Raw genomic sequence first — 53,800 nt, 5'->3', positions numbered from 1 at the left:
CGCCTCCGACTTGGTCCAGGCCTCGAATACGGCGTGGTTCGCCCACACCGTGTGCGAGGCATAGAGCGTGTGGTCCTCGGCTTCCGGTCCGCGCAGCAGATGGAATTCGACGAAGCCCGGCACCTTGTCCAGATGCGTGTCGCGGCCGAGCCAAACCTGCTCGAAAGCGGCCTCGGAGCCCTTGGCGACACGGAAGCGGTTCATGGCGATGTACATGGGTGGTTTCTCCTGATGCTCGGCTCATCATGTCGTCATTCCAGGACGCGCCGCAAGGCACGGGTTCGGAATGACGGTCTCGATTAAGCCACGAGCCCCTGCATCGGCCGTGCTCCTGCACTATCCGGAAACACCGTCTCGGCCAGTACGCGATCCGAGAGGCCGAATTGCCCTTGCAGTACACCCTTGATCACGGAACGCAGATCGGCGGTGGGCTTGAGGTCGCGCCCTTCGTAGAGATTGGCGAGCTTGAGGCCCGGCCAGTCCGAGATGACGCGGCCGCCCTTCACGGCGCCGCCGGCGAGCAGCGCGATCGTGCCGGTGCCGTGATCGGTGCCGTCGGTGCCATTGATGCGCGCTGTACGGCCGAATTCGGTGGCGACGACGACGACGGTGTCGCGCCAGCGCTCCCCCAGCCCGCTTTCGAGTTCGGCGAGTGCGCCGTCGAGCCCGCCGAGCAGGAAGGCGAGACGACCGACCGGGCCGCCCTCCTTGGCATGCGTGTCCCAGCCATCGAAGGCGAGCGCGGCGATGCGCGGGCCGTCATCCGCCGCCATCAGCTTGGCCGCGCCGCGCGCGACCTGGCGCATCTGCGCCACCGCATTGCCGGGTTTCGGCTTCATGTCGGCGCCGCTCGCGGCCTTGTCGAGCTGAAGGCCTTGCGACAGGGCCCTCTCCAGCGCGGGATCGCGATGACGGTAGAGATCGACGAGGCGCATCGCGGTATCGTCGTCGGCGTGCGGCAGCGCCACCGGGGCCCAGCCGACGGTCGGCGCGTTGCCGCGCAGCACCAGCGGCGTGGTGGGCCCGACGGCAAGAGCGCTCGATACCCGCTCGCCGCGCGGCAGCGCTTCCAGCGCGCGATTGAGCCAGCCGGACTGCACGCGGCCCGGCCCGGCATAACCGCTTTCGAGCACATCCTGGCCGTCGAAATGCGAGCGGTCGCGATAGGGCGTCGCCACCGCATGGATCACCGCCGCATGCCTGTCGCGATACATGCGCGCAAATTCCGGCATCGCCGGATGCAGCGCAAAGAAGGAATCCAGCATGATCGCAGGATGCGCTCCATCCGCGGCGAGCGCGATCGAGCCGTGCAGGCTGGCATAATCAGGGTCGCCGATCGGCGCGACGGTCGAGAGACCGTCGAGCGCGCCGCGCAGGATCACCACGATCAGCCGGGGATCGCGGCCGTCGGCGGCACGTGCAAATTTCGGCAGGTAAGCCCAGGCTGCAAACGAGGCGCCGCCGAGCAGAAGGCTACGACGCGAGGTGAGGAGGCGGTTCTCGACGCAGTCGATCATCATCATCTCCGCTGCATTTCCGGCGACATCAAGAGCAGCGCCAGCGCCTGCTGGCGCGACTCCGCGCGCTCGACGGCTCGCCGCGTTTCGATGGAGGCCGCATCGGCCGCCGCGAATTCCAAGAGGTCAAGCGGATCGATGTTGTTGCCGAGCCGCGCCCCGATCTGCGCGGCGATATCGAGCCTGAGTTTCATGCCCTCGGGTGCGGCCCAGGCGGCATTGGTATCGGCGAAGCCGTTGGGGCCCGACGGCGACCATAACGGTTGGCCGAGCAGGTTGAGGCCATTGAGATAGCGGCCGGGATCCTCCGGCACGCGCGCGAGCAGCCGCCCGCTCGCGACCAGGAAATCGTAAGGACTGCGCATCTTGGTCAGAGGCGCCTTCCAGGCCTCGTCGGAATCGACCAGTGCCGTCGCAAGCGCCTTGAGGTCGCCGTCGGTCTTGACGAAGATTTCGCGTAACCGCGCGACCAGCGCCGGCGGCGGCTCGTCGGCGACGAAATGGCGGACGAATTTGGCGGCGATGAAGTTCGCGGTCGACGGATGGCGCGCGATGTCGGCGAGCGCGGCCTCGCCTTGCGCAAGGCCCGTCGCCTCGTAGCTCTTGCCGAGCAGCATCTGCGCGCCGGGCTGGTGCGCATTGGTGTTGAATACGAAGGAGCCGGGCGTACCGAGCTGCCCCTGCCGTCCGGCAAAGGTCCAGCCGGTGATGATGCGCGCGAGCGCGGTGACGTCCTCCTGCGAATAACCACCGCCGACGCCAAGCGTGTGCAGCTCCATGATCTCGCGCGCGAGATTCTCGTTGAGCCCGCGCTTGCGATTCTGGCCCGCGCGCGAATCCGGCCCGAGCGATTGCTGGTTGTCGAGGAAGAACAGCATCGCCGGATGCTGCTCGACCGCCTTCAGCATGTCGGCAAAGCGTCCGAGCACATGCGGGCGGATCGCCTCGCGCTCGAACGCGCCGGCCCAGATCCGCGCCAACTCGCCCTTGCCGGCCGAGATGCAGAAATGGTTGGACCAGAACACGACGAGGCGCTCGGTGAAGCCGCATTCGACCAGCGTCGCGCGCTGCAACCGCGCCAGCGCTTCGGCGCGGAAGGTCTTTTGAATCACGTTGAGCGGCTGCGGGGCGGGCTTTGCGGCCGGCGGCGCGGCCGCGTTGGGCTGCATCGTCTCCGGCTTTGCCGCATTGTCGGCCGGTTTCGCCTCTGCCATCTGGCCGGCGATCTCGGTCGCGGCCGCGTTGAGCGAGAGATTGCGACGCAAGACGGGCTTCTGTTCGGCGGTCGGCTGCGGCTCGATCGGCACGGCAGCCTTCGCCGCGGCGTCGCGCGCCTGCTTGACCTGATCCTGATAGGCGAACACGGCCTGGCCGAGTTGCGGCGTCGACTGCAGGACCGGCGCTTCCAGCAGCACGCCGTTCGGGCGACCGAGCTCCGCCTTGACGAAACCTCTGGGATCGGAGGCTGCGTTGATGAGATCGCCGGAGGCCCCGCCGCGGGCGCCGAAGCCAAAGCGGTTGAGCGCGACGAGCGCGGCTTGCGAATCGCGGGCCATCAATTTGTCCTTCGCGTGTCGGGGAGCCGCTTTCGGAGTCCGCGCGCGACGTCTAATATACCGCAGCGACAGATGAACCCGACATGAAAATCACGGCGACGCCTCGACGTAGATCATGACAAATCCGCAAGAATCCTCAGCCCCGGAACCACGCCGTCTCGCCTGCGCGCGCTGCGGCACCGAGTTCGGCTGCGACCTCTCGGGCACCTGCTGGTGCACGGAGGAAACCGCAAAACTGCCGATGCCGGTCGAGGGCGAAGACTGCCTGTGCCGGGAATGTTTGAGGAAAGCGGCGGAGGAAGCCCGTAGCCCGGATGGAGCGCGAGCGTAATCCGGGAATCGTTCCGTCGGCGGCGGCCCCGGATTTCGCTGCGCTCCATCCGGGCTACGAAGCTTACACTGCATGCCCCGGCGATTTCCGCGCCATGCCGTCGAACGCGTCGAGCAGTTTTTCGCGCCAGGCATAAACCGGATCATCCGCCTCGAGCAGCTTGAACGGGCTGACCACGCGCGCCCATTGAAAGCCGCCGAACACGATGTAGTCGGCATAGTTCGGCGCAGCGCCGCCGATGAAGGGCTGCTTCTTGACGGTCTGCCGCATCACCTCCAGCGATTTGCGGAACGCGACCACGCCGGTGTCGCGGCTCGCCATGACCTGTTCCAGGCTCTTGCCGCCGAAGCGCGCCTCGCGCGACTGGCGGAAATAGGCGGCGTCGACCTCGGCGAGATTGTTCGGGATGTCGGCAACGATCAGCGGGAAGATGCCGCCGACGATCGCGATGTCGCCGAAGGCGTTGACCATGCGCGCCATGGCGCGGCCGCCCTCGCCGCCGAACAGCGACGGACGGTCGGGGAAATAATCTTCGAGATAGGTCGCAATCGTCCAGGAATCGACCACCGGCTTGTCGTCGTGCAGCAGCACCGGGACCTTTTCCGAGCCGTGCGGCGCGATCGCGCTCTTCTCGGTGAAGCGCCAGGGCAGCGATTCCGCGGACAGGCCTTTATGCGCCAGCGCCATCCGCGTGCGCCAGCAATACGGGCTGAACGGGCGCGAGGGATCGATGCCGATGAGTTCGTAGAGCTTGAGTGACATGGTGGTCTTCCGTCATTGCGAGCGCAGCGAAGCAAGACTGCCGCTGCGAAAGACATTCTGAATTGCTTCGCTCGCGCTCGCAATGATGTTGTGGTGAGGCATCACCGTCCGTTCGTACGCAGCAGCCTCTCGCCGCCCTGCGTCACCGCGATCACCAGCCCCACACCTGCAATGGTCTCGCGCGCGACGTAGCCGCGGTCGGCGGCGTCCTCCCAGATGGTGAGGCGCGGGCACGAGGTTTTCCAGGTCGCGATCACCTCGGCATAGGCGCGCGGCTCGCGCGCCACCCATTCGACGAAGTCCAGCACCAGCGGATCGGCAATCTCGCTCATTGCAAACCTCCCTTGTCGAAGGCGGCGAGCACCGGCGCGCGAAGCATGAGCCAGCCGCCATAGGCGATGTAGTAGCAGGCGATGGTGGTGATCAGCTTGTTCGACCAGGCCACGAATTGCCGGTCGGTCATGGCTTCGAGGATGCGCCGCGCCAGCGTGGTGCCGAGCATCGAGGCAAGGATGGCGACGCCGGCGAGCACGGGATCGAGGCTCGCCGCCTGATCGATGATGCCGCCGAAATAGATCAGCTTGGTGAAATGGCTAGCGAGCTGGCACATCGCCTTGGTCGCGACCTTCTCGCGCCGGCCGAAATCGCCGCCGAGGAAGAAGGTGTCGAGCAGCGGGCCCGACACGCCGGTCATCAGCATCAGTCCCATGCAGATCGTTCCGTAGACAGTGCCCTGCCAGAGACGGTCGGGATCCGGCTTGATAGTCGACGGCAACAGCCGCGCCATGAACGGGGTGATGCCGAGCAGCAGCAGCGCCATCGGCTTGTCAGGCACATAGCGGGTGAGCGACCAGGCCGCGAGCGCGATTGCGGCGCCGACCATATAGTTCGCGACCGGCCGCCAGCGGATATGCGCTCGCCACAAAAAGGCACGCCAGCCGTTGGAGGCCATCTGCGTGATCGCATGCAGCACCATCGCGGTCGGCAACGGCATCAGGGCCAGCAGCACGCCGATCAGGATCAGCCCGCCCGCCATGCCGAACAGCCCCGACAGGAACGCGGTGCCGACCATCAGCAATCCGAGGGCAGCGATCATGATGGGCGTCACGTGGGGTTTCCTCTCGGCAGGCAAGGGACGCAGGCTGCCTCAATTCCTCGCCCCGCTTGCGGAGAGCGAAGAGGCCGTGGCGCTTCCCGGCAAATCAGCCTGAAACTACGCTGTAAAATCTGCCCCGCTTGCTCCACCTTCGCAAACTGAGTTATCTTGGCCTGGCCTCAGCTTTCCTGATGGTCTGTACAAGGTCCTGCATTTGCGGCGTCTGCTGTTTCTCAACGGCATCAAGGCATTCGAGGCGGCGGCGCGGACCGGCAGCTTTGCTGCGGCCGGGCTTGAGCTGAGCGTGTCGGCGGCCGCGGTCAGCCGCATGGTGCATCTGCTGGAAGAGCGGCTCGGCGTCGCGCTGTTCGAGCGCAAGGCCAACAAGCTGGTGCTGACCCAGGCCGGCCGTGCCTATCAAAGCGGGCTGACGCCGATCTTCGATGCGCTGGCCAGCCTGACCGCGCAGGTGACCGCGCCGGCAAGCGTTCGCGTGCTCACCATCGGCGTCGGCCACACCTTTGCGATGCGCTGGCTGATCCCGCGCCTGTCGGAGTTTCGCAGCGAGGAGCCCGACATCGAGGTTCGCTTCACCACCGGCGGCGCGTCGGTGCCGTTCGGCGAGGACTGGAGCTGCGGCATCAAGCTCGGCACCGGCGACTGGCCCGGGCTGGTCGCCGAGCCGCTGTTCGCCGGCGATCTCACCCCGGTCTGCGTGCCCCGCCTCGCGAGCGTCCTCAAGCGCCCGGCCGACCTCAAGGGCCCGAGCCTGATCCGGGTCGAACATTCACCCGAGGACTGGCCGATCTGGCTGAAGGCCGCGAACCTCCCTCGCATCAATCCGCGCGGGCCCGAGTTCCAGTTCTACGGCCAGGCGCTGCAGGCCGCCGCCGACGGGCTCGGCATCGCCATGGGCATCCGCCCCTATATCGACGACGACCTCGCCGCCGGCCGGCTGGTCGCCCCGTTCGACCTCTCGGTGCCCAAGGGCATGCGCTGGTATCTGGTCTATCGCAGCTTCCAGACCGAGCAGCGCGATTTTGCCGCGTTCCGCCGCTGGATCATGCGCGCGGCCTCGGAACCCGCCGCCCGTCCGACGCCGGGAAGCAAAAAAGCCCGCCGTTTGTGAACGGCTTCACATTCCGCAATCCGCAATCGTGGTCCCCTGACCCTCCGAAAAGAAACGTGGGACCGACAAGAATGACGACGCTCTACGACGGCTTTGACATTGAATCCTTCGAGGCCGGCAAAGGCCTCTGGCACGCCCGCATCCGCCGCGCCGACCTCAGCCCCGTCGCCATCGACGGCGTGCTGTTTCCGGCGATGGAAGTCGGTTTCGCTTGGCCCGATCAGAGCGCCGCGATCGCCGACGCCAAGCACCATATCGACCGCTTCCGCCGCCGGGCCGACAACGACGACGAATAGCGGGCGGGACGGCAAGCAGACCAGGGACAACGCAGCGCCAAGGGGGGAACTGTCATGTCAGTTATCGAAATCGAAGACACGTCGCGACCGAGGATCTACAGCCGCGATGTGTTGTCGACATGCCCGGAATGCAGCGGCGACCTGACGGTGCTCCGCGTGATCGGCGGCCGCACCGGATGCGAGTACTGGGCCATGCGCTGCGACGAGTGCGGCGGCATCCACCTCGACATCCTCGAGCCGCGCCTGATGGTCGTGGACGGCGACGGGCCGCTGCCGGCGGTGTGAGCCCTGCCCTGCTGCCAACCTGCTGTCAGCAGGCTGCATGGCGACGGTCATTCGCCCTTTTCTGAGGGGCGGACTCGTCCCATATTCGCCCTATGGCGAAGAAACCTGCTCCCCCGAAATCCACCAAATCCAAGGCTCCCAACTCCAAGGCTCCCAACTCGAAGGCACATCGGCCCGATGTGCAGCCGATCGGGGCGGCGCTGGCTGAACTTCTGAATCCCGCGATCAATCGCGGCGACGCCGGGCTTGGATCGGGCACCGGGCTGCAGCCGCCGCCGGACAATTCGCGCGACCGCCGCTCGGGCGGCGAGGCTGCGGCGCACCGGGCACGGGCCTCGACGCCCAAAGACCTTCAAAAGCAGTTTCCGCAGGACAATACGCGGCCGATGCCGCTGCGGCCCAACCCGCAGCCGCCGGGGGCCCGCGCCTCCGAGAGCGGTGGCTTCGACGAGGCGCCGCAGGCCAATTACGGCACCGCGGCCACGATCCCGACGCTCGATCCGGAACTGGCGCGGCAACTCGGTTTTCCCACCGAGGAGGACGATGCGGAAGCGCTCGCGCGTCCGCCGCGGAACAAGATGGAGGCGCTCGGCGTCAAGGCGACCGCCGACGCGCTGGAATCGCTGATCCGCGAGGGGCGGCCGGAGTTCCGCAAGAACGACGGCTCCACCAAGGTGTGGACCCCGCACCGGCCGCCGCGGCCGGAAAAGTCCGAAGGCGGCGTGCGCTTCGAGATCAAGTCGCCCTATGAGCCGCGCGGCGACCAGCCGACCGCGATCGCCGAGCTGGTCGAAGGCATCCAGCGCAACGACCGTTCGCAGGTGCTGCTCGGCGTCACCGGCTCCGGCAAGACCTACACCATGGCCAAGGTGATCGAGGCGACGCAGCGCCCCGCCATCATCCTGGCGCCGAACAAGACGCTCGCCGCCCAGCTCTATGGCGAGTTCAAGAGCTTCTTCCCGGACAACGCGGTCGAATATTTCGTCTCGTATTACGACTATTACCAGCCGGAAGCGTACGTTCCGCGCACCGACACCTACATCGAAAAGGACTCCTCGATCAACGAGCAGATCGACCGCATGCGCCATTCGGCGACGCGCGCGCTGCTCGAACGCGACGACGTCATCATCGTCGCTTCGGTGTCCTGCATCTACGGTATCGGCTCGGTCGAGACCTACACCGCGATGACCTTCGCGTTGAAGAAGGGCGAGCGCATCGACCAGCGCCAGCTGATCGCCGACCTCGTCGCGCTGCAGTACAAGCGCACCCAGCACGATTTTACCCGCGGCACGTTCCGGGTGCGCGGCGACGTCATCGACATCTTCCCGGCGCACTATGAGGACCGGGCCTGGCGCGTGAACCTGTTCGGCGACACCATCGAGACCATCGAGGAGTTCGACCCTCTCACCGGCCACAAGCAGGACGAGCTCGAATTCATCAAGATGTACGCCAACTCGCATTATGTAACGCCGCGCCCGACGCTGGTGCAGGCGATCAAGTCGATCAAAGCGGAGCTGAAGCAGCGGCTAGACCAGCTCCACGACCAGGGACGCCTGCTCGAAGCGCAGCGGCTGGAGCAGCGCACCACATTCGACCTCGAGATGATGGAGGCGACGGGGAGCTGCGCCGGCATCGAGAACTATTCGCGCTATCTCACCGGGCGCCTGCCCGGCGAGCCGCCGCCGACGCTGTTCGAATACGTCCCCGACAACGCGCTGGTGTTCGCCGACGAGAGCCACGTCACCGTGCCGCAGATCGGCGGCATGTTCCGCGGCGACTTCCGCCGCAAGGCGACGCTGGCCGAATACGGCTTCCGCCTTCCGTCCTGCATGGACAACCGCCCGCTCCGCTTCGAGGAATGGGACATGATGCGGCCGCAGACGGTCGCGGTGTCGGCGACGCCGAGCGCCTGGGAGCTGAACGAGAGCGGCGGCGTGTTCGTCGAGCAGGTCATTCGCCCGACCGGACTGATCGATCCGCCTGTCGACATCCGCCCGGCCCGCACCCAGGTCGACGATCTCGTCGGCGAGGTGCGCGCGACCGCGCAGGCCGGCTACCGCTCGCTGATCACGGTGCTGACCAAGCGCATGGCGGAGGATCTCACCGAATATCTGCACGAGCAGGGCATTCGCGTCCGCTACATGCACAGCGATATCGACACCATCGAGCGCATCGAGATCATCCGCGACTTGCGCCTCGGCGCGTTCGACGCGCTGGTCGGCATCAACCTCTTGCGCGAAGGCCTCGACATTCCCGAATGCGCGCTGGTCGCGATCCTCGATGCAGACAAGGAAGGTTTCTTGCGCAGCGAGACCTCGCTGATCCAGACCATCGGCCGCGCCGCGCGCAACGTCGACGGCAAGGTGATCCTCTATGCCGACCAGATGACGGGCTCGATGGAGCGCGCCATCGCCGAGACCAACCGCCGCCGCGAAAAGCAGGTCGAGTACAACACCGCCCACGGCATCACGCCGGAGAGTGTGAAGAAGCAGATCGGCGACATCCTCAACTCCGTCTACGAGCGCGACCACGTGCTGGTCGAGGTCGGCGGCCACGACATGACCGACGACGTCATCTCGATCGGCCACAATTTCGAAGCCGTGCTCGCCGATCTCGAAACCCGCATGCGCGAGGCCGCCGCCGACCTGAACTTCGAGGAAGCCGCGCGCCTGCGCGACGAAGTCAAGCGCCTGCGCGCCACCGAGCTTGCCGTGGTCGACGATCCCACCGCGAAGCAGCGCGTTGTGCAGGGCAAGGCCGGCGCCTATGCCGGCAGCAAGAAATACGGCGACGCCGCCAACCTGCCTGTCAGCGCCATGAAGAAGAAAACGGTCAGCTCTGCGCTGAAGGCCAGCGGCGGCGGCAGCGGCTCGAAGGTGCACAAGCCGCATCTCGACGAGATGCATGGGCCGGAGTCGCTGCCTTATCGCGAGAAGCAGACGCTGCCGTCAAAGCCGTTCGGTAGCACGAGCCGGATTATCCAGCCGACGGATTCACGGCAGTCCGGGCCGGAGTTCGGGCCGGCGCCGAAGTCGACGGGCGGGATGCCGGGGCGGCGGGGTGGGTGGAAGAAGAGGTAGGGCCTAAGTCGGCAGCGCCGTTTGTGGGTATGGATTCCGGGCTCGCCGCTTCGCGGCGCCCCGGAATGACGAGGAGAGATTACCCCTCACCCCACGCTCGCCGTCACCACCGCCATCACCGACAGCAGCAGCACGATCGTCATGAGCTGGAGCGAGGCGACCGGCTGGGTGCGCCATGCCGTGATCTTGTCGGACAGCGACAAATGGGCCTCGAAGAATTTCGGCTCGTAGACGGTCTTGAAGAAGCCTGGGAAGCTCGGGCCCAGAGTGACCGCCAGCATCGCATGGGCGAGCGAGGCGATGGCGACGAAGATGGCGACGCTGGGGTCGCCGGAGAGGTCGTGGTTGCCGACGAGCTTGAGCAGGAACGCGGCGGCGGCGAAGGTCGGGAAGCTCTGCAGCGTCGCGGTCAGCGCAAGGCCTTCGAGCGCGTTGTGCAGGCGGGACTTTCTGACGGTGGCGATGGCGGCCATGGCACGTCTCCCTGATGACATGGGGATGACGATAGCCGCCCTTGGCGCTCAGTGATGTGAGATGCGTCACGCCCTACTCTTCCACCGGGGCAAGCGGTGAGATGGATTCTCAGACACGCAATTGCGCATCTCAGTTCGCGCCAAATGGCGCGCCCCGGAATGACGGCTACAGCTTCCCCTGCCCGTTCACCTGGCTTTGCTGCTGCTGCCGCTGCTTTTCCTGCTCCTTGGCGTGGTGCCGGCCGTAGAGGCAGCCGGCGGCGGCGCCCAGCACGCCGTGATGGCCGGCATAATGGCCGGCGACGCCGCCGACGATGGCGCCCTTGATGCAGCCCTTGGCATTGGCGGCGGAGGTCGCGCCGAGCATGAGCAGCGCGGCGGTGACGGCGAGAAGCGGCGATTTCATGGGTCGATGTCTCCGGATGCGACGTTGGACCCTCAACGAACGCGGGAGGGTCCGGGTTCCCCATCCGGGCAAGGCCCCGCCGATGGGCCTGCGGCGTCATCGCATGGTACAGAGGCCCGCACGCAGACAAGTGCGCAACCCGCAGCCCCCCATGAACGCGGCATGGCGCTGGCGTGTTTTTGCGGATTGATGGACCCGCGACACCCACGGTAGCGTTGCAATCCCACGACCAACGAGGACGGGAGCGGCATGACGGTCGAAAAGCTGAACAGGCAACGCGTGCTGCATCTGCTCGACGCCTTCGCGCGGGGCGATCTCGAGGCCGCGCTGGCGTGCTGCACCGAGGACGTCGACTTCCTCACCCATGCGCCGATCGACGTGCTGCCGCACATGGTGCCGCGCCACGGCAAGCAACAGCTGCGCGAGCTCTGGCAGACGATCTGGTCGCGCTATTCGGAGGTCCGCTACAAGGCGCGGCACATCGTTGCCGAGGCCGACCAGGTCGCAACCTACATGCACACCTATTTCAGGAAGCGAAGCAACGACCGCATCGTGCAGTTCGACATGGCGGTGTTCTACAGCTTCCGCGGCGGGCTGGTGGCGGAGATCCGCGAGATCATCGATTCCTACGATCTGGTGCAGCAGGTGCTCGAGCGCGAGATCGGGCCGCTGATCGTGGGTCAGCGGATGGACTGAGCCTCCCCCTGCCCTGGAACCCGGCGGCGAGCCCGCCGACACCCGGGAGATTACGGGGTTCTGTTGCAAATTTCACATATCGCCATCAATTGTGCATTGCAAAAACGTGAATTGCGTTTTGGCCGAAACCACCTATTTTGTTTGCATACAAATGAGTTGAGCCCCACCGCCTGACGGCGCCCGGGGTCGTTTTCCGTTTTTTATCGCAAAGCCAGCGTCAGGACTGCCCAAAATGACAGAGCACAGCCTCTGGCGTTTCTCGCGCGCGTTGCACCGCGCGATCAACGACCGGCATTTCGAGGACATCGAGGCCCTGATCGACGAGGACGTCGAATGGGCGCTCTACGGCCCGATCGACATGTTTCCGTTCCTCGGCGCGCGCCAGGGCAAGGACGCCGTGCTCGACGTCATCCGCCAGCTCGCCGACAATTTCCAGGTCCGCCGCTTCGACCGCGAGAGCATTATGCTGGGCGTCGATTCCGCCGCCTCGATGCTGCGCTACTCGCTGACGGCACTGGATTCCAACAAGCCGATCAGCTTGCGGGTCGCACAGTTCGCCCAGTTCAGGGCGGGCAAACTCGCCAGCATGCGCGTCCTGATCGACACCTTCGACCTGGTCGAGCAGGCACTCGGCCGCGCCATTCATCTGCCGAAGATGACCGGCGTCGGCTGAGGGGGACACCAACGGGCCCCGCTGTTCGGGACCGATGACGATGCCTGACGCGACGTCCTGGCCTCCAGCCCCGCCGGATGCCGTCGCATCGAGAGCTGTCGTCGGGCGCGCGCCTCTCGCGCGGCCCGTTGGTTCGCGTCCCCCACGCGAGGTGCCACAATTTCGCAACGATAAATCCGCATTGATGCAAGCAGACCGAATGGCGCATGGTCATCACCGAGGACCGCCTTATACTGGCGGACAACATGCGCCGGGGTTCGCGGGCAGGACGATGGAATTCTCGACAGGTTTTGGCTGGACCAGGCTGCCGGTGCTGGCGGCCGCGTTCATCTTGGGCTCGGTGCTGACGGCTTCGGCGCAGATCATTCCGCCCTTCTCCCCACCCGCGGCCGTAGCCGACGACGAGGCCGAGACCGAGACGGCAGAGGCCCCCGACGTCAACGACGCCGACGTGATGAAGGGCATCGACGTCGACAAGCTCGACTGGAGCCAGCTTGCGGTCGACGCCGGCACCGGCATCGACCCCATGGCCGCCAGGAAGCGCGCGCAGGCCGCCGCCAAGGACGGCCTCGACTGGTCATCGAACGCCAATGCCAACGGCTCCTCGGCGGTGACGGTGAGGCAATCCGTGTTCTCGTTCTGGGATACGCGGATCGGCGCCGACATGACGGTGGCGCGCGAGCCGCGGACGATGTCCGAGCTGCTGGCGCAAAAGGCCACCAATGGCGGCAACCTGCCGCAATCCTCCGGCAGCGCCTGGGCGACGGCAACCGCGCCCGGCGCAGGCGTGATCTGGGACAAGACCGCGGTGGAAGCCCGCGTCGATCCCGGCTCGGAACAGAGCAGCCTCGGGGCGTCGCTGATCAAATCGGTGCCGCTGTCCGGCGACACCTCGCTGACGCTGCAGAACGGCTACAGCGTCAACCAGCAGGGCACCAGTGCGGTCCCCGGCATCGGCGGCCACGTCACCCGCAATTACGAGACCGACCAGTCCGCCAAGGTCACCCTCACCGACACCGGCACCAGCGTCACCGCCGGCCAGACGTTGTCGACCACCGACGACAAATGGCTGCGCAAGGTCGGCGCCGAGCAGAAGCTGTTCGACAACGTCACCGTCTCCGGCTCGGTCGGCGAGACCTCGCAAGGCGCGATCAACAAGAGCGTGACGGCGGGTTTCAAGAAGAGCTGGTGAGTTCCTTCGCCTCTCCTCGCCTGCGGGGCGAGGGAGTCGGGCGCCGCCAGAGCCGCGCATTGGCCATGCATCGGCGGCGTTCAGACTCTCGTAACCATACGCCACGGCAAAACCCCCGAATGGTCCGCCCTTGCCGCATCTCGGCCCATTTGCGGCCAAAATCGGACGTCCAGATGAGCAAGCCTCACAGACGTCGTCGTGCGGGGGACACTCGCGCTGCGCTCAACGCGAACAGGGGAATAACGATGAACGCCATGCGTCCGGAAAAGACCGAAGCCGCCGAGACCGAGACGGTCGACACCAACCTCGCTGCAGTCACGGAAGTCGAAGCCGGCATCCGCGATTTCGTCCGCAACGATATCGCCTATCTGCGCCGTCCGGCGGCGACGACCACCGACGCGCCGCCGCTCGACCCGAGCGCGGAAGCCACCGTCACCAACGTCAACTCGCTGATCCAGCGCGTCGCCGGCACTTCGCTCGCCGAGATCGAGAATTTGATCTCGGAGCTCGAGAGCCTGCGCGACCTGCTCCATGCCGAAGGCCAGCGCGTCCAGCGCGAGATCTCCGGCTACGCCCAGCTCAGCCAGGCCGCGATGAAGTCGACCCGCATGATCGCCGACAACGTCGCGCAGTGGAAGCGCGCCGCCGACGGCCTGCGCAACAGCTGATCGCCGATACCACGCATCACCAGCCGCCGCGTTCCGAAAGGGCGCGGCGGTTTTGATTCTGGGGCTGTACGGACGCGGAGTGCTTGCCCTCACGCAGTCTCCCCAACACAGGTGTCATCACCCGCGAAAGCGGGTGATCCAGTATTCCAGAGACCGCAGTGATTGAGCCGAGAGGTCGCGGCGTACTGGATGCCCCGGTCGAGCCGGGGCATGACAGCGGTGGCTGTAGTTTGAACCCTCTGCCGCTCCCCAACGACCAATGCCGAGCGCCCGTGCCGCTACGGCCGGGCTTGGGGACATTCAGATGGAAAGCATTCGGCCCGATACCACGGACCCGATACCCTTGCGGCGCGCGCCGAATCAATTCGGCACGATCATGCTGCGCTTTGTCGGGTTGTTGGCGGTTTCGATCGCCGTCCTGGCGTTGGTCTATAGCCGCTGAGGGCGGAGGCCGCTTCGCGACCCCGCGAAGTTAACGAACACTTACCGGCTCGCGTCGACGGCCGAGGCTTCCAGGGTGTAGGCGCCATCGGCATAACCCTTCACCACCATGCCGGCGACCAGCATCACTGCCAGCGTCGCGGTAGCAAAGAGAAATCCGACAAGTTTGAGTGCGCCGCGATCTGCCATGGTCCTCGTCCCCTGTACTCTGCCCAATTCGTTTCAATTAGACAGCGACAGGTTCATAATTGGTTAGCAACTCGATGGTTCCGCCAACTGCTTCGCGGTAACCATCATGCGCAGGCTTATGGCAGCCGGCCGGAATCGCGTCCATAGCGCGCGTGCAACACTCGCGCATCATTTGCCGCGTTCATCCTGGAACAGGTCTAACCGCTCTTCGCACGCATCGGCACGAAGGCGCTGGCGGTGATGGAATAGACGTCCTCGCCGCGCTGGTTGGTGCCGGTGGTGCGGGCGGTCAGGATGCCCCAGCCGGGGCGCGAGGCGGAAATACGCTTGTCGATGACGACGTTGACGTAAGCGACGGAGTCGCCGGCGAGCACCGGCCGGATCCAGCGCAGGTCGCGAAAACCCGGCGACGGCCCCCACACCGCGACCTCCTCGCCGCGCGATGCGGCTTCGCGCGCCAAGCGCTGGCCGTCCGCGACAAGCAGGCTCATGCAGGCCGAGCCGACATGCCAGCCCGAGGCCGCGAGCCCGCCGAACAGCGAGTTCTTGCCCTCTTCCTCGTCGAGATGAAAACGCTGCGGATCGAACTTCGCGGCGAAATTCTTGATGGCCTCGGCCGTGAACGTATAGGTGCCGATCTCGCGGCGCTGGCCGATCTCGATGTCGTCGAAGAACCGCATCAGACCGCCCCCTCGCGCCGCTCGATCAGTATCGGCGAGGTCATCTCACCCAGCGCCTCCCCCTTGGCGTTGCGCACGGTGCATTTGAACTTGACGATGCCGAGCTCGGGCCGGCTCTTCGAGGGGCGCGCCTCCAACACGTCGACGTCGAGCATGAGATCGTCGCCGGGCCGGAGCGGCGACAGCCAGCGCACCTCGTCGACGCCGGGCGAGCCGAGCGAGGCGGCACGGGTCATGAAACCGTCGGCCATCATCCGCATCATCAGCGAACAGAGATGCCAGCCCGAGCCGGAGAGGCCGCGCAGCATGCTCTTGGCTGCGGCCTCCTCGTCGAGGTGCATCGGCTGCGGATCGAACTCGGCGGCGAAGGCCAAGATCTCATCGCGGGTGACATGGCGCGGGCCGAATGTTCCGAACCGGCCGGGCGGGAAATCTTCGAAGGTCAGGGTCATCTTGGGATTGCTTGCGGAAATGACAGATTGTGGCCGCACTTTGCGGCAATCTCAACCCGCCGGCCCGCATGGCTCGTGCTACATACGGGGTAGCAGCGTTGGTCTTGAGTCGGATCGACCGAGGGCCAAGATCCATTTGCCAAGGCCCGATGCCCTGGGGAGAGCAATGTTTTCATTCAGCGATCTGTTTCAGTGGGACCGCTTCATCACGCCGACGATCATCAAGACCTTCTATTGGCTGGTGATCGCGCTGATCTGCCTGTTCGGCCTCTCCGGCATCTTCTCAGGGCTCGCTGCGATGGCGATCAGCCCGTTCGGCGGTTTCCTGGTGCTGCTGTCGTCGATCGCGAGCGTCGTCGTCGGGATCGTGTTCTCGCGCATCCTCGCCGAGCTGATCCTGATCGTCTTCCGCATCAACGAGCATCTCGGCGCAATCCGCGACCAGGGCGGCGGGCTGCGGTGAGGGTGGTCTCGTAGGGTGGGTTAGGCGAAGCCGTAACCCACCTCTTCTGTTTCCGCGGATCGAGCCATTGGTGGGTTACGCTACGCAGATGCGCTTCGCACATCTGCGTAGCTAACCCACCCTACGGGACCGCTGTTCGCAGCTTACGTATTGAACCGGAAATGCATCACGTCGCCGTCGGCGACGACGTATTCCTTGCCTTCGAGGCGGAGCTTGCCGGCATCGCGGGCGCCGGCTTCGCCGCCAAGTGCCACGTAATCCTCATAAGCAATCGTCTCGGCGCGGATGAAGCCCTTTTCGAAGTCGGTGTGGATCACACCGGCCGCGCCCGGCGCCTTGGTGCCGCGGTAGATGGTCCAGGCGCGCGCTTCCTTCGGGCCCACCGTGAAGTAGGTGATGAGGTCGAGCAGCGTGTAGCCGGCGCGGATCAGACGATCGAGGCCGGCCTCTTCGAGACCCAGCGTCTCCAGGAAATCGGCACGCTCATCGCGTGAAATGGTGGCGATCTCGGATTCGATCTTGGCCGAGATGACGACGGCGACGGCGCCTTCCTTGGCGGCCTGCTCCTGCACCGCCTTGGAGAACGCATTGCCCGTCGCGGCCGAGCCTTCCTCGACATTGCAGACATAGAGCACGGGCTTGGACGACAGCAGGCCGAGCATCCCGAAGGCGCGCTCCTCCTCCGCCTTGCGCTCGACGAGGCGCGCGGGCTTGCCCTCGCGGAGAAGCACCAGGGTGCGGTTGACGAGGTCGAGCTGCTCCTTGGCGTCCTTGTCGTTGCCCTTGGCCTTCTTGGTGAGGTTGTCGACGCGCTTCTCGAGGCTGTCGAGGTCGGCGAGCATCAGCTCGGTCTCGATGGTCTCGATGTCCGCGAGCGGGGCGATCTTGCCCTCGACATGGGTGATGTCGGAATCCTCAAAGCAGCGCACGACATGCGCGATGGCGTCGACCTCGCGGATGTTGGCGAGGAACTGGTTGCCGAGGCCTTCCCCCTTGGAAGCGCCGCGGACGAGACCGGCGATGTCGACGAAGGTCAGCCGGGTCGGGATGATCTGGCCGGATTTGGCGATCGCTGCGAGCTTGTCGAGCCGCGGATCTGGCACGGCAACCTCGCCGACATTCGGCTCGATGGTGCAGAACGGATAGTTCGCCGCCTGCGCCGCGGCCGTCTCGGTCAGCGCATTGAACAAAGTCGACTTGCCGACATTGGGCAATCCGACGATCCCGCATTTGAATCCCACGAGCGTTATTCCTTGCCGTTGTCGTCCTTGGTCAAAAATCCCTTCGCCTGCATCGCGAGATGCACCCTGTTGGCGAAGGTCGCATCCGTGCCCTTGGCGACCAGGCCTGCGTGCTCGGCCACCGCCTCGCACAGCGTCGTCACCCAGTCGTTGTCGGCCTTTGCGAAGTCCGACAGCACGTGGCCGTGCACCAGTTCCTTGACGCCGGGATGACCGATGCCGAGCCTGACACGGCGATAGTCGTTGCCGATATGTGCGGAGATCGAGCGCAACCCGTTATGGCCGGCGATACCGCCGCCGATCTTCACCCGCACCTTGCCCGGCGGCAGCTCGAGCTCGTCATGAAACACAGTGACGTCGCCCATGGCGATCTTGAAGAAGCTTGCGGCTTCCTGAACGCTGCGGCCGGAATCGTTCATGTAGGTCGTGGGCTTGAGCAGGATCACGCGCTCGGTGCCGAGCGTGCCTTCCGAGGTCTCGCCCTGAAAACGACGGCGCCATGGTGCGAAACCATGACGCCGCGCGATCTCGTCGACGGCCATGAAGCCGATATTGTGCCGGTTACGTGCGTATTTCGCGCCGGGATTGCCGAGCCCAACAAACAGTCGCATGACGCGGCGCGCCCCTCGCTCGGCGCGCGATCAGAGACCGCGCGCCAGCTTTGAGAGATTACTTCTTCTTGTCGCCGCCGGCGGGAGCCTTGGCAGCGGCCGCCGGAGCAGCACCCGCAGCCGGAGCAGCACCAGCCGCCGGAGCAGCCGCAGCAGCGCCAGGAGCCGCAGCCGCCGCAGCAGCCTTCTGCTCTTCGGCGTAGCCGGACGGCGGCACGATGGTGACGAGGGTCGCGTCCTCGCGGGTCAGCGCCTTCACGCCGGCCGGCAGCTTGACGTCCGACAGATGCAAGGAGTGACCGATTTCGAGCGAGCCGACATCGGCCTCGATGTACTGCGGGATGCTCTCGGCGCCGCATTCGATCTCGATCGCATGAGCCACGATGTTGACGGCGCCGCCGCGCTTCACGCCGGGCGAGCCTTCCGCCTTCACGACATGCAGGGGAACGCTGATGCGGATGGTGGCGCCTTCGCCGAGCCGCATGAAGTCGACATGGATCGGGAAGTCCTTGACCGGATCGAGGTGATAGTCGCGCGGAATCACGCGGTGCTTCTTGCCGTCGAGGTCGATGTCGACCAGCGTGGTCAGGAACCGGCCGGCGAGGATGCGCTGGCGCAATTCACGATCGTCAACCGAGATCGGGAGCGGGGGTTGCTTGTTGCCGTAGATCACTCCGGGCACTTTCCCGGCGCGACGCTCAGCCCGGGCGGCCCCCTTGCCGCTCTTCGGACGTGCGGTCGCCTTCAATTCCTTGACGGTCGTCGCCATGTCGTTAAGTCCTTGTTTTTGCAAAAGTTAATGGGCCGCAACGCGGCCCATGGTGCCGTCCACAGCAAGCCTCCAGGGGTGCGGGGGCCGCGGACGTGGCGGGCTTTTACCCGGAAGATGCGGAAATGACAAGGAAATGCGAGGATTTTTTGCAGCCGGCGTGGCCCGGAACACCGTCATGGCCGGGCTTGTCCCGGCCATCCACGTCTTGCGGGACTGGAGGGGAGAACGTGGATGCCCGGGACAAGCCCGGGCATGACGACCTCAGCTAGCCGCTCCGCCGAGCTTGGCCTCCAGCGCCGCGATGCGCGCCTTCAGCGCCTCGTTCTCCTCGCGCGCCAGGCGGGCCATGTCCTTGACCGCCTCGAACTCCTCACGCTTGACCAGATCCATGTCGCGCAGGAATTTTTCGGCCTGGGTGCGCATCACCGTGTCGAACTCGCGCTTGACGCCCTGGGCGGCGCCGGCGGCATCGTTCATCAGGCGGCCGATCTCGTCGAAAAACCGGTTGTTGGTCTGGGTCATTTCGGTCTCCTGGCGGCCTCAACTTTGCGCGAACTCTCGAAAAGACAATGGCAATCCGGGCGGAACGGTTCAAGGCCCGATCGGCGGTATCCTTGTCATGAACCGGTTTCCTTGCAATCGTATTCAACGTCCCTGCATAAGAAGAATCACAAGGCGACAAGAGATGATCGACCAGCAGATCGCGATCCCCACCAGGGACGGCCACACCGCAACCTTCATCAGCCATCCCGAACGCGGCGGGCCGTTTCCGGTCATCCTGTTCTACATGGATGCGCCCGCGATCCGCGAAGAGCTGCGCGACATGGCCCGCCGACTCGCGACCTCAGGCTATTACGTGATGCTGCCGAACCTCTATTACCGCTCCGGCGTGATGGAGCTCGGTGCGCTGCCGGCCGATCCGAACGCGCCGGAACGCAAGCGCATGTTCCAGCTGATGGGCTCGCTCACCATTCCCATGATCATGGACGACACCAGAGCGCTGCTCACCTATGCAGAGGGCCAGGCAGCCGCGAACACCAAGCTGGTCGGTACCGTCGGCTATTGCATGAGCGGCCGCTACGCCGTCAACGCCGCCACACATTTCCCTGATCGCGTCAAGGCGGCCGCCTCGGTCTACGGCGTGCAACTGGCAACGGATCAGGACGACAGCCCGCATTTGGCCGCGGCCAAAACCAGGGCCGAACTCTACTTCGCCTGCGCCGAGACCGACGTCTACGCGCCGCCGGAGATCATCGAGAAGGTCAAAGAGGGCATGAAAGGCGCAAAAGCCGAGGTCGAGATCTATCCCGGCACCCATCACGGCTTCGCCTTTCCCAAGCGCCCGGTCTACGACCGCGACGCGGCCGAGCGGCATTGGGAGCGTCTGCTGGCGCTCTATCGCCGTAACCTCGTCCAGATATAGAAGGCGCGATGCTCTTTCTGCTCATCGACTTCCCCGCCTTCAAGCCGATCGCGCTCGAGATCGGCCCGTTCGCGATCCGCTGGTATGCGCTGGCCTATATCTGCGGCATCGTGTTCGGCTGGCTCTATGCGCGCTCGCTGCTGAAGAGAGAACGCCTGTGGGGCGGCCCAGCGCCGATGTCGCTGCTGCAGATCGACGACTTCATCCTCTGGGTCACGCTCGGCATCATTCTCGGCGGCCGCACCGGCTACGTGCTGTTCTACAATCTGCCTTTCTTCATCGATCATCCTGCCGCGATCTTCCGATTGTGGGAGGGCGGCATGTCCTTCCATGGCGGCTTTCTCGGCTGCGTCGTGGCGGTGATGTGGTTTGCTTATCGCAATCGCATCTCGATCCTGTCACTCGGTGACATCACCACCGCGGTCGCCCCGATCGGGCTGCTGCTCGGGCGTATCGCCAACTTCATCAACGGCGAATTGTGGGGCCGCGCCACCGATGCAAGCCTGCCCTGGGCAATGATCTTCCCCCACGATCCCACGCAGCTGCCGCGCCATCCGAGCCAGCTCTACGAGGCCGGCATGGAAGGCATCCTGCTGTTCACGGTGCTCGCGATCATGATCCGGCTCGGCGCGCTGAAGCGGCCTGGCATGATCCTGGGCGCCTTCATCCTGATCTATGGCCTGTCCCGGATCGCCGGCGAGCACTTCCGCGAACCGGACGCGCAGCTTGGTTTCCTCTGGGGCGGATTAACCATGGGCATGCTGCTGTCGATCCCGATGCTTATCGTGGGCGGCATACTTATTGTATTGGCAGTCAGGCGCGGTGCGCCGAAGCCCGCAGGGACCATTCGTTAATTCATTTCGAGAAGACCACCGTGACCGAGCAGCCGCTACTCAACGAGATCAAGGCGCTGATCAAATCCTCAGGCCCCATGCCGGTCTGGCGGTACATGGAACTGTGCCTGATGCATCCGCGCCATGGCTATTACGTCTCGCGCGATCCCTTGGGACGTGAAGGTGACTTCACCACCGCGCCCGAAGTCAGCCAGATGTTCGGCGAGCTGCTCGGACTATGGACGGCCTCGGTGTGGAAGCAGATGGGCTCGCCGCAATTCCTGCGGCTGATCGAGCTCGGCCCCGGCCGCGGCACCATGATGGCCGACGCGTTGCGCGCGCTTCGCGTGCTGCCGCCGCTCTACCAGGCGCTTCATATCCACATGGTCGAGGTCAATCCCGTGCTGCGCGAGCGGCAGGGTGCGACGCTGTCGGGCCTGCGCAACATCGCCTGGCACGACAGCATCGACGATGTGCCTGAGGGACCGAGCATCATCCTCGCCAACGAATATTTCGACGTGCTGCCGATCCACCAGATGATCCGCCACGAGAACGGCTGGCATGAGCGCGTGATCGAGATCGACGGCAACGGAAAACTTCAATTCGGTGCGGCATCCGAGCCGACGCCACGCTTCGACGTGCTGCTGCCGCCTTTGGTGCGCGCCGCGCCCGTCGGCGCCGTGTTCGAATGGCGGCCCGACGGCGAGATCATGAAGCTCGCCACGCGCGTGCGCGACCAGGACGGCGCCGCGCTGATCATCGACTATGGCCATTTGCGCAGCGATGCCGGCGACACGTTCCAGGCGATTGCGCGCCACACCTTCACCGATCCCTTGAAGGCGCCGGGCCAAGCCGACGTCACCGCCCATGTCGACTTCCAGGCGCTGGCGCGCGCGGCCGAGGATGTCGGCGCGCGCGTGCACGGGCCGGTGACGCAAGGCGACTTCCTCAAGCGCATCGGCATCGACACCCGCGCCGCCGCCTTGATGCAGAAGGCAACGCCGGAGGTCGCCACCGACATTTCGATCGCGCTGAATCGCCTGACGGACACCGGCCGCAGCGGCATGGGCTCGATGTTCAAGGTGCTCGGCATCTCCGAGCCGCGGCTGACGGCCATTGCCGGCCTCAGCGATCTCGAACAGGCCGGAGGTAATTGATGACCCTCACCTCGTCGCTGCTGGCAGCTGTGCCCGGCCTGCGCCATGCCTTCTTCACCCGCGAAGGCGGCGTCTCCGGCGGCATCTATTCCGCGCTGAACGGCGGGCTCGGCTCCAGCGACGATCAGACCCTCGTCGCAGAGAACCGCCGCCGCATGGCCGAGCATGTCGGCGTCGCGGCCGACCGCTTCCTCAGCCTGCACCAGATCCATTCGCCCGACGTGCTGGTCGCCGAGACGCCCTGGCCGAACGGGCCGCGGCCGAAGGGCGATGCGCTGGTGACCAACACACCCGGCATCGCGCTCGGCGTCTCCACCGCCGATTGCGGGCCGGTGCTGTTCGTCGACCCCAATGCGCGCGTGATCGGCGGAGCGCATGCCGGCTGGAAGGGCGCGCTGACGGGCGTGCTGGAATCCACGATATCAGCGATGGAAAAACTCGGCGCCACCCGCAGCGGCATCATTGCGGCGATCGGGCCGCTGATCCGCCAGGACAGCTACGAGGTGGGCAACGAGTTCGTCGCGCGCTTCATCGAGGCCGATGCCGACAACGCAGTCTTCTTCATCCCGTCGGTGCGCGAGGGCCACGCAATGTTCGACCTCGCCGGCTTCATTCGCAACCGGCTCGAGGCCGCCGGCATTTTGATGATCGACGACCTCGGCCTCGACACCTACGCCGACGAGCGCTTCTTCAGCTATCGCCGCTCGGTGCATCGCAAGGAGCCGGATTACGGCCGTCACGTTCACGCGATCGCGCTCGAACCGTGAACACAGCGGCAACCCCGTGTCATTCCGGGGCGATGCCCTGATGCGATGGCGGTGGCCTGTGTCGCCCCTGCCCTAGACCTTAATCGATTTTAACGATATCGCTGCCGTCCATAATGAGGGACGCGTCATTCATCCTGGGCCGTGCGGGTTCGCGCGTGCTGGCGGTCGTGCTGCTGACGGCAGCGACCGCGCTTGGCGGCTGCGCCGGCGGCGGCGGGGCCGCCAATTCCTATGCGATGGCGCCGAGCACGGGCTCCGGAGCGACGGTTGCCTTCGAATCGATCGACGGGCCGCCGCCGCAGGTGTTCGACCGCATGGTCGGCGTGCTCGACAGTGAATCCAAGCTGCGCAGCCTGTCCGTCGTCTCCCGCGAGGGGACCGCTGCCTATCGCGTGCGCAGTTATCTCTCCGCCCAGGTGGTGCGCGGCAAGACCGTGATCGCCTGGGTCTGGGACGTCTACGACGCCAACCAGCAGCGGGCCCTGCGCCTCTCCGGCGAGGAGCCGACCGCCGCCAGGGGCGGCCGCGATCCCTGGAACGCCGCCGACGACCTCGTGCTGCGGAAGATCGCCCAGGCCGGATTCAGCGGACTTTCCAACATGATCAACGGAACGCCGGATGCACCGAGCACGGCTCCGGGCCTTCGGGGACCGGCGGTGGCGAGCATCGCTCCGATCGCACCCGTACCCGAGATGCCGACGACGGCACTCGGCTATGCGGAGCGATAACCCCCGCTAAACCACGGCCTCAAGTTGCGGCCAAGCCGTTGGCCCGACTCGGGATTTTCGAAGGGAAAACGTAGCCTCCCGGGTTGCCATTGCAGCCCCCGGCCTGATATTTCCTCGCCCGTCGTAACCGTGCTTCCAGTGGGATCTGAGATGTTAAACGTCGTATCCAGCAAAGCGCGGGAGGAAGCATCCATGTCGGGCAAGAACGGCTCCATCAAGCTCGTCGCCGGCAACTCCAATCCGGCCCTCGCGCAGGCGATCGCGCAGGGCCTGGACCTGCCGCTGACCAAGGCGGTGGTGCGGCGCTTCGCCGACATGGAGATCTTCGTCGAGATCCAGGAGAACGTCCGCGGCTCGGATGCCTTCATCATCCAGTCGACCTCGTTCCCGGCGAACGACCATCTGATGGAATTGCTGATCATCACCGACGCGCTGCGCCGCTCCTCGGCGCGCCGCATCACGGCAGTGATCCCGTATTTCGGCTACGCCCGGCAGGATCGCAAGTCCGGCTCTCGCACGCCGATCTCGGCCAAGCTCGTCGCCAACCTGATCACCCATGCCGGCGTCGACCGCGTCATGACGCTCGACCTTCACGCTACCCAGATCCAGGGCTTCTTCGATATCCCGACCGACAATCTGTTCGCTGCCCCCGTGATGGTGCGCGATATCCGCGAACGTTTCGACCTCGGCAAGGTGATGGTGGTCTCGCCAGATGTCGGCGGCGTGGCCCGCGCTCGCGGCCTTGCCAAGCGCATCAACACCCCGCTCGCGATCGTCGACAAGCGCCGCGAGAGGGCGGGCGAATCCGAGGTCATGAACGTGATCGGCGACGTCGCCGGCTATAGCTGCATCCTGGTCGACGACATCGTGGACTCTGGCGGCACGCTGGTGAACGCGGCCGACGCGCTGATCGCAAAGGGCGCCAAGGACGTCTACGCCTACATCACCCACGGCGTGCTCTCCGGCGGCGCGGCCGCCCGTATCACCAACTCCAGGCTGAAGGAGCTCGTGATCACCGACTCGATCCTGCCGACGGACGCGGTGAGCAAGGCGCCGAACATCCGCACCCTGCCGATCGCCAGCCTGATCTCGGACGCGATCGCGCGCACGGCGGCGGAAGAGTCGGTGTCGAGCCTGTTCGACTAGTTTTCCGATCGCGACAGGGCCTCGTAGGGTGGTCAAAGGCGCAACGCGCCGTGCCCACCTTTGTTGTGACCATGAAGATGGTGGGCACGCTTCGCTTTGCCCACCCTACAGGGCTGACGCGCCGCAGCACGCCTCGCAGCCCACGGGTTGTTGCCGCCCGCCGCCCATGACATCATCCGGATACCGAGTCATCTCTGCCCTCTGGATTCCTGATGCCAAGCCGGAAATTTGCCTGGGAGAAGCTCTCGGATGACGAGTTGCTCAAGCAGCGCCTCTCCAGCCTGAGGGTGACGGTCAAAGGCACCTGGCTCGAGGACTGCGTCAGCACGCTTCATGAGGAGCTCGAAGAGCGGGGCATCCGGCTGCGGCCTCACACCTGGATCTCGAGCGAATGGTTCAGTCCGGGCGGTGTGCCGGGCATCGCCATCCCCTTCTATCTCGCCCATCCCCGTCTGATGAAGCTCGAGAAGAAGATGATGTTCGACGTCGAGGGCGGGACCTGGCGCGAATGCATGGCGATCCTCCGTCACGAGGCCGGCCATGCCATGCAGCACGGCTATCAGCTGCAGCGCCGCCGGCGCTGGCAGCAGCTGTTCGGCCCGTCGTCGAAACATTACCCGCGCTACTACCGACCCAATCCTGCCAGCAGGCGCTACGTCCAGCATCTCCGGCTGTGGTACGCGCAGAGCCATCCGGACGAGGATTTCGCCGAGACCTTTGCGGTGTGGCTGCGGCCGCGTTCGAACTGGCGGACGCGATATGCCGGCTGGCCCGCACTGAAGAAGCTCGAATATGTCGACGAGCTGATGAGCGAGATCGCGGGAAAGCGGCCGCCGATTACGACGCGGGAGCGTGTCGAGCCGCTGGGCCGGCTCAGCCAGACGCTCGAAGACCACTACAAGAAGAAGCAGGCGTTCTACGCCTTCACGCCACCGAAGACCTACGACCGCGACCTCTCCCGGCTGTTTTCGGCCGATCCGCGTCATCACCGCTCAAAGCCGGCTTCGGCCCTGATCCGGCGCCACCGCGCCCATATCAGGCAATTGGTCGCGCGATGGACCGGCGAGAACCAGCTCACGCTCGATGCCGTGCTTGACGAGATGATCTCCCGCTGCCGCGAACTCGACCTGCGCGCCGTCGGCCCTGAACAGAAGCTCGTTCTCGACTTCACCGTCCTCGTGACCGCCAAGACGATGCACACGATGTTCGGCCCGTCTCGGCGCAAATGGATCGCGCTATGAGACGCTTGCGCATTCTGGTCCTGATGCATCCGGACTTCATGCCCCCGGACTCCTCCGACGGATACACCGCGCAGGAAATCAACAATTGGAAAACGGAATACGACGTCGTCAGCACCTTGCGTGCGGCCGGCCACGACGTCCGCGCGCTCGGCGCGCAGGAGGAGATCAAGCCGGTGCGCGAGGCGATCGAGGAGTTCAAGCCGCATGTGGTTTTCACGTTGCTGGAGGAATTCCACAACAACGTCGCCTTCGACCAGCACATCGCGAGCTATCTCGAGCTGATGAAGGTCCCTTATACCGGATGCAATCCGCGCGGCCTGATCCTGGCGCGCGGCAAGGACCTGTCAAAGACGCTGGTCCATCACCGGCGCATCGCGGTGCCGGCCTTCGCGGTTTTCCCGATGCGACGCAAGGTCAGGCGGCCGAAGCATCTTCCGCTGCCGCTGATCGTCAAGAGCCTGAACATGGATGGATCTGCCGGCATTTCCCAGGCCTCGATCGTCGACACCGACGAAAAGCTCGCGGAGCGCGTCGCCTTCATCCACGATCGGAGCGAAACCGCCGCCATCGCCGAGCAGTTCATCGAGGGACGCGAGCTTTATGTCGGCGTGCTCGGCAACAACCGCCTGCGCGTCCTGCCGGTCTGGGAACTGAAATTCGGCAGCATGGGCGGGCGCAGGTCGCGGCACATCGCCACCGAAAAGGCCAAGCACGACACCGACTATCAGGAGAAGGTCGGCATCGTCGACGGGCCGGCGAAAGACCTCTCGCCCGAAGTTACCGCGCGCATCCAGCGCGCGGCGAAGCGCATCTATCGGGCGCTTGGCCTCGACGGCTACGCGCGTATCGATTTTCGTCTCACCGCCGACGGCACGCCGTATTTCATCGAAGCCAATCCCAACCCCGAGATCGCCAAGAGCCAGGAGTTCGCCACGGCGGCTCAACATGCCGGGCTCAAATATCCGGATCTCCTGCAGCGCATCCTGACGCTCGGCATCAGCCGGGCCAAGGCGGGGGTGTCATTGGGGTGATGGAAGGTGACAGCGATCGTAGAATGGCCCCTCATCCTACCAGACGCGCTACGCGCTCCTCGGGATGAGGGGTAATGGTCGTTGCACTGCGTTACACAATTCCCGCCGCGACCTGGCCACGCAGGCGCTCCAGGCCGAGCAACGTCTCCGCACAGGCGGCCGCGACCTCGACGCCCTTGATCGCAAAATGCTTGCGGAAGAAGTCGTAGTGCACCTCGGTCTCGTGGAATTGCTGCGGCGTCAGCACCGCGGAGAACACGGGAACTTCGGTGCGCAGCTGCACGTCCATCAGCGCCTTGATCACGGTGTCGGCGACGAACTCGTGGCGATAGATGCCGCCGTCGACGACGAGGCCGGCCGCGACGATGGCGGTGTAGCGCCGCGTCTTGGCGAGAACCTGCGCATGCAGCGGGATCTCGAACGAGCCCGGCACCTCGAACACGTCGACATGGGTGAGGTGGCGCGCTTCGGCCTCCTTGATGAAGGAGATGCGGGCCTCCTCGACCACGTCGCGGTGCCAGCAGGCCTGCACGAAGGCCACCCGCTGCGGCTTTGCGAAGCGCGGGTGGTCGGGCGCCGGGTCATGCGGAACCGGCGGTAGGGTGACTTCGGAAGTTTCGGTTTTGGGGTCTTGCAACATCTGATTCATGGCTTTCCTCGGTTTAAGGACCAGAATCAGGGCACACGGAACGACAAACAGCCGCACCTTGCGATGCGTCTGCCTCCGACCGTTCTCTTTCATCCGGACTTTAACCGTCGGCTTCGGAGTTGCACCGAATCTGCTGACCCTTCCCCCCGGAGAAATCCTTTTCAGGACCATCCTCGAGGAAGGCGCTCGCGGGCTTGAGCCTTTCGGCCCTTACCGCCGGTGGGGACTTTCACCCCGCCCTGAGAACATCGGCCGCCCGGGATGAGCGGCCTGACCGGAAATATGACGCCGGCCGGCGGCCACAGCAAGCGTGTTCCTCATGGGGATAGCGCATGGTCCCATGCCGCCATTGAGGTCCTCTTGGCGGCACGGCCCTCGCGGGGCGGAATTAACGATTGGCGCGGGGTCCGGAATCCGATTCCGGTTTGTTCTCATCGTTAAGAATTGTGGCCGAGAGATGAGCTGTGGACGAACGAGTCCTGACTTGTGGACGGACTCGGCAGCCAGTTGCGCAGATTCCGCAAATCACATCACTTGATCCGCGACAGGCCCGCACCGATCCGAGGGGATCGCAACAGCGACCCCGAGGGGAATCGCGATAGCGACATTGAGGGAGCGTACCGGGCCGACCGCGTGCGTATCAAAGACAACAAAAAGGCAAGAGGTCGAGACGGCATGTCCCTGCTCGAAGGCACTATCGATTCCAGAAGCCATCCACTCGCGGTGGTCGAGGATATCGCTGCCAGCAACAACTGGCCGTTCGAACGCTCCGGCGAAGACGAACTCACCATTGTCTCGAAGGGACAATGGACCGACTACCAGATCTCCTTCACCTGGATGGGCGAGATCGAGGCGTTGCATCTGGCCTGCGCCTTCGACATGAAGATTCCGGTCGCGCGCCGCGGCGAGGTGCAGCGGCTCGTCGCCGCGGTCAACGAGCAGCTGTGGGTCGGGCACTTCGATCTCTGGACCAACACCGGCATGATCATGCACCGCCAGGCCCTGGTGCTGCCGGGCGGGCTCACCGCCTCGACCGCGCAATGCGAAGCCATGCTCGCCGGCGCCATCCACGCCTGCGAGCGCTATTTCCCGGCGTTCCAGTTCGTGGTGTGGGCCGGCAAGACCACCGCGCAGGCCATGGACGCGGCGATGTTCGACACGGTGGGAGAGGCGTAGGGTCTCGCCCACCTCTCCGCCGTCGTCCCGGACAAGCGCAGCGCAGATCCGGGACCCATACCGCGTGATGCCTCCTTGGGGCACGCGGCTTGTTGCCGACACCTTCATCCACTAGAACCGCCTGTGGTTATGGGTTCCCGCTCCCCGTGCGCAATTGCGCACTAGGCGGGGACGACAGCGTACGTGTGGCAGCAGCGATGACGAACAACCCCCTCCAGAACATCACCGGCACCATCCTCCTCGCCGGCGCCGGCAAGATGGGCGGCGCGATGCTGACCGGATGGCTTTCGGGCGGACTCGATCCGCGCCGCGTCGCCGTGATCGATCCGCACATCTCGCCCGAGATCATCGCGCTTGCCGTCAAGGGTGTCGCGCTCAATCCCGACGCGACGACGGCCGGCCCCGTCGAGACGCTGGTCGTGGCGGTGAAACCGCAGATGTTCCGCGAGGCCGGCATCAGGCTGAAGCAATTCGTCTCGGACAAAACCTCGGTGGTCTCGATCATGGCGGGAACCACGATCGCATCGCTGCAACAGGTCTGCGGCGGCGCCGTGGTGCGCGCAATGCCGAACACGCCGGCCGCGATCGGCCGCGGCATCACCGTCGCGGTCGCAGCCAACAACGTCAGCGCCGCGCAGCGCGCGGTGGCCGATGCGCTGCTGCGCGCCACCGGCTCGGTCGAATGGGTCGACGACGAGAGCCTGATGGATGCGGTCACTGCCGTCTCCGGCTCCGGCCCGGCCTATGTGTTCCTGCTCGCCGAAGAACTCGCCCGCGCTGGCGTCGAGGCCGGATTGCCCGAAGCACTGGCGACCAAGCTTGCACGCGAGACGGTCGCCGGCTCGGGTGAACTGTTGCACCAGTCGGAGCTGCCGTCGAGCACGCTGCGCCAGAACGTCACCTCGCCCGGCGGCACCACGGCTGCGGCGCTCGGCGTGCTGATGGGCGAGCCCGGCCTGCGCGAGTTGATGATCCGCGCGATTGCCGCGGCGACGAAGCGGTCGAAGGAATTGGCGAAGTAGGCAGAACAAGAGCGTTTCGGCCCCGATCCGGACGGCCGAACGCAAGGCGATCCTGGCTGTTGCCGATAAGGAGAGCGTCGTGAACCTCTACGCGAAACTTCTCGAACGACAGGCCGCGAGGCGCCCCATCAGGATCGGACTGATCGGGGCGGGCAAGTTCGGTGCGATGTACCTGCATCAGGTTCTGCGCACGCCCGGCGTCCATCTCGTCGCAATTGCAGACCTGTCCCCGTCGCGTGCCCGCGAAAACCTGAACCGCGTCGGCTGGCGCCCTGAGCAGTTCGCCGCCGTCTCGCTTGAGGATGCACTCAAGAATGGTACGACCTTCCTGACCGAAGACTGGGAAGCGCTGATGAAGTGCGGCGGCATCGAGGTGATCGCCGAGTGTACCGGAAATCCCGTCGCGGCGGTCGAACACTGCCTTGGCGCCTTTGCCAACGGCAAGCCCGTCATCAACGTGACCGTCGAGGCCGACGCCTTCTGCGGACCGATCCTCGCGCAAAGAGCAAGACAGGCCGGCGTGATCTACAGCCTCGCCTATGGCGATCAGCCGGCCCTCGCCTGCGACCTCGTCGATTGGGCAAGGGCCTGCGGTTTCCCGGTCGTGGCGGCCGGCCGCGGCCACAAATGGCTGCCGCATTATCGGGAGTCGACGCCCGAAACGGTCTGGGACCATTGGGGCCTCTCCGCCGAGCAAGCCGCGCGCGGCGGCATGAACCCAAAGATGTTCAACGCATTTCTCGACGGCTCCAAGCCGGCGATCGAATCCGCCGCGATCGCAAACGCAACCGGGCTGGAGGCGCCCTCGCAAGGCCTCGCATTCCCGCCGGGATCGGTCGACGACATCCCGACCCTGATGCGCCCGCGTTCCGAGGGCGGCATCCTGGAATCCAAGGGACAGGTCGAAGTCGTGTCCTGCCTGACGGCGGACGGCAAACCGATCCCCAACGACATCCGCAAGGGCGTCTGGGTCTGCTTCGAAGGCGACAGCGAGTACATCCGCAACTGCTTCCAGGAATATAGCGTCGTCACCGATCCGAGCGGCCGCTACATGAGCTCCTACAAGAAGTGGCATCTCATTGGTCTCGAGCTCGGAATTTCGGTCGCCTCGATCGCACTGCGCAAGGAGGCGACGGGGGTCGCAACGACGTTCAACGCCGATGTTGCCGCGACAGCCAAGAAGGATTTGCGCGCCGGAGATACGCTGGACGGAGAAGGCGGCTACACTGTCTTCGGCAAGCTGACGCCGGCCAGAACCTCGCTTGCAAAGGGCTATTTGCCGCTCGGGCTTGCACACAATGTGCGATTGACAAAGGCGGTAGCAAAGGACTCCTGCATCACCTGGGCCGATGTGGCGATTGACGAAACGCTGCCTGCTGTGCGTGTCCGCAGGGAGCAGGAAGCGTTCTATTCGTCGCCGGGAGCGCGCAGGGAGAGTTAGGCGAAGTCACGCCGAGCGGGCAGCACTATGCGCCCAGCCGCTTGTTGAACATCTCGACATTGACGAGCCCGCGCGCGTGGCGGCCCTCGCCGAGCTTGCGCGTGCCCTCGAACGCCTCGACCTCGAACCGAATGACGCGGCGTTCGACCGCAACGACCTTCGCGGTCGTCCGCACCGTCGCGCCGACGAGTGCGGCGGCGAGATGGCGGATGTCGACCTCGGTGCCGACGGTGACCCACCCCGGCTGCAGCGCCGAGCGGATCGCATCGCCCGACGTCATCTCCATTTCCAGGATCATCATCGGCGTCGCATAAACCATCGGCATACCCGGCACGAAGTGCCCGACCGTGCGCTCCGCCGGGACCACCAGCGTGCGCTCGGCGCTCATGCCGATCGTGATGTAATCGCGTGCGTCCATGGTGCCTCAAACTCCGCTGTCGTCCCGGATCTGCGCTGACGCTGGTCCGAGACGACGGTGGTGGTTGCCGCTCCAGCCGAGGCTACTTCTTCGCGGCCGCCGCGCGCTCCACGAAGGTCTTGCCGCCCTTCATCTTGTGGCGGAGCGGGGCTTCGTTGATCTGGATGACGACGGCATCGGCGTCGACGCCGAGATTCTTCACCAGCGCCTGGGTGATGTCGCGCATCATGCCGGCCTTCTGCTCGTCGGTGCGGCCTTCGGCCATGCTGACAGTGATCTCAGGCATCGTTCTCTCCCTGCTGCGTTCGTCATGGCCGGGCTTGTCCCGGCCATCCACGTTCGCTTTCATCAAACAGGACGTGGATGCCCGGGACAAGCCCGGGCATGACGCTTGGCGGAATGGCTATCCCCACTTTACGTCATGGCGCGACAGGACCTCACGCACTTTCGCGACGAGATCTGCTTCGCTGCACGAGAACTGCGCCGGGCGGCTCTCGCGCCATTCCTGGTTGGAGGCGATCGCGGCCGCCGCCTTGGCGCCCTCGACCAGGTCCTTGATCTGCACCTCGCCGCGCGCCTTTTCATCCGAACCCTGGATGATCACGCAAGGCGAGTTGCGGCGGTCGGCATATTTGAGCTGATTGCCCATGTTCTTGGGATTGCCGAGATAGAGCTCGGCGCGGATGCCGGCGGTCCGCAAGGACGCCACCATCTTCTGGTAGTCGGCGACGCGGTCGCGATCGAACACGGTGACGACGACGGGGCCAAACTCCGGCTTGGTGTCGAGCTTGCCGAGCAGCGTCAGCGCGGCCTGCAGCCGCGACACGCCGATCGAGAAACCGGTCGCCGGCACCGGCTCGCCGCGGAAGCGCGAGACGAGGCCGTCATAGCGGCCGCCGCCGCCGACAGAGCCGAAGCGCACCGGGCGGCCTTTGTCGTCCTTGGTCTCGAGCAGCAGTTCGACCTCGTAGACAGGACCGGTATAGTACTCGAGGCCGCGGATTGTCTCTGCGGAGATCCGGAAGCGGCTTGAGCCGTAACCCGACGATTCCATGATTGTTAGTATCTGCCGGAGTTCGGCAATCCCCTGCTGACCTGTTTCGGAGTTGGCAACGAGCTTGTACCAATGATCCAAGAGGCGGGAGTTGAAATAGAAAAAGCGTGTATTTGGCTTTTCTGGCAGGCTCGTAACGGCAGCCATTTCGGCGCCGGTTCTTGTCCATTCATCATCTGTAGGCGCTTTGTACATCGCCATGTCCGCCCAGGTTTCGCCCTCCCCAGTAACGAAATCTAGAATTTGGCCCACAGCCGCCGGCGCCAATCCAGCGCCCTTTGTGAAGTCGCCGCTGTCGTCCTTACGTCCTTCTCCAAGCAGCTGTTTGATGCCCTCAACGCCCAAGCGGTCAAGCTTATCGATTGCGCGCAGTACGATAAGGCGACGGTCTGCGTTCTCCTCACCTGCGAGCCCAATCGCTTCCAAAACGCCATCGAGCACCTTGCGGTTATTCACCTTCACGACGTACTGGCCGCGCTGCACGCCCAGCGCTTCCATCGTGTCGGCGGCCATCATGCAGATCTCGGCATCCGCTGCCGGCGTCGCCGAGCCGACCGTATCGGCGTCGAACTGCATGAACTGGCGGAAGCGGCCGGGGCCGGGCTTCTCGTTGCGGAAGACATAGCCGACGCGGTAGCTGCGATAGGGCAGGACCAGCGCGTCGGTGCCGTAACGCTCGCCGACGTAGCGGGCGAGCGGCGCGGTCAGATCGTAGCGCAGGCTGATCCACTGCTCGTCGTCGTCCTGGAACGAGAACACGCCCTCGTTCGGACGGTCCAGGTCGGGCAGGAACTTGCCGAGCACGTCGGTGTATTCCATCGCCGGCGTCTCCACCGGCTCGAAGCCGTAGAGCTCGTAGACGGTGCGGATCTTCTCGACCATCTCGCGCGTCGCCCGGATCGCGGCGGGGTCGCGATCCTCGAGCCCGCGCGGCAGGCGCGCCTTCAGTTTCTGGGGTTTTTTGGGTTTTTCGGCCATCCGCGGCGTTTACCAGCCGGGGCGCGAAGCGGCAACCGGGGTATCCGCAGAACTCGTCATGGCCTGAGGGCTGAGCCCCGTGCCCCTACGGCTGCTCCATTCGCGCCCTTAGCGCGTCCGCGTCCGCCTTGGGCAGGGACTTCAGGGTCGGTTTGATGGTTTCACCGCCGACGATCTTGCCGTTGCGCATGAACATCCAGTCCGAGATGTCGGCCTCAGTGAACTTGACCTCGTCGCCGGCCCGTTTGCCGGGCAGGTCCCGCGGTTCGTTGGCGAACACGCCCGAATAGCCTCCGCCCGGCAGCTTCTTCACCTCGGCGATCCAGATGTGCTCGCCACCCTTCCGAGTCGAGAAGCGCACCTTCAGGGCGTGCCCGGCTTCCGTCGGCTTGGGCGATTCATAAGAAGCCCAGAAGGTGGGCAGCGTGCCGCGGGCGCGCGCGATCGCGGTGTTCATTTCGGGATCGGTAGTGCGCACGTCGACGATCGGCGAGCGGTCATCGGCTGCGACCTCGTGCGTTGGGCCGATGGTGAGGATGCCGAAAACGGAGATGCCGGTGATTGCGGCGAGAATGGCCCATTTCACGGGCTGGGGGAGTCTGGGTGCCATGATCGCGATGTCCGGATGCCTCGATGTGTCGAGGCTTGGTCGCGCGATCCGGGCCTCCCGTTCATGGCACGGTGCAACCGGCGTACCCCGGATACGTGGTGCGCTGCTGACCGGGGTCCAGCCACAGGCAGTCTGGGTCCCGGCGCGCGCTTCGCGCGTCCGGGACACGAGAGATCAAAACACCTTGCGGATCCAATTGTGGGGATCGTTGGTGCGGCCGTACTGGATGTCGACGAGCTGCTTGCGCAGGCCCATGGCGACGGGGCCGGCGGCGCCGCCGCTGATCTCGAAATCGCCGCTCACCGAGCGCACCTTGCCGATCGGCGAGATGACGGCGGCGGTGCCGCAGGCAAACGCTTCCTTCAGCCTGCCTGAGGCCGCATCCTTGCGCCACTGCTCGAGTGTGTACGGCTCCTCGCGCACGGTCTTTCCGGCATCGCGGGCGAGCGCGATGATGGAGTCGCGGGTGATGCCGGGCAGGATGGTGCCAAGCGGCGGCGTCGAGAGCGAGCCGTCGTCGAACACGAAGAAAACGTTCATGCCGCCGAGCTCTTCGATGTAGCGGCGCTCGACCGCGTCGAGGAAGACGACCTGATCGCAGCCGTGCTGCATTGCCTCGGCCTGGGCGCGCAGGCTCGCGGCGTAATTGCCGCCGCATTTGACGGCGCCGGTGCCGCCGACGGCCGCGCGCGTATAATTCTCCGAGACCCAGATCGAGACCGGCGCGGGACCGCCCTTGAAGTAGGAGCCAACAGGCGAAGCGATCACCGCGAAGATGTATTCGGACGACGGCTTGACGCCGAGGAAGGTCTCGCTCGCGATCATGAAGGGCCGCAGGTAAAGGCTGCCCTCGCCGCCGGGCATCCAGGCGCGGTCGATGCGCACGACCTGCTCGACCGCCTCGATGAAGACGTCCTCGGGCAGTTGCGCCATCGCCATGCGGTCGGCGGAGTCCTTGAAGCGCCGCGCATTGGCGTCGGGGCGGAACAGGTTCACGCCGCCGTCGTCGCGCTTGTAGGCCTTGAGGCCCTCGAAAATCTCCTGGGCGTAGTGCAGCACGGCGCCGGCCGGATCGAGCTGGAAGTTGGCGCGCGCCTCGATCTTCGCCTCGTACCAGCCGCCCTTGGCCTGGTTGTAGCGCACGATCGCCATGTGATCGGTGAAGACCCGTCCGAAGCCGGGGTCCACCAACCTGGCGACGCGGTCCTTTTCGGACGTCGGATTGGATGCGGGCTGGATATCGAATTTCATGCTCATGTCCTTGCCTCCCGCTGCCGGTGGCGGCGCCGTTCCGGCGCCGGCCTGCCCCTCTTCGGGCCCGGCTGGCTTGATTGGTTTTAGGCCGAACCACCGCCAGCCTTGTTACGGCCGGTTTCCGTGGCCAGCATATCGCCGAGGACATGCTTTTGCGGAAGGCGGAAGTCCAGTATGTTTTGCCGAAACGCCGCTCGACAATCGCACGGTAAGATCTGATCCGGCCGTCGTCGCCTGTCCGGCTCTCTCCAGCCGCCCTTGCTTCGATGCCACCCGCGCGAAACGATCTAAAATTTCGTGCTGGTCAATCGTTTTGTAACATTGAACCCAAGATACGTCAATATGCCTGACATAAATTTCGCGACTTCCTCACACGACGCCGCCGAGCCCAGGCCGGCGGCAGACGACGGAGGCAATTTGCGCTGGGATATCATCGAGCTACTATTCTTCGCCTATCGCGACTTCGTCGGCGACCCCGACCAGGAGCTGGAGGCTTTCGGCTTCGGCCGGGCCCATCACCGGGTCATGCATTTCGTCTACCGCTATCCCGGCCTCAAGGTCGCCGACCTGCTCGACGTGCTCCGCATTACCAAGCAGTCGCTCGGCCGCGTGCTCAAGCAGCTGCTGGACGAGGGCTACATCGTGCAGAAGACCGGCGACAATGACCGCCGCCAGCGCTTGCTCTACGCGACGCCGAAGGGCGAGGCGCTGGTGCAGAAGCTCGCCGGGCTGCAGACCACGCGGATCACCAAGGCGCTCGCCGAGATGGCTCCGCAGGATGCGGAAACCGTCAAGCGCTTCCTGCGCGCGATGATCGATCGCGACGATCCGGACAAGGTGCTCGAGACGATCTTCGCTTCCGTCAACCACGACACCAAGGAGTGACCGTGCCGCTTGCAGCCACGCTCGCCCGCCCGCCGGCGCGCCCGGCCGATGACGCCCCGCATCTGCTGCTCGTCGACGACGACCGCCGCATCCGCGATCTGCTCTCGCGCTTCCTCGCCGCCGAGGGCTACCGCGTCACCACCGCCGCAAGTGCCGGCGATGCACGCTCGAAGCTGCTGGGTCTGCATTTCGACCTCTTGATCCTCGACGTGATGATGCCCGGCGAGACCGGCTTCGATCTGGCCCGCTTCATCCGCACATCCTCCTCGGTGCCGATCGTGATGCTGACGGCACGACACGAGGCGGAAGCGCGCATCGAGGGCCTGCAGATCGGCGCCGACGACTACGTGGCGAAACCGTTCGAGCCGCGCGAGCTGGCGCTGCGCATCAACAACATCCTCAAGCGTGCCGCGCCGCCGCCGCAGGCCACGGCGGTGGAGAAGATCGCCTTCGGTCCCTACGTCTATCATCTCGATCGCGGTGAGTTGCGGCAGGGCGAGGAGGTCATCCACCTCACCGACCGTGAGCGCGAGATGCTGCGCATTCTCTCGGAGACCCCGGGCGAGACCGTGCCGCGCAGTGCGCTGACCGGCAACGGCAGCGTCAACGAGCGCGCCGTCGACGTGCAGATCAACCGCCTCAGGCGCAAGATCGAGACCGACCCCGCCAATCCACTGTTCCTCCAGGCGGTGCGCGGCATCGGCTACCGCCTGGTGGCCTCGCCATAAATCAGTGAAGCGCGACCGATGAGCACGATCGACACCGGCCTGACGCTGCTCCGAAGCGCCGCCGGCCGCGTCTCCGCCGCCAACGGCTGGATGGGCAACGCGTTCAAGGGCTGGATGCCGACCGGCCTCTACGCCCGCGCGCTCCTCATCATGATCGTGCCGATGGTGGTGCTGCAATCGGTCGTCGCCTTCGTGTTCATGGAGCGGCACTGGAACACGGTGACGCGACGCCTGTCGGCCGCGGTGGTGCAGGACATCGCGGCGCTGATCGACGTCTACAAAGGCTATCCGCAGGACAAAGACCGCGACCAGATCCGCCGCATCGCCCAGCAGCGCCTCGGCCTCGTCGTCGACTTCCTGCCCCCCGGCGACATGCCGCCGCCGGGACCGAAGCCGTTCTTCTCGCTGCTCGACCAGACGCTGTCGGTGCAACTCGGCCGCCAGATCGGACGCTCGTTCTGGATCGACACGGTCGGCCGCTCCAACCTCGTCGAGATCCGCATCCAGCTCGACGATGCCGTGATGCGCGTGTTCGCGCAGCGCAGCGCCGCCTACGCCTCCAACTCGGAGATATTCCTGTTCTGGATGGTCGGAACGTCGTCGATCCTGCTGATCGTCGCCGTGCTGTTCCTGCGCAACCAGATCAAGCCGATCCTGCGCCTTGCGGATGCCGCCGAAAGCTTCGGCAAGGGCCGCGAGGCGCCGAACTTCAGACCGCGCGGCGCGCGCGAGGTGCGGCGGGCGTCGGTTGCCTTCCTCGAGATGAAATCGCGCATCGAGCGCACCATGGAGCAGCGCACCGCGATGCTCGCCGGCGTCAGCCACGATCTGCGCACGATCCTGACCCGCTTCAAGCTCGAGCTGGCGCTGATCGGCGACAGCCCCGAGCTCGACGGCATGCGCAAGGACGTCGACGAGATGTCGATGATGCTGGAGGATTACCTTGCCTTCGCCCGCGGTGATTCCGGCGAGCAGTCGCAGCCGACCGACATGGCGCAGGCGCTCGAGGAGCTGCGCGGCGACGCCGAGCGCCACGGCCATGCCGCGACCGTCGCCTTCCACGGACTGCCCGTGGTGACGGTGAAGCCGGCTTCGTTCAAACGCTGCCTCGCCAACCTCGTCACCAATGCGGCGCGTTACGGCAAGGCCATCGCCATCACCGGCCAGCGCGACCATCGTTATTTGACCGTGACGGTTGACGACGACGGCCCCGGCATTCCCACGCATTTGCGCGAAGAAGTGTTCAAGCCGTTCCTGCGGCTGGACAACGCCCGCAACCAGGACGAAGGCGGCACCGGCCTCGGCCTCGCCATCGCCCGCGACATCGCCCGCTCGCATGGCGGCGACATCACGCTCGGCGACAGCCCGATGGGGGGATTGAGGGCGAGCGTGAGGATTCCAGTTTAAGCTGCTCTTGCCTCCCCCCGCTTGCGACACGACAATCGCATTTGAAGATTGTCCGTCTGCGGCCATCCTTCGAGACGCCCGCCGTTGGCGGGCCCTTAGGATGAGGACGGAATGCGCGGCAGCAGTTTCAACAGGCACCCACGCCGGTTAGCCTCGTCCTGAGGAGACCGCGAAGCGGTCGTCTCGAAGGACGAGGCGTGCGCTCAGCTCACGGAGGGCGCACCGCCGGCCCTGCGAACACACCTACTTCGGCAGTAGCGCCTTCAGCTTGTCCATGTCCCGCACGTTCATCTTGAAGCCGCCGGGCATCACGATGTCGCCCGGCTTCTGCTCCGGCTTGCAGGCCCCAAGCCACTTCGCTTGGAGCGTCATGGTGCTATCGCGCCCGGCAGCGCCCGCGACGCCGCCTTTCGCGTGCGACGAGGTCTTCACGGTGTAGGCCGAATTGAAATCGCCGGTGATCTCGGCATGCGAGGTCGTGCTGACGCCGGCGACGCTGCACTCGGAATCGCTGACATAGCCGGTCGCGGTCTTCTTGATGTCCTGCTTGGAACAGATCTGCTTCGCCATCGGCGAGACGTTATTGTTCATCTCCTTGTCGACTGTCTCGTCGGTGCAGTGCTGCATGGTCATCTCGGGCATCGGCGAGCCCGTCGTAACCAGCTTCATTTCCCAAAGACCGGCCTTGCGCACCGGCAGGTCGTCGGCGCAGGCACCGCCAACCGACAGCACGAGGCAAAGGGTCGAGCCGAGCAAAGCGAGTTTGCGCGTCATGCGAGAAGCTCCCGGCTGAGATTGCGGCGTTACGGCAACGCCTCAGTAGAGCGTGCGGATCGGCTGGTCGGCGGCGCCATAGGGCACCCAGCGGCAGGAAAACGAGATGTAACCGCCCTCATAGGCCTGCACCGCCAGGAATTTCACGACCTTGCCATAGCGCGCGCAGTGATCGACCGCGGCCTGCCGGGCATCGACCTGGGTGGCCATCGAATAGGCGATGATGCCGCCGGTGTCGTTGCCCTTGAAAGGCGGCACATAGTCGGCGCGCGCCGACTGGCTCGCCATCATACCCGAGACAACCAGGCTGGCGAGAAGACCCGCGGCCGCAATGATTCGCATTCCCGTCACTCCAATTGGCTGGCGGTCAGTTTACGGTGCCGGGAGGGAAGTGGAAAGAACGGAAGCCCTGCCAACCACGATGTTGTGGTCAACTCCTGGCGAAGTGTTGCCGCGCTGCACTTGACCTCCACCGGCCTTCGCGGCACCGTCCACCCCCAACTTCAGCTGTCCGGATTGACCATGCGCGCCTCCTCCCCGAAATCGCTCCGCTATGCCGCCGTGCTTGGCCTCGTGTTCGGGGCGATGTCGCTCGGCGAGGCCCGGGCCGCCAATCCGCTGGAGCTGAATTTCTGGCTGAGCGGGCCGCGCTATGACGGCGCCGTCGCCGATTGCGACAGGGCGCTGCCGACCATCGCCACCCAGTTCTGGGAAAAGGAAAGCACGTTCTGGAATTCCTCGTTGAAGATCACAGGCTTCTCGGCCGTTCGCGAGACCGCGTTCCGGCCCTGGCAATCCGACAACATTCCGCGCCGCTATTGCAGCGCTGACGCCATGCTCAATGACGGCAAGGTGCGCAAGGTGCATTACTCGCTCATCGAGGATGGCGGCTTCGCCGGCTACGGCAACGGCGTCGAATGGTGCGTGGTCGGGGTCGACCGCAACTGGGCCTACAATCCGGCCTGCCGCGCCGCCAAGCCCTGATCGGAAGGCCCTGATTCGGGTCGCTCGAGGCGCTGAATAGCGGCCGCCCGAATTTTGTTCTTGAAATGTTCCTATCGCCTGCTAGGCTTCCTTGCACAGTCTAGTTGAGGGGCGCCGCCATGTTTCATTCCAGATTGCATTCGTTTTCCCGTCTCGTGATCTCCGTGACCCTGGCAGCCGGACTGGCCTTGCTCGCCGGCGGCGCAAACGCCCAGGACAAGCGGCAGAACGCGCCCGGCGAATTCGACTTCTATGTGCTGTCGCTGTCGTGGTCGCCCTCGTTCTGCGAGGAGGCGACCGAGCGTGGCCGCCGCTCCCAGATCCAATGCGGCGGACGGCCTTTTGCCTTCGTGGTGCATGGGCTGTGGCCACAATATGAGAATGGCTTCCCGGAATATTGCCAGCGGCCCGCACCACGGCTGAACCGCAGCATCGTCTCCTCGATGCTCGATTTGATGCCGGCGCCGGGCCTGATCTTCAACGAGTGGGACAAGCACGGCACCTGCTCCGGCCTCGCCGACCGCAGCTATTTCGAGACGATCCGCAAGGCGCGCGCTGCCATCAAGATTCCGGCCGAATATCTCGATTTGTCGCAGGCCAAGACCGTGGCGCCGGCGGAGGTCGAGGAAGCCTTCATCAAGGCCAATCCGGGGCTGAGCAATGCCGCCGTCTCGGTCACCTGCAACCGGACGCGGCTGTCCGAGGTCCGTATCTGCCTCAGCAAGGACCTGCAATTCCGCGCCTGCGACGAGAACGAACGCCGCACCTGCCGCCGCGACCAGGTGACGATGCCGCCGATCAGGGGCGGGTAAGTCGAGGTCTCCGCATCGTCAATCCGGGGCGCGCGGAGCGCGATCCCGGACTCCATCTGACGGCATCTTCGGTGGCAAGATCGATTCCGGGCTCGGTGCTACGCACCGCCCCGGAATGACAAGCCGTTACTTTCATCGCGCGATGTCGTAACTCTGCGCCATGAACTACCATCACGCCTTTCATGCCGGCAATTTCGCCGATGTCATCAAGCACATCGTGCTGGCGCGCATCATCACCTATCTGCAGGACAAGCCCGGGGCGTTCCGCGTCATCGACACCCATGCCGGCGCCGGCCTCTACGATCTCGACAGCGACGAGGCGCGCCGGGGCGGCGAATGGCTGACCGGCATCGCGCGGCTGATGCAGGCGCGCCTGTCGAACGAGAGCGCGGCGCTGGCCAAGCCCTATCTCGACATCGTCCGCGCCTTCAATCCGAAGGGTGAGCTCAAGGCCTATCCGGGCTCGCCGTTGATCGCGCGCGGCCTGCTCAGGCCGCAAGACCGCCTCGTCGCCTGCGAGATCGAGCCGAAGGCGCGGAAGGCACTGATCGCCGTGCTGCGTCGCGACGAACAGGCCCGCGTGGTCGACCTCGACGGCTGGGTGGCGCTGCCGGCCTTCGTGCCGCCGAAGGAGCGGCGCGGCCTCGTGCTGATCGATCCGCCCTTCGAGGCAAAGGACGAGTTCGAGCGGCTGGGCGAAGCCTTCTCCACAGCCTTCGCGAAATGGCCGACCGGCATCTACGTCATCTGGTATCCGGCCAAGAACCGGCGTGCCACCGACACGCTCGCCCAAACCGTGGCGCGGCTCGCAGCTGCAGCAAAACCGCCGGGAAATTGTCTGCGCCTCGAGTTCAGCGTTGCGCCCCAGCTCGATGGCGGGGCTCTCGCCTCCACGGGGCTCCTGATCGTCAATCCACCCTACACGCTGCAGGGCGAGCTCAAGACGATCCTGCCCGAGCTGGAAATGCCGCTCGGCCAGGGCGGCGCTGCCAGATTCCGATTGGAGACACCGAGACCGTAACACTCCGGCATTCTTGGGAAAAATATGCAGGAGCGGTGGTCAATCTGCAGAGAACCGTATTATGCTGTTTCCGTGACTGGCTTTACGTTCCGCTTCCGCGAATGGTTGCGGCGGAGTGAAGGCCTAAGAAAGATCCGGCCGGACCGTTGCGGTCCGCCCAAGGATGGCCAGCTCTCCCGGGCTTCGTAGCGCCCGGTCATGTCGTGACGTGAGTCTGCGTCGCGACGGAGGAGCAATGAGGGGGAGTTTCCCGATGGCCATGACGGGAACGGTCAAGTTTTTCAACGGCGAACGCGGCTACGGTTTCATCAAGCCTGACGACGGCGGCCGCGACGTCTTCGTACATATTACGGCTGTGGAGCGGGCCGGACTGAAGGACCTTGCGGAAGGACAGCGCATTACTTTCGAAGTCGAGCCGGACAAGAAGGGCAAGGGACCGAAGGCGGTCAATCTAGTGATCTTGGCCTAGCGGGACTGACGCGCAGTCTTCGGCGCAATACTCGGCGCAAGAAAGCGAAAAAAATCCCGGCCGCGAGCGGCCGGGAGGTTGTCGTCCGGTATTTTCTTCTTCAGCTATCAGAAGTGATAGTTCACGCCTGCGCGCACAACGCTGGCGCTATAGCCGTTTGACACGCCTGTAATCGCGAACTGGCTCGACGACAGATCGATGTAGAGATATTCGAGCTTCGCGCTCCAGTTCGGCGCGAAGCCGACCTCTGCGCCGGCGCCGATGGTCCAGCCGGCGGTGGTGTGCGACTCCGTCCAGCCGAACGTCTGTGCGCGCAACTCGCCGAAGGCCAGGCCCGCGGTGCCGTAGAACAGGATGTTGCTGAAGGCATAGCCGGCGCGACCGCGCAGGGTGCCGAACCAGGGATTGGAGAACTTCCACGGCGCGAAGGTGTCATCGGCACCGGCGGCCTGGATATCGCCTTCCACGCCGAACACCCATGGGCCGTTCTGGAAATTGTAGCCGGCCTGCACGCCGCCGACGAAGCCGGCGGGCTTTGCGGGATTGTTGCTCACCGAGCCCCACTCGTAACCGAGATTGGCGCCGAGATACGGGCCCGCCCAACTATAGGCGTTGAGCGGCTGGTTGACGGTATAGGGCGCGCGCTGACCGTAACTCATGTCGGCGGCCTCTGCCGAAGCTGTCCAGCCGGCCGCAACCAACGCGGCTGCGCCCACAACGAACCTCTTCATCACACACTCCCAACGCAACTGTCGCAACCGGTGCGAAGCCTGACGCCGCCGCGCAAGGCAAACCGCATGGTTACGGAACCACGACCTTTTCGCGTAAGATTTATCGAGAGTTTTAAGTTAAAGGGCTGTTAAGCCGGGTTACCGCGCTGTTAACAGGCTTAAGCAAGCGTTACCGGGAACTGGGCCGCCATCCTGTGCGTGCGGCGTTGCCGGAACTTCAAATCGGCACCCCCAGCACTTAAATTCGCGCCATGGTTCACGATTCCACCGACAACCCGGACGACCGCGCGCGCAAACCCGTGCATGGCACCGCGCCGGACGTCCCGGCCGAGACGCCGCCCGACCTCGATCCCGCCACCAGCGGCGGCGACGACGAGGACGATGCGCGGCTGCCCGATATCCTGGAAGAGAGCGGCGCCGTCGGCGAAGGCACGCTGGCGACCGGCCACGAGGCGATCGAGCGCGCGGTCCGGCTCGCCCCCACCTCGCCCGGCGTCTATCGCATGCTCAATGCGAATGCCGACGTGCTCTATGTCGGCAAGGCCAAGAACGTCAAAAAGCGCCTTTCCAACTATGCGCGCCAGAATGCGCCGCAGCCCGCCCGCATCCTGCGCATGATCGCGGCCACGGTGACCGTGGAGATCGTCTCGACCAACACCGAGACCGAGGCGCTGTTGCTGGAAGCCAACCTCATCAAGCAGCTGCGGCCGCGCTTCAACGTGCAGCTGCGTGACGACAAGTCGTTTCCCTACATCCTGATCACTGGCGACCATTGGGCGCCGCAGATCCTGAAACATCGCGGCGCGCAGAGCCGGCCCGGGCGCTATTTCGGTCCGTTCGCCTCCGCCGGCGCCGTCAACCGCACCATCACGGCGCTGCAGCGCGCCTTCCTGATCCGCTCCTGCACCGATTCCTTCTTCGAGAGCCGCACCAGGCCCTGCCTGCTCTACCAGATCCGCCGCTGCGCCGGCCCCTGCACCCGCGAGATCGACTTTCCCGGCTACACGACCCTGGTGCGCGAGGCGAGCGACTTCCTGTCCGGCAAGAGCCATGCGGTAAAGCAGGAGCTCGCCGGCGAGATGGAGAAGGCCTCCGGCGAGCTCGAGTTCGAGCGCGCCGCGCTCTACCGCGACCGCCTCGCCGCTTTGTCGGCGATCCAGTCGCAGCAGGGCATCAATCCGCGTACGGTCGAGGAAGCCGACGTGTTCGCCATCCACCAGGAGGGCGGCTTCTCCTGCGTCGAGGTGTTCTTCTTCCGCACCGGCCAGAACTGGGGCAACCGCGCCTATTTTCCGCGCGCGGAAAAGACGTTCACCCCGGAAGAGGTGCTCGGCTCCTTCCTCGCGCAGTTCTACGACGACAAGCCGCCGCCCAGGAACATCCTGCTCTCGCACGAGATCGAGGAGAGCGAACTGCTCGCCAATGCGCTCTCGCTCAAGGCCGGCCACAAGATCGAGGTCACCACGCCCAAGCGCGGTGAGAAGAAGGAACTCGTCACCCATGCGCTGACCAATGCGCGCGAGGCGCTCGGCCGCAAGCTCGCCGATACCGCCACGCAGAGCCGCCTGCTCGACGCCATCGCGACGACGCTGGGCCTGCCCCATTCGCCCAAGCGCATCGAGGTCTACGACAACAGTCACATCCAGGGCACCAATGCGGTCGGCGCCATGATCGTCGCCGGCCCCGATGGTTTCGTGAAGAACCAGTACCGCAAGTTCAACATCAAGTCGGAAGGGATCACGCCCGGCGACGACTTCGCCATGATGCGCGAGGTGCTGGAGCGGCGCTTCAAGCGCCTGATCAACCCGCCCGAGGAGGGCGCGGCCAAGGAAAACATCAAGGCGAAGGACGACGATTTCCCGCAATGGCCCGACCTCGTCATCATCGATGGCGGCCGCGGCCAGCTCAATGCCGTCCGCGAGATCTTCGCAAATCTCGGCCTGACCCAGGTGTCGCTGATGTCGGTCGCCAAGGGGCCGGACCGGGATGCCGGCCGCGAGACCCTGTTCATGCCGGAACGCGAGGCCATCAAGCTGGAGCCGCGCGACCCCGTGCTCTATTTCATCCAGCGGCTGCGCGACGAGGCCCACCGTTTCGTCATCGGCTCGCACCGCAAGCTGCGCAAGAAGGACATCCGCGAGGCTGGCTTGCAGGAAATCCCGGGCATCGGCCCGTCCCGCAAACGTGCCTTGCTGCATCATTTCGGGACCTTGAAGGAGATCGAACGGGCCTCGATCGGCGATCTCGGCAAAGTTCCGGGGGTGAGCGCCGAGAGCGCCCGCAGGATTTTCGAGTATTTCCATCCCCAGCCGGGATGAACTAAAGGGGCTGTGGTCATATGGTCGTCGTATCCCGCACCCCATCTTGCGGAGCGGAACGGTTGACCTTCAGGCACGAGCGGTATTGGTAGGACGAATGAACATCGCCACGACACGAGGGACGACCAGCCGCGCGATGTCCCTCCCGAACCTCCTGACCTATGGCCGGATCGCCGCGATCCCGGTCGTCATCGGATGCATCTATGCGCAGTCGATTCTGGATCAGCCGCTCTGGCTGCGCTGGGTGGCTGTGGCCCTGTTCATCGCGGCCGCGGTCACCGATTACCTCGACGGCTATTATGCGCGGATCTGGAATCAGCAATCGGCGTTCGGCCGGATGCTCGACCCGATCGCCGACAAGCTGCTGGTCGCCTCGTGCCTGCTGATGCTGGCCGCCGACGGCATCATCCATGGCTGGTCGTTGTGGGCCGCCATCGTGATCCTGTGCCGCGAGATCCTGGTCTCGGGCCTGCGCGAATACCTCGCCGCGCTTCGGGTCAGCGTGCCCGTCACCAAGCTTGCGAAGTGGAAGACCACGGTCCAGCTCGTCGCCATCGGGTTCCTGCTCGCCGGGCCTGCCGGCGATGAGGTGGTGCCTGTGGTCTCGATGATGGGCCTCGCGCTGCTATGGGCCTCGGCGATCGTGACCATCTACACCGGCTACGACTATTTCCGCGCCGGCATCCATCACCTCATCAAGGAGGACGAGGGATGAAGGTGAAATATTTCGCCTGGGTACGCGAGCGCGTCGGCAAGGCGGAGGAGACCATCGAGCCGCCGGCGAGCGTGCGCACCGTCGAGGAACTGATCGCGTGGCTGTCCGGCCAAAGCGAGGCCTATGCCTACGCCTTCGAGAAGCCGAAGGTGATCCGCACCGCGATCGACCATGCCCACGTGAAATCGGATGCCGCAATCGCCGGCGCCCGCGAGATCGCGTTCTTCCCGCCGATGACCGGCGGCTAGGCTCATGACCTCCTCTGCTGGCGCCTGCCCCGTCACCATCCGCATTCAGGAAGACGATTTCGACATCGCGCGCGAGATCGCGGTCCTGACCAGGAGCCGTACCGACATCGGTGCAGTCGTCAGCTTCTCCGGCATATGCCGCGGTGACGAGGACAGCGCGAAGATCGCGGCGCTGACGCTCGAGCATTATCCCGGCATGGCCGAGGAAGAGATCAGGCGTCATGCCGACGAGGCGACTTCGCGCTGGCCGCTCAACGGCGTCACCGTGATCCACCGCGTCGGCCGCTTCATGCCGGGCCAGAACATCGTGCTGGTGCTGACCGCCTCGCAGCACCGCCAGGCCGCATTCCATGCGGCCGAGTTCCTGATGGACTACCTCAAGACCAGTGCGCCGTTCTGGAAGAAGGAAGAGAGCGAAGCCGGCACGGACTGGGTCGAAGCCCACGCCCGCGACGACGAGGCCGCCGCACGCTGGACCCGATCCTGATGGCGAAAGCAGCCAAGAAGACCGTACGCGGCCGCGCCGCGCCAAAGCTCGCCAAAGTCGGCCCGGGCGAACTTCTCACGCTGGTCGATTTCGTCCGCTATGCGGTGAGCCGCTTTGTCGAAGCCGAACTCGCCTTTGCGCATGGTACGACCGATCCGGTTGCCGAAGCAGCCTTCCTGGTGAGCGAAGCGCTGCATCTCAATCCCGAGCAGTTCGAGATGTTCGCCAACGCGCGCGTCACCGCGCCGGAAGGCAAGACCATCCTCGACCTCATCCATCAGCGCGTCACCACGCGCAAACCGGCCGCCTATCTCGTCAACAAGATCTACATGCGCGGCCTGCCCTTCTATGTCGACGAGCGCGTCATCGTTCCGCGCTCCTTCATCGGCGAACTGCTGGAGTCGCATTTCGGCGGCGACGGCGAGGCGGGCTCGCTGATCGACGATCCCACGGCGGTCGAACGCGTGCTCGATCTCTGCACGGGATCGGGATGCCTTGCCATCCTCGCCGCGCACCATTTCCCGAACGCTGCCGTCGATGCCGTCGACATCTCCAAGGGCGCGCTCGAAGTCGCCACGCGAAATGTCGGCGAATACGGCCTCGAGGACCGGATCAGCCTCTATCGCGGCGACCTGTTCGCCCCGCTCGGCGATGCCAGATACGATCTGATCATCACCAACCCGCCTTACGTCGACGCTGAGGGCATGGCCGCGCTGCCGCCGGAATGCCGGGCCGAGCCGAAGCTCGCCTTCGACGGCGGCGCCGACGGTCTGGATGTGGTCCGCCGCATCCTGGCCGGGGCACCCTATCATCTGACGCCGGATGGCGGGCTGATCTGCGAGATCGGCCGCGGCCGGGACCTGGTCGACGAGGCCTTTCCGGAACTGCCGCTGCTCTGGCTCGACACCGAGGACTCCGAGGGCGAGGTGTTCTGGATCGCGGCCGCCGATCTGGCCTGATCCGCCACGGCACCTTCTGCTCCGGCGGAACAAGTCAAATTCCGCCACGTTCATCCCCGACGAACTGTCTCGCTTTCGGAGGATGTCCAGATGCTCGCGCCATCGGGCGAATTGCTGCGCGCCGGCATGGCGCTGAAACTCAACCATCTCAAGCGCGCCGCCCAATCCTATCTGCGTGACCGCACCAGCCAGGCCACGGGGCGCGCAACGTCCTATATGGTCGCTGCCGGATTGTTCGCAGCGGCCGGGCTGTTTCTGATCGCGACCTTTTTCGTCGGCCTGATCGCCCTGTACCGCTGGGTTGCAATCACCCACGGACAATTCTGGGGCTTTGGCGCCGTCGCGGCCGTGCTGCTGGTGTTGACCGCGGTCTGCGCCGGCGTGGCGATGGCGATGATGAAGCGGCCGACCAAGGCGATCGTGCCGCTTGCCAGCCGGATGCGCGTTGCAATCGCGACGCCGCGGATTCCGCGCGGAACGGTCAAAGAGGCGGTGAAAGAGGTCGCAACCGCGATTCCCCTGGCGCCGCTCGCGCCGGGCGAACGCCGCCACGGCAGACCCGCCTGGCCCACCATCCGGCCCGTGCAGCTTGGCCTGATGCTCGCGGCGGTTGGGCTTGCGGGGTTCACCGCGGCGCGCCGCAGGCGGCACGGCCAAAGGTCGGACGCTTGAAATGCCGGTGCGGCGCTCCGAGCAGTTCGACTCGTGGCTCCTGGTAGCAGCCACAGCCGTCTTCGTGCTCACCGCGGAGCGCTATCTCCAGGATTCCGGCCTGATCCGACCGGGACCTCCACCAGACCATCGCAACAACGAGGGGAATTCACCGGAAACTCACCCCGCAGGTGCGGCGCTGCAGCCCGGTCGTGGCCGTCATGCGAAGAGCCCCTTCGCGATCCCCTGGGCGGGCTGGAAGGATATCTTCTGGCGCACCTATCAGCGCATCGACGATGATCGCCTGCTTGCGACAGCGGGTGGCGTCGTCTTTTTCGGACTGCTCGCGATCTTCCCGGCGGTGACGGCGCTGGTCTCCTCATATGGCCTGTTCGCTGATCCCGCGACGATCAGCGCCAATCTGCAGACGCTGGCGACGATGCTGCCGCAAGGCTCGTTCCAGATCGTCGAGGACCAGGTCGCGCGCGTGGTGTCGAACGGCAATACCACCCTCGGTGCCACCTTCCTGCTCGGTCTTCTACTTGCGATCTGGAGCGCCAATGCCGGCGTCAAGTCGATCTTCGACGCCCTCAATGTCGCCTATGAAGAGCGCGAGAAGCGCAGCTTCATCAAGCTCAACATGTTGTCGCTGGCCTTTACGGTCGGCGGCATCGTGGCGCTGCTGGTGATGGTGGGGGTTGTCGTCGCCTTCCCGCTGGCGCTCAATCATCTCGGCATGGCGCCCGAAAGCAAGCTGATCGTGGCGCTGGCACGATGGCCGCTGATGTTCCTCATCCTGCTCATGGCGCTCGCGGTGCTTTACCGCTTCGCGCCCAGTCGCGATGCGCCCCGCTGGCAATGGCTCAGCCTCGGCGCAGTCATCGCCGCCATCCTCTGGATTGCCGGGTCAGCGCTGCTATCCTGGTATCTCTCGGCCTTCGCCAATTACAACGCCACCTACGGCTCGCTCGGCGCGGCGATCGGACTGATGACGTGGATGTGGATGTCGGCCATCGTCATCATGTTCGGCGCCGAGCTGAATTCGGAGATCGAGCGGCAGACGCTCAGCGATACGACCACGGGGCAGCCCAAGCCGCTCGGCACCCGCGAAGCCGTCTCGGCCGACACTGTCGGCGCCGCCGCGCCAATTTGATCGCTGGTGGTCAGGCGAGGCCCCGCCTGACCAACCATCTCAGGCGCCTCAGCGCTTGGTAATCACTGCCTCCAGATATTCACTGTGCACCACGACCGTACCGTCTTCGGCATGATTGAACTCGCCGAGCAACGCCATGAGATCGTGCCGCAGCGCGGCCTGGCCGGTTTCGTCAAGCGCGGCAAAGGCTTTCAGCATCGGCCCGTAATAGGACTTGAACACATCAAGCCAGTGATCCGGCGAGCGATAGCGGAAGACGAACATGCGGGGTTCTGCGGTAATCTCCGAGGCTTGGCTCCCGAACATCTCCTGAAGCCGCGCTTCCGTACCCCATAGTGCCGGCGACTTCACGCCGGCGGGCGGCGGTACGCGCTTGCCGATGGTCTTGAACAGCTGACCGATAAAACCCTGAGGCGTCCAGTTGGCAAGGCCGATCTTGCCGCCTGATTTGCAGACCCGCGCGAGCTCGGAGGCCGCCTTGTCCTGGTCTGGCGTGAACATCACACCAAAGGTCGAGACGACGACATCGTAGCTCGCGTCCGCAAACGGCAGCGCTTCGGCATCCGCCTCGCGGAACTCGACCGTCAGATGGTCCGCTGCCGCGCGCTCCTGCCCGCGCTCGAGCAGCGCCGGCACATAGTCGGTGGATGTGACGTCACACCAGCGGCGTGCTGCGGCCAAGGTCACATTGCCGTTGCCGGCGGCGACGTCCAGCACCTTGCTGCCGGCGCGTAAGTCGAGTGCCTCACAGAGCTGCTCGCCGACGATCTGCAATGTTGTGCCGACGACGGCATAGTCGCCGGACGACCAGGCGCCGTGCTGGCGCTGCTTGACGGCGGCAAGATCGGGTTGGGCGGCGGCTGGCTTGAGCGCGGCGGATGTGGACATGGCAATCTCCTGCGGTTGAAAACGCCGGGACGATAGGGCGCATGCGGCTCGCTGGCCTTGAGAGCGGCATTATTTTACGCTGAGAGTGCCTTGATTTCCCTGCAGGAGCCGAGGAGGAATTGTGACGTTTCGCTTTGAGGATTTCCTGCTCGACCCTGAACGTCGCGAGTTGCGGCGAGCCGACGCACTGATCGCGCTCGAGCCCCAGGTATTCGATCTGCTGCTTTTTCTCGTCCGCAACCGCGAGCGCGTGGTGACGCGGGACAATCTGCTCGATGCGATCTGGAATGGCCGCGTCGTCTCGGAATCGACGCTGACGAGCCGGATCAACGCTGCACGCCGCGCGGTCGGTGATAGTGGCGACGAGCAGCGGCTGATCCGCACCATTGCGCGCAAGGGCGTACGGTTCGTCGCCGATGTCACAGAACTTTCCTCGGCAGCTGCGCCCGACAAGCAAGCCGCTCCGCCGCCGGCGGGATTGCCCCTGCCTGACCGTCCCGCCATCGCGGTGCTGCCCTTCACCAATATGAGTGGCGAGGCCGAGCAGGATTACTTCTCTGATGGCATCAGCGAGGACATCATCACCACGCTGTCGAAGCTGCGCTGGTTCTTCGTGATCGCGCGCAACTCTTCCTTCATCTACAAGGGCCGCACGGTACATCTGCGGCAGGTCGCGGAAGAGCTCGGCGTACGCTACGTCGTGGAGGGCAGCGTCCGCAAGGACGGCCACCGCGTCCGCATTACTGCCCAACTCAACGACGTCGCCACCGGAAGCCATCTCTGGGCCGAGCGCTACGACCGCGAGCTCGCCGACGTCTTCGCCGTGCAGGACGAGATCACCGAAGCCATCGTCGCCGCGATCGAGCCGCAGCTCTACGCCGCGGAAAATTTTCGCGCGCAGCGCAAGCCGCCCGACAGCATGGACGCCTGGGACCTCGTGATGCGCGCGCTCTCGCATTATTGGCGGGTAACGCGGCAGGATCATATTGTCGCGCAAGCGCTGCTCGAAAAGGCCATCTCGCTCGATTCAAACTACGGCAAGGCGCTTGGCCTGCTTGGCACCAGCTATATGTTCACGGCGCATATGGGCTGGATGGACATGGCCGCGGCGCTATCCCTCGCCGAGGGCGCGGCGCGGGCGGCGATCCGCGCCGACGACGAGGATGCCTGGGCGCACAACGCAATGGGCCATGTCCATCTGTTTGCGCGGCGGTTCGAGCATTCGCTGGCCGAGTTCGAGGCGGCGCTGCGGCTCAATCCGAGCTTCGCGCTGGCCCAGGGCTATCATGGGCTGGCGCTCAGCTATTGCGGCCGTTGGCAGGATGCCGACGAGGCCGCGCGCCGCGCGATCCGCCTCAGTCCGCGCGACCCCTATGCGCCAGTCTATCTCGGCATCGCCGCGTACGCCCGCTTCCTCGGCAGCGATTATGTTGAGGCGATCCGGCTTGCCCAGGAGGCCTTGCGCCAGCGCAGCGACTTCGTCGGCGCTCACCGGGTGCTGACCGCGGCCGCCGGCATGGCCGGACAGACGGAGATGGCCGATGCGGCGCTGAAGGAACTCCGCCGCGCCCAGCCGAATATCTCGCTCGCCTGGATCGTCGAGTTCATGCCGATCATGCTCGCCCCTGACCGCGACCGCTACCTCGAAGGCTTTCGCCGGGCGGGCCTGACATAGACCGCCAGACAGTCACTATGCCCTCGAATCAACAATGATGTTAAGCTCACGCGGCTGGGGGGAGCACGAGGCGTGGCGGGTTCGCACAGCGACCCGTGTTTTCCCGGGGTGAGGCAGTCAGCTCTTGAGGCGTAACGCGCGGCATGATTCGCATTTCGACGATCTTCATCGCCATCTGCATGGTTCTGGTCGCGGCCTCGCTCGGGCTCGTGCTCTACGCCGTCGCCGGCATCAGCGGGACCGAATCCGGGATCGTTGCGCTGACCGCGCTGACCTTCCTGATCCTCTACAACGCGGTGTCGATGCGGCTGCGCGACCGCAACGACGTCGGCGGCCAGATCGCCGATTTGTCGCGCGGCACCGCCGACCTCGCCCGCCAGGTCGCCGAGTTCGGGCGCCGGCTGGCTGCGATCGAGGGACGCATCGCCTCATCCAATTCGACCAACTCCGACCGGATCCAGTCGGTGGTCGGCGAGATCAACGAACTCGGCGGATTGGTCAGGCAGCTCGCCAGCACCGTATCGACCCATGAGGATCTGTTGGCCGGCAATGCGCCGGCACCCGCTCCCGTTCCCGCTCCGATCGCCAGGCAGGAACCGGAGGCGCCGATCGACCTGATTACGGCGTTCGAGGAGTTGCCCGTCGCCCCTCCCCCGCTTCCTGCGGCCCCCCCGCCTCCGGTGGCGCAGCCGCGGCCCGCGCCGTCGATCCAGGCCCAGACCGCCCCCCCGGTCCAGACCGCCGGACGCAATCAGACGCAATTGCTGGCGACGCTGCGCAACGCGATCGACGAAAACCGCATCGACATCTTCCTGCAGCCGATGGTGACGCTGCCGCAGCGCAAGGTGCGGTTCTACGAGGCGGTGACTCGCCTGCGCGACGAGCGCGACCAGTTGGTCGCCGCCGAGGAGTTCATCAGCATCGCGGAAGCTTCCGGGCTGATCGGGCGCATCGACAA

The 53,800-nt window shown here is 65.2% G+C and carries 63 protein-coding genes and 1 riboswitch (2 of these 64 running past the window's edge); of the genes, 38 read left to right on the top strand and 25 right to left on the bottom strand.

From position 1 onward, the window contains the following. The 3 genes from hmuQ to CIT39_RS05690 all read right to left on the bottom strand — a co-directional run. Positions 1–216 carry the 5' portion of a heme-degrading protein HmuQ gene (gene hmuQ, locus CIT39_RS05700; protein ID WP_094973019.1) on the bottom strand. It extends 99 nt beyond the left edge of the window, so the window shows 216 of its 315 coding nt (coding positions 1–216); it begins with the start codon at positions 214–216; its stop codon lies beyond the left edge, outside the window. An 83-nt stretch (positions 217–299) separates the two neighbouring features. Beyond that, entirely contained in the window at positions 300–1,517 is a 1,218-nt protein-coding gene (locus CIT39_RS05695) for a DUF1501 domain-containing protein (RefSeq protein WP_162308865.1), read from the bottom strand. Positions 1,518–1,519: 2 nt separating this feature from the next. Then, positions 1,520–3,073 (bottom strand): DUF1800 domain-containing protein, encoded by a 1,554-nt coding sequence (locus tag CIT39_RS05690; RefSeq protein WP_094973021.1) that lies wholly within the window; start codon positions 3,071–3,073, stop codon positions 1,520–1,522. Positions 3,074–3,188: 115 nt separating this feature from the next. Between CIT39_RS05690 and CIT39_RS05685 the strand changes: the two genes are divergently transcribed. Next, positions 3,189–3,404, top strand: a complete 216-nt coding sequence (locus CIT39_RS05685) for a cysteine-rich CWC family protein (RefSeq protein ID WP_094973022.1) — start codon at positions 3,189–3,191, stop codon at positions 3,402–3,404. 63 nt (positions 3,405–3,467) lie between these two features. On the opposite strand, the gene CIT39_RS05680 is transcribed toward CIT39_RS05685, so the two are convergent. From CIT39_RS05680 to CIT39_RS05670, 3 genes are all read right to left on the bottom strand, one after another. Next, positions 3,468–4,166 carry a glutathione S-transferase family protein gene (locus tag CIT39_RS05680; RefSeq protein ID WP_094973023.1) on the bottom strand — a complete coding sequence of 233 codons (699 nt, stop codon included), beginning with the start codon at positions 4,164–4,166 and terminating at the stop codon, positions 3,468–3,470. Between the two features lie 101 nt (positions 4,167–4,267). Continuing rightward, complete coding sequence (locus CIT39_RS05675; protein WP_094973024.1) at positions 4,268–4,498, bottom strand: hypothetical protein; 231 nt, start codon at positions 4,496–4,498, stop codon at positions 4,268–4,270. Continuing rightward, a complete protein-coding gene (locus tag CIT39_RS05670; protein WP_094973025.1) occupies positions 4,495–5,274 on the bottom strand; it encodes a sulfite exporter TauE/SafE family protein in 780 nt (259 codons plus the stop codon). The genes CIT39_RS05675 and CIT39_RS05670 overlap by 4 nt, the downstream gene beginning before the upstream one ends. 202 nt (positions 5,275–5,476) lie before the next feature. Between CIT39_RS05670 and CIT39_RS05665 the strand changes: the two genes are divergently transcribed. The 4 genes from CIT39_RS05665 (at position 5,477) to uvrB (ending at position 10,052) form a co-directional block, all read left to right on the top strand. Continuing rightward, positions 5,477–6,391, top strand: coding sequence for a LysR substrate-binding domain-containing protein (locus CIT39_RS05665; RefSeq protein WP_094973026.1), 915 nt, complete (start codon positions 5,477–5,479; stop codon positions 6,389–6,391). Positions 6,392–6,462: 71 nt separating this feature from the next. Further along, positions 6,463–6,687 carry a hypothetical protein gene (locus tag CIT39_RS05660; protein WP_094973027.1) on the top strand — a complete coding sequence of 75 codons (225 nt, stop codon included), beginning with the start codon at positions 6,463–6,465 and terminating at the stop codon, positions 6,685–6,687. Positions 6,688–6,741: 54 nt separating this feature from the next. Continuing rightward, entirely contained in the window at positions 6,742–6,972 is a 231-nt protein-coding gene (locus CIT39_RS05655) for a hypothetical protein (RefSeq protein ID WP_094973028.1), read from the top strand. A 92-nt stretch (positions 6,973–7,064) separates the two neighbouring features. Then, the gene (uvrB, locus tag CIT39_RS05650; protein ID WP_094973029.1) at positions 7,065–10,052 is read left to right on the top strand and encodes an excinuclease ABC subunit UvrB; all 2,988 of its coding nucleotides are present in this window, start codon (positions 7,065–7,067) and stop codon (positions 10,050–10,052) included. 86 nt (positions 10,053–10,138) lie between these two features. Here the strand turns inward: uvrB and CIT39_RS05645 are convergent, their stop codons facing one another. Next, the gene (locus CIT39_RS05645; protein WP_094973030.1) at positions 10,139–10,525 is read right to left on the bottom strand and encodes a hypothetical protein; all 387 of its coding nucleotides are present in this window, start codon (positions 10,523–10,525) and stop codon (positions 10,139–10,141) included. A gap of 166 nt (positions 10,526–10,691) precedes the next feature. Beyond that, the gene (locus tag CIT39_RS05640) at positions 10,692–10,931 is read right to left on the bottom strand and encodes a hypothetical protein (RefSeq protein WP_094973031.1); all 240 of its coding nucleotides are present in this window, start codon (positions 10,929–10,931) and stop codon (positions 10,692–10,694) included. A 249-nt stretch (positions 10,932–11,180) separates the two neighbouring features. Here CIT39_RS05640 and CIT39_RS05635 point away from each other — a divergent pair, with 249 nt between their 5' ends. The 5 genes from CIT39_RS05635 to CIT39_RS05615 all read left to right on the top strand — a co-directional run bounded on the left by CIT39_RS05635 (position 11,181) and on the right by CIT39_RS05615 (position 14,602). Continuing rightward, entirely contained in the window at positions 11,181–11,627 is a 447-nt protein-coding gene (locus CIT39_RS05635; protein WP_094973032.1) for a nuclear transport factor 2 family protein, read from the top strand. Positions 11,628–11,859: 232 nt separating this feature from the next. After that, the gene (locus tag CIT39_RS05630) at positions 11,860–12,300 is read left to right on the top strand and encodes a nuclear transport factor 2 family protein (protein WP_094973033.1); all 441 of its coding nucleotides are present in this window, start codon (positions 11,860–11,862) and stop codon (positions 12,298–12,300) included. Positions 12,301–12,571: 271 nt separating this feature from the next. After that, positions 12,572–13,492: a hypothetical protein gene (locus CIT39_RS05625; RefSeq protein ID WP_094973034.1), complete on the top strand. Its 921-nt coding sequence runs from the start codon at positions 12,572–12,574 to the stop codon at positions 13,490–13,492. Positions 13,493–13,737: 245 nt separating this feature from the next. Continuing rightward, positions 13,738–14,160 carry a hypothetical protein gene (locus CIT39_RS05620; RefSeq protein WP_028140177.1) on the top strand — a complete coding sequence of 141 codons (423 nt, stop codon included), beginning with the start codon at positions 13,738–13,740 and terminating at the stop codon, positions 14,158–14,160. Positions 14,161–14,464: 304 nt separating this feature from the next. Continuing rightward, positions 14,465–14,602: a hypothetical protein gene (locus CIT39_RS05615; protein ID WP_162848618.1), complete on the top strand. Its 138-nt coding sequence runs from the start codon at positions 14,465–14,467 to the stop codon at positions 14,600–14,602. A gap of 41 nt (positions 14,603–14,643) precedes the next feature. On the opposite strand, the gene CIT39_RS05610 is transcribed toward CIT39_RS05615, so the two are convergent. The 3 genes from CIT39_RS05610 to CIT39_RS05600 all read right to left on the bottom strand — a co-directional run bounded on the left by CIT39_RS05610 (position 14,644) and on the right by CIT39_RS05600 (position 15,922). After that, complete coding sequence (locus tag CIT39_RS05610) at positions 14,644–14,790, bottom strand: hypothetical protein (RefSeq protein WP_028140176.1); 147 nt, start codon at positions 14,788–14,790, stop codon at positions 14,644–14,646. 197 nt (positions 14,791–14,987) lie between these two features. After that, positions 14,988–15,470: a MaoC family dehydratase gene (locus CIT39_RS05605; protein ID WP_094973036.1), complete on the bottom strand. Its 483-nt coding sequence runs from the start codon at positions 15,468–15,470 to the stop codon at positions 14,988–14,990. Next, positions 15,470–15,922: a MaoC family dehydratase gene (locus CIT39_RS05600; protein WP_162308364.1), complete on the bottom strand. Its 453-nt coding sequence runs from the start codon at positions 15,920–15,922 to the stop codon at positions 15,470–15,472. The genes CIT39_RS05605 and CIT39_RS05600 overlap by 1 nt, the downstream gene beginning before the upstream one ends. A 166-nt stretch (positions 15,923–16,088) precedes the next feature. Between CIT39_RS05600 and CIT39_RS05595 the strand changes: the two genes are divergently transcribed. Further along, the gene (locus CIT39_RS05595; RefSeq protein WP_094895030.1) at positions 16,089–16,385 is read left to right on the top strand and encodes a DUF4282 domain-containing protein; all 297 of its coding nucleotides are present in this window, start codon (positions 16,089–16,091) and stop codon (positions 16,383–16,385) included. A gap of 143 nt (positions 16,386–16,528) precedes the next feature. Here CIT39_RS05595 and ychF read toward each other — a convergent pair whose 3' ends face one another. The 4 genes from ychF to CIT39_RS05575 all read right to left on the bottom strand — a co-directional run bounded on the left by ychF (position 16,529) and on the right by CIT39_RS05575 (position 19,531). After that, a complete protein-coding gene (gene ychF / locus CIT39_RS05590; RefSeq protein ID WP_094895029.1) occupies positions 16,529–17,626 on the bottom strand; it encodes a redox-regulated ATPase YchF in 1,098 nt (365 codons plus the stop codon). Between the two features lie 5 nt (positions 17,627–17,631). Further along, the gene (gene pth / locus CIT39_RS05585; RefSeq protein ID WP_094973038.1) at positions 17,632–18,237 is read right to left on the bottom strand and encodes an aminoacyl-tRNA hydrolase; all 606 of its coding nucleotides are present in this window, start codon (positions 18,235–18,237) and stop codon (positions 17,632–17,634) included. Between the two features lie 58 nt (positions 18,238–18,295). Then, entirely contained in the window at positions 18,296–19,006 is a 711-nt protein-coding gene (locus CIT39_RS05580; RefSeq protein ID WP_094895027.1) for a 50S ribosomal protein L25/general stress protein Ctc, read from the bottom strand. Between the two features lie 264 nt (positions 19,007–19,270). Then, positions 19,271–19,531, bottom strand: a complete 261-nt coding sequence (locus CIT39_RS05575) for an accessory factor UbiK family protein (protein ID WP_094973039.1) — start codon at positions 19,529–19,531, stop codon at positions 19,271–19,273. 163 nt (positions 19,532–19,694) lie between these two features. On the opposite strand from CIT39_RS05575, the gene CIT39_RS05570 reads away from it, so the two are divergent. The 8 genes from CIT39_RS05570 to CIT39_RS05535 all read left to right on the top strand — a co-directional run bounded on the left by CIT39_RS05570 (position 19,695) and on the right by CIT39_RS05535 (position 27,335). Next, positions 19,695–20,432, top strand: a complete 738-nt coding sequence (locus CIT39_RS05570) for a dienelactone hydrolase family protein (protein WP_094973040.1) — start codon at positions 19,695–19,697, stop codon at positions 20,430–20,432. Between the two features lie 8 nt (positions 20,433–20,440). Further along, on the top strand, positions 20,441–21,286 hold the full coding sequence (lgt, locus tag CIT39_RS05565) for a prolipoprotein diacylglyceryl transferase (RefSeq protein WP_094973041.1): 846 nt from the start codon (positions 20,441–20,443) through the stop codon (positions 21,284–21,286). 20 nt (positions 21,287–21,306) lie between these two features. Further along, complete coding sequence (locus CIT39_RS05560; protein ID WP_094973042.1) at positions 21,307–22,422, top strand: class I SAM-dependent methyltransferase; 1,116 nt, start codon at positions 21,307–21,309, stop codon at positions 22,420–22,422. After that, positions 22,422–23,189, top strand: a complete 768-nt coding sequence (gene pgeF, locus CIT39_RS05555; protein WP_094973043.1) for a peptidoglycan editing factor PgeF — start codon at positions 22,422–22,424, stop codon at positions 23,187–23,189. The genes CIT39_RS05560 and pgeF overlap by 1 nt, the downstream gene beginning before the upstream one ends. 113 nt (positions 23,190–23,302) lie before the next feature. Beyond that, positions 23,303–23,917, top strand: coding sequence for a hypothetical protein (locus CIT39_RS05550; protein WP_094973044.1), 615 nt, complete (start codon positions 23,303–23,305; stop codon positions 23,915–23,917). Between the two features lie 192 nt (positions 23,918–24,109). After that, positions 24,110–25,063 carry a ribose-phosphate pyrophosphokinase gene (locus CIT39_RS05545; RefSeq protein WP_162308363.1) on the top strand — a complete coding sequence of 318 codons (954 nt, stop codon included), beginning with the start codon at positions 24,110–24,112 and terminating at the stop codon, positions 25,061–25,063. A 212-nt stretch (positions 25,064–25,275) separates the two neighbouring features. Then, positions 25,276–26,304, top strand: coding sequence for a putative zinc-binding metallopeptidase (locus CIT39_RS05540; RefSeq protein ID WP_094973046.1), 1,029 nt, complete (start codon positions 25,276–25,278; stop codon positions 26,302–26,304). Then, positions 26,301–27,335: a D-alanine--D-alanine ligase family protein gene (locus CIT39_RS05535; RefSeq protein WP_162308362.1), complete on the top strand. Its 1,035-nt coding sequence runs from the start codon at positions 26,301–26,303 to the stop codon at positions 27,333–27,335. Before CIT39_RS05540 ends, CIT39_RS05535 begins: the two co-directional genes overlap by 4 nt. A gap of 91 nt (positions 27,336–27,426) precedes the next feature. Here CIT39_RS05535 and CIT39_RS05530 read toward each other — a convergent pair whose 3' ends face one another. After that, entirely contained in the window at positions 27,427–27,984 is a 558-nt protein-coding gene (locus CIT39_RS05530; RefSeq protein WP_094973048.1) for a 6,7-dimethyl-8-ribityllumazine synthase, read from the bottom strand. 77 nt (positions 27,985–28,061) lie between these two features. Continuing rightward, positions 28,062–28,235, bottom strand: a riboswitch (FMN riboswitch). 424 nt (positions 28,236–28,659) lie between these two features. On the opposite strand from CIT39_RS05530, the gene CIT39_RS05525 reads away from it, so the two are divergent. From CIT39_RS05525 to CIT39_RS05515, 3 genes are all read left to right on the top strand, one after another. Next, on the top strand, positions 28,660–29,160 hold the full coding sequence (locus tag CIT39_RS05525) for a type III secretion system chaperone family protein (protein WP_094973049.1): 501 nt from the start codon (positions 28,660–28,662) through the stop codon (positions 29,158–29,160). 197 nt (positions 29,161–29,357) lie between these two features. Further along, positions 29,358–30,182, top strand: a complete 825-nt coding sequence (proC, locus tag CIT39_RS05520) for a pyrroline-5-carboxylate reductase (protein WP_094973484.1) — start codon at positions 29,358–29,360, stop codon at positions 30,180–30,182. A gap of 79 nt (positions 30,183–30,261) precedes the next feature. Next, complete coding sequence (locus CIT39_RS05515) at positions 30,262–31,623, top strand: NAD(P)H-dependent oxidoreductase (protein WP_094973050.1); 1,362 nt, start codon at positions 30,262–30,264, stop codon at positions 31,621–31,623. A gap of 25 nt (positions 31,624–31,648) precedes the next feature. Here CIT39_RS05515 and CIT39_RS05510 read toward each other — a convergent pair whose 3' ends face one another. The 5 genes from CIT39_RS05510 to CIT39_RS05490 form a co-directional block, all read right to left on the bottom strand. After that, positions 31,649–32,041, bottom strand: coding sequence for a thioesterase family protein (locus CIT39_RS05510; protein WP_094973051.1), 393 nt, complete (start codon positions 32,039–32,041; stop codon positions 31,649–31,651). An 82-nt stretch (positions 32,042–32,123) separates the two neighbouring features. Beyond that, on the bottom strand, positions 32,124–32,327 hold the full coding sequence (locus tag CIT39_RS05505; RefSeq protein WP_008144861.1) for a tautomerase family protein: 204 nt from the start codon (positions 32,325–32,327) through the stop codon (positions 32,124–32,126). A gap of 117 nt (positions 32,328–32,444) precedes the next feature. Next, complete coding sequence (hisS, locus tag CIT39_RS05500; RefSeq protein WP_414645242.1) at positions 32,445–33,977, bottom strand: histidine--tRNA ligase; 1,533 nt, start codon at positions 33,975–33,977, stop codon at positions 32,445–32,447. Between the two features lie 181 nt (positions 33,978–34,158). Then, positions 34,159–34,683, bottom strand: coding sequence for a YegJ family protein (locus CIT39_RS05495; protein WP_094973053.1), 525 nt, complete (start codon positions 34,681–34,683; stop codon positions 34,159–34,161). A gap of 174 nt (positions 34,684–34,857) precedes the next feature. Next, on the bottom strand, positions 34,858–35,940 hold the full coding sequence (locus CIT39_RS05490) for a branched-chain amino acid aminotransferase (protein WP_094973054.1): 1,083 nt from the start codon (positions 35,938–35,940) through the stop codon (positions 34,858–34,860). A gap of 339 nt (positions 35,941–36,279) precedes the next feature. On the opposite strand from CIT39_RS05490, the gene CIT39_RS05485 reads away from it, so the two are divergent. From CIT39_RS05485 to CIT39_RS05475, 3 genes are read left to right on the top strand one after another with little or no spacing between them, the layout of a single operon-like run. Beyond that, complete coding sequence (locus CIT39_RS05485; RefSeq protein WP_244607520.1) at positions 36,280–36,822, top strand: MarR family winged helix-turn-helix transcriptional regulator; 543 nt, start codon at positions 36,280–36,282, stop codon at positions 36,820–36,822. Beyond that, positions 36,819–37,550: a response regulator gene (locus CIT39_RS05480; RefSeq protein ID WP_094973056.1), complete on the top strand. Its 732-nt coding sequence runs from the start codon at positions 36,819–36,821 to the stop codon at positions 37,548–37,550. The genes CIT39_RS05485 and CIT39_RS05480 overlap by 4 nt, the downstream gene beginning before the upstream one ends. Before the next feature lie 18 nt (positions 37,551–37,568). Then, the gene (locus CIT39_RS05475; protein WP_094973057.1) at positions 37,569–38,957 is read left to right on the top strand and encodes an ATP-binding protein; all 1,389 of its coding nucleotides are present in this window, start codon (positions 37,569–37,571) and stop codon (positions 38,955–38,957) included. A gap of 243 nt (positions 38,958–39,200) precedes the next feature. Here the strand turns inward: CIT39_RS05475 and CIT39_RS05470 are convergent, their stop codons facing one another. Continuing rightward, positions 39,201–39,731 carry a DUF3617 domain-containing protein gene (locus CIT39_RS05470; RefSeq protein WP_094973058.1) on the bottom strand — a complete coding sequence of 177 codons (531 nt, stop codon included), beginning with the start codon at positions 39,729–39,731 and terminating at the stop codon, positions 39,201–39,203. Positions 39,732–39,773: 42 nt separating this feature from the next. After that, the gene (locus CIT39_RS05465) at positions 39,774–40,073 is read right to left on the bottom strand and encodes a hypothetical protein (RefSeq protein ID WP_038947472.1); all 300 of its coding nucleotides are present in this window, start codon (positions 40,071–40,073) and stop codon (positions 39,774–39,776) included. 180 nt (positions 40,074–40,253) lie between these two features. On the opposite strand from CIT39_RS05465, the gene CIT39_RS05460 reads away from it, so the two are divergent. From CIT39_RS05460 to CIT39_RS05445, 4 genes are all read left to right on the top strand, one after another. Next, a complete protein-coding gene (locus tag CIT39_RS05460) occupies positions 40,254–40,715 on the top strand; it encodes a hypothetical protein (protein WP_094973059.1) in 462 nt (153 codons plus the stop codon). 119 nt (positions 40,716–40,834) lie between these two features. Then, the gene (locus CIT39_RS05455) at positions 40,835–41,527 is read left to right on the top strand and encodes a ribonuclease T2 family protein (RefSeq protein ID WP_094973060.1); all 693 of its coding nucleotides are present in this window, start codon (positions 40,835–40,837) and stop codon (positions 41,525–41,527) included. 160 nt (positions 41,528–41,687) lie between these two features. Then, complete coding sequence (locus CIT39_RS05450; protein ID WP_094973061.1) at positions 41,688–42,548, top strand: 23S rRNA (adenine(2030)-N(6))-methyltransferase RlmJ; 861 nt, start codon at positions 41,688–41,690, stop codon at positions 42,546–42,548. A gap of 253 nt (positions 42,549–42,801) precedes the next feature. Further along, positions 42,802–43,017 carry a cold-shock protein gene (locus tag CIT39_RS05445; RefSeq protein ID WP_028176631.1) on the top strand — a complete coding sequence of 72 codons (216 nt, stop codon included), beginning with the start codon at positions 42,802–42,804 and terminating at the stop codon, positions 43,015–43,017. A gap of 107 nt (positions 43,018–43,124) precedes the next feature. On the opposite strand, the gene CIT39_RS05440 is transcribed toward CIT39_RS05445, so the two are convergent. Beyond that, positions 43,125–43,748, bottom strand: a complete 624-nt coding sequence (locus CIT39_RS05440) for an outer membrane protein (protein ID WP_162307367.1) — start codon at positions 43,746–43,748, stop codon at positions 43,125–43,127. A 251-nt stretch (positions 43,749–43,999) separates the two neighbouring features. On the opposite strand from CIT39_RS05440, the gene uvrC reads away from it, so the two are divergent. The 7 genes from uvrC to CIT39_RS05405 all read left to right on the top strand — a co-directional run bounded on the left by uvrC (position 44,000) and on the right by CIT39_RS05405 (position 50,279). Further along, entirely contained in the window at positions 44,000–46,066 is a 2,067-nt protein-coding gene (uvrC, locus tag CIT39_RS05435; RefSeq protein ID WP_094973062.1) for an excinuclease ABC subunit UvrC, read from the top strand. A 97-nt stretch (positions 46,067–46,163) separates the two neighbouring features. Continuing rightward, positions 46,164–46,781, top strand: coding sequence for a CDP-diacylglycerol--glycerol-3-phosphate 3-phosphatidyltransferase (gene pgsA, locus CIT39_RS05430; RefSeq protein WP_094973063.1), 618 nt, complete (start codon positions 46,164–46,166; stop codon positions 46,779–46,781). Further along, entirely contained in the window at positions 46,778–47,029 is a 252-nt protein-coding gene (gene moaD, locus CIT39_RS05425; RefSeq protein ID WP_027575806.1) for a molybdopterin converting factor subunit 1, read from the top strand. Before pgsA ends, moaD begins: the two co-directional genes overlap by 4 nt. Positions 47,030–47,033: 4 nt before the next feature. Next, the gene (locus CIT39_RS05420; protein WP_094973064.1) at positions 47,034–47,516 is read left to right on the top strand and encodes a molybdenum cofactor biosynthesis protein MoaE; all 483 of its coding nucleotides are present in this window, start codon (positions 47,034–47,036) and stop codon (positions 47,514–47,516) included. Next, positions 47,516–48,475 (top strand): 50S ribosomal protein L3 N(5)-glutamine methyltransferase, encoded by a 960-nt coding sequence (prmB, locus tag CIT39_RS05415; protein ID WP_094973065.1) that lies wholly within the window; start codon positions 47,516–47,518, stop codon positions 48,473–48,475. Before CIT39_RS05420 ends, prmB begins: the two co-directional genes overlap by 1 nt. A gap of 90 nt (positions 48,476–48,565) precedes the next feature. Further along, on the top strand, positions 48,566–49,147 hold the full coding sequence (locus tag CIT39_RS05410; RefSeq protein ID WP_094973066.1) for a hypothetical protein: 582 nt from the start codon (positions 48,566–48,568) through the stop codon (positions 49,145–49,147). 1 nt (position 49,148) lies between these two features. After that, positions 49,149–50,279, top strand: a complete 1,131-nt coding sequence (locus CIT39_RS05405) for a YihY/virulence factor BrkB family protein (protein ID WP_094973067.1) — start codon at positions 49,149–49,151, stop codon at positions 50,277–50,279. Positions 50,280–50,327: 48 nt separating this feature from the next. Here CIT39_RS05405 and CIT39_RS05400 read toward each other — a convergent pair whose 3' ends face one another. After that, entirely contained in the window at positions 50,328–51,167 is an 840-nt protein-coding gene (locus tag CIT39_RS05400; RefSeq protein WP_094973068.1) for a class I SAM-dependent methyltransferase, read from the bottom strand. A gap of 121 nt (positions 51,168–51,288) precedes the next feature. Between CIT39_RS05400 and CIT39_RS05395 the strand changes: the two genes are divergently transcribed. Together CIT39_RS05395 and CIT39_RS05390 are read left to right on the top strand one after the other, a co-directional pair. Continuing rightward, positions 51,289–52,842 (top strand): winged helix-turn-helix domain-containing protein, encoded by a 1,554-nt coding sequence (locus CIT39_RS05395; protein ID WP_162848617.1) that lies wholly within the window; start codon positions 51,289–51,291, stop codon positions 52,840–52,842. Between the two features lie 143 nt (positions 52,843–52,985). Continuing rightward, positions 52,986–53,800, top strand: the 5' portion of a protein-coding gene (locus CIT39_RS05390; protein ID WP_094973069.1) for an EAL domain-containing protein. Its footprint extends 706 nt past the window's final position; only the first 815 of its 1,521 coding nucleotides appear in the window; the start codon lies at positions 52,986–52,988; its stop codon lies off the right edge, out of view.

The organism is Bradyrhizobium symbiodeficiens (assembly GCF_002266465.3).
Lineage (GTDB): Bacteria > Pseudomonadota > Alphaproteobacteria > Rhizobiales > Xanthobacteraceae > Bradyrhizobium > Bradyrhizobium symbiodeficiens.
Note: the sequence above shows the minus strand (reverse complement) of the source record. Positions and strands in the feature narration are given on the sequence as shown.

Bases quoted from the DNA above. Each gene is read 5' to 3' on its own strand.
- CIT39_RS05695 (WP_162308865.1), bottom strand. From the start codon at position 1,517: ATGATCGACTGCGTCGAGAACCGCCTCCTCACCTCGCGTCGTAGCCTT.
- CIT39_RS05690 (WP_094973021.1), bottom strand. From the start codon at position 3,073: ATGGCCCGCGATTCGCAAGCCGCGCTCGTCGCGCTCAACCGCTTTGGC.
- CIT39_RS05685 (WP_094973022.1), top strand. From the start codon at position 3,189: ATGACAAATCCGCAAGAATCCTCAGCCCCGGAACCACGCCGTCTCGCC.
- CIT39_RS05680 (WP_094973023.1), bottom strand. From the start codon at position 4,166: ATGTCACTCAAGCTCTACGAACTCATCGGCATCGATCCCTCGCGCCCG.
- CIT39_RS05675 (WP_094973024.1), bottom strand. From the start codon at position 4,498: ATGAGCGAGATTGCCGATCCGCTGGTGCTGGACTTCGTCGAATGGGTG.
- CIT39_RS05660 (WP_094973027.1), top strand. From the start codon at position 6,463: ATGACGACGCTCTACGACGGCTTTGACATTGAATCCTTCGAGGCCGGC.
- CIT39_RS05655 (WP_094973028.1), top strand. From the start codon at position 6,742: ATGTCAGTTATCGAAATCGAAGACACGTCGCGACCGAGGATCTACAGC.
- uvrB (WP_094973029.1), top strand. From the start codon at position 7,065: ATGGCGAAGAAACCTGCTCCCCCGAAATCCACCAAATCCAAGGCTCCC.
- CIT39_RS05645 (WP_094973030.1), bottom strand. From the start codon at position 10,525: ATGGCCGCCATCGCCACCGTCAGAAAGTCCCGCCTGCACAACGCGCTC.
- CIT39_RS05640 (WP_094973031.1), bottom strand. From the start codon at position 10,931: ATGAAATCGCCGCTTCTCGCCGTCACCGCCGCGCTGCTCATGCTCGGC.
- CIT39_RS05635 (WP_094973032.1), top strand. From the start codon at position 11,181: ATGACGGTCGAAAAGCTGAACAGGCAACGCGTGCTGCATCTGCTCGAC.
- CIT39_RS05630 (WP_094973033.1), top strand. From the start codon at position 11,860: ATGACAGAGCACAGCCTCTGGCGTTTCTCGCGCGCGTTGCACCGCGCG.
- CIT39_RS05625 (WP_094973034.1), top strand. From the start codon at position 12,572: ATGGAATTCTCGACAGGTTTTGGCTGGACCAGGCTGCCGGTGCTGGCG.
- CIT39_RS05620 (WP_028140177.1), top strand. From the start codon at position 13,738: ATGAACGCCATGCGTCCGGAAAAGACCGAAGCCGCCGAGACCGAGACG.
- CIT39_RS05615 (WP_162848618.1), top strand. From the start codon at position 14,465: ATGGAAAGCATTCGGCCCGATACCACGGACCCGATACCCTTGCGGCGC.
- CIT39_RS05610 (WP_028140176.1), bottom strand. From the start codon at position 14,790: ATGGCAGATCGCGGCGCACTCAAACTTGTCGGATTTCTCTTTGCTACC.
- CIT39_RS05605 (WP_094973036.1), bottom strand. From the start codon at position 15,470: ATGCGGTTCTTCGACGACATCGAGATCGGCCAGCGCCGCGAGATCGGC.
- CIT39_RS05600 (WP_162308364.1), bottom strand. From the start codon at position 15,922: ATGACCCTGACCTTCGAAGATTTCCCGCCCGGCCGGTTCGGAACATTC.
- CIT39_RS05595 (WP_094895030.1), top strand. From the start codon at position 16,089: ATGTTTTCATTCAGCGATCTGTTTCAGTGGGACCGCTTCATCACGCCG.
- pth (WP_094973038.1), bottom strand. From the start codon at position 18,237: ATGCGACTGTTTGTTGGGCTCGGCAATCCCGGCGCGAAATACGCACGT.
- CIT39_RS05580 (WP_094895027.1), bottom strand. From the start codon at position 19,006: ATGGCGACGACCGTCAAGGAATTGAAGGCGACCGCACGTCCGAAGAGC.
- CIT39_RS05575 (WP_094973039.1), bottom strand. From the start codon at position 19,531: ATGACCCAGACCAACAACCGGTTTTTCGACGAGATCGGCCGCCTGATG.
- CIT39_RS05570 (WP_094973040.1), top strand. From the start codon at position 19,695: ATGATCGACCAGCAGATCGCGATCCCCACCAGGGACGGCCACACCGCA.
- lgt (WP_094973041.1), top strand. From the start codon at position 20,441: ATGCTCTTTCTGCTCATCGACTTCCCCGCCTTCAAGCCGATCGCGCTC.
- pgeF (WP_094973043.1), top strand. From the start codon at position 22,422: ATGACCCTCACCTCGTCGCTGCTGGCAGCTGTGCCCGGCCTGCGCCAT.
- CIT39_RS05550 (WP_094973044.1), top strand. From the start codon at position 23,303: ATGAGGGACGCGTCATTCATCCTGGGCCGTGCGGGTTCGCGCGTGCTG.
- CIT39_RS05545 (WP_162308363.1), top strand. From the start codon at position 24,110: ATGTCGGGCAAGAACGGCTCCATCAAGCTCGTCGCCGGCAACTCCAAT.
- CIT39_RS05540 (WP_094973046.1), top strand. From the start codon at position 25,276: ATGCCAAGCCGGAAATTTGCCTGGGAGAAGCTCTCGGATGACGAGTTG.
- CIT39_RS05535 (WP_162308362.1), top strand. From the start codon at position 26,301: ATGAGACGCTTGCGCATTCTGGTCCTGATGCATCCGGACTTCATGCCC.
- CIT39_RS05530 (WP_094973048.1), bottom strand. From the start codon at position 27,984: ATGAATCAGATGTTGCAAGACCCCAAAACCGAAACTTCCGAAGTCACC.
- CIT39_RS05525 (WP_094973049.1), top strand. From the start codon at position 28,660: ATGTCCCTGCTCGAAGGCACTATCGATTCCAGAAGCCATCCACTCGCG.
- proC (WP_094973484.1), top strand. From the start codon at position 29,358: ATGACGAACAACCCCCTCCAGAACATCACCGGCACCATCCTCCTCGCC.
- CIT39_RS05510 (WP_094973051.1), bottom strand. From the start codon at position 32,041: ATGGACGCACGCGATTACATCACGATCGGCATGAGCGCCGAGCGCACG.
- CIT39_RS05505 (WP_008144861.1), bottom strand. From the start codon at position 32,327: ATGCCTGAGATCACTGTCAGCATGGCCGAAGGCCGCACCGACGAGCAG.
- hisS (WP_414645242.1), bottom strand. From the start codon at position 33,977: ATGGTCGAGAAGATCCGCACCGTCTACGAGCTCTACGGCTTCGAGCCG.
- CIT39_RS05495 (WP_094973053.1), bottom strand. From the start codon at position 34,683: ATGGCACCCAGACTCCCCCAGCCCGTGAAATGGGCCATTCTCGCCGCA.
- CIT39_RS05490 (WP_094973054.1), bottom strand. From the start codon at position 35,940: ATGAGCATGAAATTCGATATCCAGCCCGCATCCAATCCGACGTCCGAA.
- CIT39_RS05485 (WP_244607520.1), top strand. From the start codon at position 36,280: ATGCCTGACATAAATTTCGCGACTTCCTCACACGACGCCGCCGAGCCC.
- CIT39_RS05475 (WP_094973057.1), top strand. From the start codon at position 37,569: ATGAGCACGATCGACACCGGCCTGACGCTGCTCCGAAGCGCCGCCGGC.
- CIT39_RS05470 (WP_094973058.1), bottom strand. From the start codon at position 39,731: ATGACGCGCAAACTCGCTTTGCTCGGCTCGACCCTTTGCCTCGTGCTG.
- CIT39_RS05465 (WP_038947472.1), bottom strand. From the start codon at position 40,073: ATGCGAATCATTGCGGCCGCGGGTCTTCTCGCCAGCCTGGTTGTCTCG.
- CIT39_RS05460 (WP_094973059.1), top strand. From the start codon at position 40,254: ATGCGCGCCTCCTCCCCGAAATCGCTCCGCTATGCCGCCGTGCTTGGC.
- CIT39_RS05455 (WP_094973060.1), top strand. From the start codon at position 40,835: ATGTTTCATTCCAGATTGCATTCGTTTTCCCGTCTCGTGATCTCCGTG.
- CIT39_RS05450 (WP_094973061.1), top strand. From the start codon at position 41,688: ATGAACTACCATCACGCCTTTCATGCCGGCAATTTCGCCGATGTCATC.
- CIT39_RS05445 (WP_028176631.1), top strand. From the start codon at position 42,802: ATGGCCATGACGGGAACGGTCAAGTTTTTCAACGGCGAACGCGGCTAC.
- CIT39_RS05440 (WP_162307367.1), bottom strand. From the start codon at position 43,748: ATGAAGAGGTTCGTTGTGGGCGCAGCCGCGTTGGTTGCGGCCGGCTGG.
- uvrC (WP_094973062.1), top strand. From the start codon at position 44,000: ATGGTTCACGATTCCACCGACAACCCGGACGACCGCGCGCGCAAACCC.
- pgsA (WP_094973063.1), top strand. From the start codon at position 46,164: ATGAACATCGCCACGACACGAGGGACGACCAGCCGCGCGATGTCCCTC.
- moaD (WP_027575806.1), top strand. From the start codon at position 46,778: ATGAAGGTGAAATATTTCGCCTGGGTACGCGAGCGCGTCGGCAAGGCG.
- CIT39_RS05420 (WP_094973064.1), top strand. From the start codon at position 47,034: ATGACCTCCTCTGCTGGCGCCTGCCCCGTCACCATCCGCATTCAGGAA.
- prmB (WP_094973065.1), top strand. From the start codon at position 47,516: ATGGCGAAAGCAGCCAAGAAGACCGTACGCGGCCGCGCCGCGCCAAAG.
- CIT39_RS05410 (WP_094973066.1), top strand. From the start codon at position 48,566: ATGCTCGCGCCATCGGGCGAATTGCTGCGCGCCGGCATGGCGCTGAAA.
- CIT39_RS05405 (WP_094973067.1), top strand. From the start codon at position 49,149: ATGCCGGTGCGGCGCTCCGAGCAGTTCGACTCGTGGCTCCTGGTAGCA.
- CIT39_RS05400 (WP_094973068.1), bottom strand. From the start codon at position 51,167: ATGTCCACATCCGCCGCGCTCAAGCCAGCCGCCGCCCAACCCGATCTT.